The organism is Bacillus sp. AFS001701 (assembly GCF_002559405.1).
Taxonomy (GTDB): domain Bacteria; phylum Bacillota; class Bacilli; order Bacillales; family Bacillaceae_G; genus Gottfriedia.
The window spans coordinates 1-51,604 of the sequence record NZ_NTZO01000005.1; the positions used below are offsets into that span (position 1 = coordinate 1).

Annotated in this window: 39 protein-coding genes and 1 riboswitch; of the genes, 2 read left to right on the forward strand and 37 right to left on the reverse strand. The window is 35.4% G+C overall.

Features of this window, described 5'->3' with window-relative positions; translation table 11 throughout:
• Positions 1-290: 290 nt before the first annotated feature.
• The 14 genes from CN514_RS00395 to CN514_RS00460 all read right to left on the reverse strand — a co-directional run bounded on the left by CN514_RS00395 (position 291) and on the right by CN514_RS00460 (position 19,374).
• Positions 291-1,607, reverse strand: a complete 1,317-nt coding sequence (locus CN514_RS00395) for a 6-phospho-beta-glucosidase (protein WP_098230854.1) — start codon at positions 1,605-1,607, stop codon at positions 291-293.
• Positions 1,607-1,918, reverse strand: a complete 312-nt coding sequence (locus CN514_RS00400; RefSeq protein WP_097974004.1) for a PTS lactose/cellobiose transporter subunit IIA — start codon at positions 1,916-1,918, stop codon at positions 1,607-1,609. The genes CN514_RS00395 and CN514_RS00400 overlap by 1 nt, the downstream gene beginning before the upstream one ends.
• A gap of 142 nt (positions 1,919-2,060) precedes the next feature.
• On the reverse strand, positions 2,061-2,369 hold the full coding sequence (locus tag CN514_RS00405) for a PTS sugar transporter subunit IIB (protein ID WP_098230856.1): 309 nt from the start codon (positions 2,367-2,369) through the stop codon (positions 2,061-2,063).
• 30 nt (positions 2,370-2,399) lie between these two features.
• A complete protein-coding gene (locus CN514_RS00410; protein WP_098230857.1) occupies positions 2,400-2,915 on the reverse strand; it encodes an RDD family protein in 516 nt (171 codons plus the stop codon).
• Between the two features lie 51 nt (positions 2,916-2,966).
• Positions 2,967-4,271, reverse strand: a complete 1,305-nt coding sequence (gene celB / locus CN514_RS00415; protein WP_098230859.1) for a PTS cellobiose transporter subunit IIC — start codon at positions 4,269-4,271, stop codon at positions 2,967-2,969.
• A 105-nt stretch (positions 4,272-4,376) separates the two neighbouring features.
• Complete coding sequence (locus CN514_RS00420; RefSeq protein WP_098230860.1) at positions 4,377-8,678, reverse strand: InlB B-repeat-containing protein; 4,302 nt, start codon at positions 8,676-8,678, stop codon at positions 4,377-4,379.
• 165 nt (positions 8,679-8,843) lie between these two features.
• Positions 8,844-10,784, reverse strand: coding sequence for a BglG family transcription antiterminator (locus CN514_RS00425; protein ID WP_098230862.1), 1,941 nt, complete (start codon positions 10,782-10,784; stop codon positions 8,844-8,846).
• Between the two features lie 442 nt (positions 10,785-11,226).
• On the reverse strand, positions 11,227-11,943 hold the full coding sequence (locus tag CN514_RS00430; protein ID WP_098230863.1) for an SIS domain-containing protein: 717 nt from the start codon (positions 11,941-11,943) through the stop codon (positions 11,227-11,229).
• Positions 11,944-11,976: 33 nt separating this feature from the next.
• On the reverse strand, positions 11,977-13,344 hold the full coding sequence (locus CN514_RS00435) for a nucleotidyltransferase family protein (protein ID WP_217993907.1): 1,368 nt from the start codon (positions 13,342-13,344) through the stop codon (positions 11,977-11,979).
• A gap of 26 nt (positions 13,345-13,370) precedes the next feature.
• A complete protein-coding gene (locus tag CN514_RS00440) occupies positions 13,371-14,498 on the reverse strand; it encodes a MupG family TIM beta-alpha barrel fold protein (protein ID WP_098230866.1) in 1,128 nt (375 codons plus the stop codon).
• 34 nt (positions 14,499-14,532) lie between these two features.
• Complete coding sequence (locus tag CN514_RS00445; protein ID WP_176525733.1) at positions 14,533-15,450, reverse strand: N-acetylglucosamine kinase; 918 nt, start codon at positions 15,448-15,450, stop codon at positions 14,533-14,535.
• A 359-nt stretch (positions 15,451-15,809) separates the two neighbouring features.
• Positions 15,810-16,793 (reverse strand): tRNA dihydrouridine synthase, encoded by a 984-nt coding sequence (locus CN514_RS00450; RefSeq protein ID WP_098230904.1) that lies wholly within the window; start codon positions 16,791-16,793, stop codon positions 15,810-15,812.
• A 204-nt stretch (positions 16,794-16,997) separates the two neighbouring features.
• Positions 16,998-18,380 (reverse strand): 23S rRNA (uracil(1939)-C(5))-methyltransferase RlmD, encoded by a 1,383-nt coding sequence (gene rlmD / locus CN514_RS00455; RefSeq protein ID WP_098230869.1) that lies wholly within the window; start codon positions 18,378-18,380, stop codon positions 16,998-17,000.
• Positions 18,381-18,489: 109 nt separating this feature from the next.
• Positions 18,490-19,374, reverse strand: a complete 885-nt coding sequence (locus CN514_RS00460) for a diacylglycerol kinase (RefSeq protein ID WP_098230871.1) — start codon at positions 19,372-19,374, stop codon at positions 18,490-18,492.
• Positions 19,375-19,636: 262 nt separating this feature from the next.
• Between CN514_RS00460 and CN514_RS00465 the strand changes: the two genes are divergently transcribed.
• Positions 19,637-20,104, forward strand: coding sequence for a formate/nitrite transporter family protein (locus CN514_RS00465; RefSeq protein ID WP_098230872.1), 468 nt, complete (start codon positions 19,637-19,639; stop codon positions 20,102-20,104).
• Between the two features lie 59 nt (positions 20,105-20,163).
• On the opposite strand, the gene gatB is transcribed toward CN514_RS00465, so the two are convergent.
• The 9 genes from gatB to pcrB all read right to left on the reverse strand — a co-directional run bounded on the left by gatB (position 20,164) and on the right by pcrB (position 32,331).
• A complete protein-coding gene (gatB, locus tag CN514_RS00470) occupies positions 20,164-21,594 on the reverse strand; it encodes an Asp-tRNA(Asn)/Glu-tRNA(Gln) amidotransferase subunit GatB (protein WP_098230874.1) in 1,431 nt (476 codons plus the stop codon).
• A 15-nt stretch (positions 21,595-21,609) separates the two neighbouring features.
• Positions 21,610-23,064, reverse strand: coding sequence for an Asp-tRNA(Asn)/Glu-tRNA(Gln) amidotransferase subunit GatA (gene gatA, locus CN514_RS00475; protein WP_069032660.1), 1,455 nt, complete (start codon positions 23,062-23,064; stop codon positions 21,610-21,612).
• A 13-nt stretch (positions 23,065-23,077) separates the two neighbouring features.
• Positions 23,078-23,368, reverse strand: coding sequence for an Asp-tRNA(Asn)/Glu-tRNA(Gln) amidotransferase subunit GatC (gatC, locus tag CN514_RS00480; RefSeq protein ID WP_069032659.1), 291 nt, complete (start codon positions 23,366-23,368; stop codon positions 23,078-23,080).
• A 287-nt stretch (positions 23,369-23,655) separates the two neighbouring features.
• Positions 23,656-24,180 carry a deoxycytidylate deaminase gene (locus CN514_RS00485; RefSeq protein ID WP_069032658.1) on the reverse strand — a complete coding sequence of 175 codons (525 nt, stop codon included), beginning with the start codon at positions 24,178-24,180 and terminating at the stop codon, positions 23,656-23,658.
• A 233-nt stretch (positions 24,181-24,413) separates the two neighbouring features.
• The gene (gene pruA / locus CN514_RS00490) at positions 24,414-25,961 is read right to left on the reverse strand and encodes an L-glutamate gamma-semialdehyde dehydrogenase (protein WP_098230875.1); all 1,548 of its coding nucleotides are present in this window, start codon (positions 25,959-25,961) and stop codon (positions 24,414-24,416) included.
• 203 nt (positions 25,962-26,164) lie between these two features.
• The gene (locus CN514_RS00495) at positions 26,165-27,367 is read right to left on the reverse strand and encodes a CamS family sex pheromone protein (protein WP_098230877.1); all 1,203 of its coding nucleotides are present in this window, start codon (positions 27,365-27,367) and stop codon (positions 26,165-26,167) included.
• 71 nt (positions 27,368-27,438) lie between these two features.
• On the reverse strand, positions 27,439-29,439 hold the full coding sequence (ligA, locus tag CN514_RS00500; RefSeq protein ID WP_098230878.1) for an NAD-dependent DNA ligase LigA: 2,001 nt from the start codon (positions 29,437-29,439) through the stop codon (positions 27,439-27,441).
• A gap of 16 nt (positions 29,440-29,455) precedes the next feature.
• Positions 29,456-31,633, reverse strand: coding sequence for a DNA helicase PcrA (gene pcrA, locus CN514_RS00505; protein WP_098230880.1), 2,178 nt, complete (start codon positions 31,631-31,633; stop codon positions 29,456-29,458).
• Positions 31,633-32,331: a heptaprenylglyceryl phosphate synthase gene (pcrB, locus tag CN514_RS00510; protein WP_098230881.1), complete on the reverse strand. Its 699-nt coding sequence runs from the start codon at positions 32,329-32,331 to the stop codon at positions 31,633-31,635. Before pcrB ends, pcrA begins: the two co-directional genes overlap by 1 nt.
• Positions 32,332-32,552: 221 nt before the next feature.
• On the opposite strand from pcrB, the gene CN514_RS00515 reads away from it, so the two are divergent.
• Entirely contained in the window at positions 32,553-32,810 is a 258-nt protein-coding gene (locus CN514_RS00515; protein WP_069032652.1) for a YgaP family membrane protein, read from the forward strand.
• Between the two features lie 109 nt (positions 32,811-32,919).
• Here CN514_RS00515 and purD read toward each other — a convergent pair whose 3' ends face one another.
• The 14 genes from purD to CN514_RS00585 form a co-directional block, all read right to left on the reverse strand.
• Positions 32,920-34,185 carry a phosphoribosylamine--glycine ligase gene (gene purD, locus CN514_RS00520; RefSeq protein ID WP_098230884.1) on the reverse strand — a complete coding sequence of 422 codons (1,266 nt, stop codon included), beginning with the start codon at positions 34,183-34,185 and terminating at the stop codon, positions 32,920-32,922.
• A gap of 19 nt (positions 34,186-34,204) precedes the next feature.
• Entirely contained in the window at positions 34,205-35,740 is a 1,536-nt protein-coding gene (gene purH, locus CN514_RS00525; protein WP_098230886.1) for a bifunctional phosphoribosylaminoimidazolecarboxamide formyltransferase/IMP cyclohydrolase, read from the reverse strand.
• 48 nt (positions 35,741-35,788) lie between these two features.
• On the reverse strand, positions 35,789-36,352 hold the full coding sequence (gene purN, locus CN514_RS00530) for a phosphoribosylglycinamide formyltransferase (protein ID WP_098230888.1): 564 nt from the start codon (positions 36,350-36,352) through the stop codon (positions 35,789-35,791).
• Positions 36,352-37,389, reverse strand: coding sequence for a phosphoribosylformylglycinamidine cyclo-ligase (purM, locus tag CN514_RS00535; protein WP_098230889.1), 1,038 nt, complete (start codon positions 37,387-37,389; stop codon positions 36,352-36,354). Before purM ends, purN begins: the two co-directional genes overlap by 1 nt.
• 85 nt (positions 37,390-37,474) lie before the next feature.
• Complete coding sequence (gene purF / locus CN514_RS00540; RefSeq protein ID WP_098230891.1) at positions 37,475-38,887, reverse strand: amidophosphoribosyltransferase; 1,413 nt, start codon at positions 38,885-38,887, stop codon at positions 37,475-37,477.
• Positions 38,872-41,091, reverse strand: a complete 2,220-nt coding sequence (gene purL / locus CN514_RS00545) for a phosphoribosylformylglycinamidine synthase subunit PurL (RefSeq protein ID WP_098230893.1) — start codon at positions 41,089-41,091, stop codon at positions 38,872-38,874. The genes purF and purL overlap by 16 nt, the downstream gene beginning before the upstream one ends.
• Positions 41,075-41,758, reverse strand: a complete 684-nt coding sequence (gene purQ, locus CN514_RS00550) for a phosphoribosylformylglycinamidine synthase subunit PurQ (protein ID WP_098230894.1) — start codon at positions 41,756-41,758, stop codon at positions 41,075-41,077. The genes purL and purQ overlap by 17 nt, the downstream gene beginning before the upstream one ends.
• Complete coding sequence (purS, locus tag CN514_RS00555; protein WP_069032645.1) at positions 41,755-42,009, reverse strand: phosphoribosylformylglycinamidine synthase subunit PurS; 255 nt, start codon at positions 42,007-42,009, stop codon at positions 41,755-41,757. Before purS ends, purQ begins: the two co-directional genes overlap by 4 nt.
• Entirely contained in the window at positions 41,997-42,719 is a 723-nt protein-coding gene (gene purC / locus CN514_RS00560) for a phosphoribosylaminoimidazolesuccinocarboxamide synthase (protein WP_056474748.1), read from the reverse strand. Before purC ends, purS begins: the two co-directional genes overlap by 13 nt.
• Positions 42,720-42,832: 113 nt before the next feature.
• Complete coding sequence (gene purB, locus CN514_RS00565) at positions 42,833-44,128, reverse strand: adenylosuccinate lyase (RefSeq protein ID WP_098230896.1); 1,296 nt, start codon at positions 44,126-44,128, stop codon at positions 42,833-42,835.
• Positions 44,125-45,273, reverse strand: a complete 1,149-nt coding sequence (gene purK, locus CN514_RS00570; RefSeq protein ID WP_098230897.1) for a 5-(carboxyamino)imidazole ribonucleotide synthase — start codon at positions 45,271-45,273, stop codon at positions 44,125-44,127. The genes purB and purK overlap by 4 nt, the downstream gene beginning before the upstream one ends.
• Positions 45,270-45,755 carry a 5-(carboxyamino)imidazole ribonucleotide mutase gene (purE, locus tag CN514_RS00575; protein WP_098230899.1) on the reverse strand — a complete coding sequence of 162 codons (486 nt, stop codon included), beginning with the start codon at positions 45,753-45,755 and terminating at the stop codon, positions 45,270-45,272. Before purE ends, purK begins: the two co-directional genes overlap by 4 nt.
• A gap of 132 nt (positions 45,756-45,887) precedes the next feature.
• Positions 45,888-45,989, reverse strand: a riboswitch (purine riboswitch).
• A 246-nt stretch (positions 45,990-46,235) separates the two neighbouring features.
• Positions 46,236-49,754, reverse strand: coding sequence for a S8 family serine peptidase (locus CN514_RS00580; RefSeq protein ID WP_098230900.1), 3,519 nt, complete (start codon positions 49,752-49,754; stop codon positions 46,236-46,238).
• A 479-nt stretch (positions 49,755-50,233) separates the two neighbouring features.
• Positions 50,234-51,331, reverse strand: coding sequence for a PRK06851 family protein (locus CN514_RS00585; RefSeq protein ID WP_098230902.1), 1,098 nt, complete (start codon positions 51,329-51,331; stop codon positions 50,234-50,236).
• Positions 51,332-51,604 lie beyond the last annotated feature (273 nt).

Genomic DNA, 51,604 nt, shown 5'->3' on the forward strand with positions numbered 1-51,604 from the left:
CTTTGTGTTTTTAATAAAAATATGTAAATTTATGTAAAAAATTATCGTTTTAGTTCCTTTTTTTATAGATTTAAAGTTCTAGACATAATTATTTATCTAGATATATAATCATAGAATTTTTTTAACATTTCAAAGGATAAGCTAAGTCTTTTGAAGTGTTTATTCGACAACTAATTAGCCTAGCCCGAAGTAAGGTAGTGGTTCTATTAAAATATCAGAATATCTTTATTAAAAGAGTTAAAAAAATAAAAAGGCAGCATCCCAATGGATTACTGCCCTAAACATTTGTTTTATTTAAAAAACCTTGGTAAATATTCTTTATGAGCTTCTAGCATTTCGTCAACGATCGCTACAGCTACTTTATCATTTGCTACAAGTGGGTTAATCGTCAATGCAAGAATTGCTTTTTCGCGACTTCCTTCTACAGCAGCCTCAATTGCTGTTTGTTCGAAAGATTTAATCGTTTGAATTAGTCCTCGAACTGGAACTGGTAATTCCCCGATTGTCAGTGGAATTGGGCCATCTTTTGTGATGACGCAGCTAACTTCTACTGCACCGTCATACGGTAAGCCTGAAATAGCTCCCTTGTTCATCGTGTTTAATGGTTGGATATCTCTCGTATCATTATATATAGATGAAATTAAACGACAAGCTGCATCGGAATAGTAAGCTCCACCACGTTTTTCTAACTCAGGTGGTTTTATATCTAGCGCTTCATCTTTATATTTTTCAAAAAGAGAAGCTTCAATTTTTTGCACGACTTCTGCACGCGTTTCATTCGATTCAAAATCTTTTAATGCTCTTTCAAGCATTTCAGATGTTTTGTAATAGTAATGGTGATAAGAACAAGGAATGACATTGACTGCTTTTAGGAATTCAGGTGCCCATTCTTCAGCATCTATATTTTTTACAAAACTAGCATTAGCAGGATCCATAATCATTTCAAGTACTTGCTCTTTTACACTAACCCCGTCTAAATATACCTCTGTACCATATACCATATGATTTAGACCAGCAAAATCAATACGTACACGTGAATGATCTACATTTAATAGTTTTGCAACACCCATTTCCATTCCGATCGGTATATTGCAAAGACCAATGAATCTCTTAATATTTGAATATCTTAATGCTGCTTCTGTAACCATACCTGCAGGGTTTGTAAAGTTAAGAATCCAAGCATCTGGACATAGCTCCTCAACTTCTTTACAAATATCCAAAATAACAGGAATTGTACGTAAGGCTTTAAACAATCCACCTGCACCGTTTGTTTCTTGACCAATTACCCCATGTTTAAGTGGAATTCTTTCATCAAGTGCACGTGCAGCCAGTTGTCCAACACGAAGCTGTGTTGTAACAAAATCAGCATCTTTTAAGGCCTCACGACGATCATACGAAAGATGAATCTCCATTGATACTCCAGCTTTTTTGACCATACGCTTTGCTAGTGCACCAACTGTTTCTAACTTTTCGCGACCAGCTTCTACATCAACAAGCCAAAGCTCAGTTACTGGGATTTGTTCATAACGCTTAATAATTCCCTCAACTAATTCTGGCGTATAACTTGAGCCCCCACCTATTGTAACGATTTTAAATTTCTTTGACATTACTTTAGGCCCCTTTCATACATGTCAACGAACTCTTTTGCCAAGTCTTTTACAGTCATTGCATTCATTAAGTGATCTTGAGCATGAATCATTAAAAGTGAAATCTCCGTTGGAGTGCCACCAATTTCTGATTGAATAAGCGTTGTTTGAATATGGTGTGCCTCATTTAAAGCATCACCTGATTCTTTCAATTTCTTGCGAGCTAAATCGAAGTCTTGTTTTTTTGCTGCTTGAATCGCTTCCATTGCAGCACTTCGACCATTTCCACCATGAAGAATCAGTGTGAAAATTTCCGTTTCATTTTTTACCATAAAACTGACCTCCTCTCTTTGTTAATAAAATTTTTTTATCGTCATAACCCCATGGTTATTAATTTTCAAAGTTATAAACCTAAAAGGTATTCATCGTATTTTTCTTGAGTAAAGATCAGAAAAGTCACTTCTTTAACAATTACTACTTATTTTCAATTAATTTGATAGCTTGCTCTAGGATTGCTTCACCATCACACATGCCGTAATTCATCATATTAATTACTTCAACTGGAATGTTTTTCTCTTCACAGATTTCTTCCATTTCTTCTAAAAGGAAGCGTACTTGTGGACCTAACAATAACACATCAGCTTCATCGACTTCTGAGCGAACAACTGATTCAGAAACTGCCCAAATGCGTGCTGAAATCCCTTTTGATTCAGCAACTTTTTCCATTTTAGAAACGATTAAACTTGTTGACATGCCTGCAGCACAGCAAAGTAAGATATTCATGATGATTTCCTCTTTCTTTAGTAAGTTTTTTTATATTTCATTCTTATTTATAACAACAAATCGACCGATTCGATCGTGAACAGCTAATGATTTTTTATTAGCAAACATGCTAATAACTGATAAAAAGAACGGAAGACCTTGAAAAATAAACATCGTCAAAAATTTAAAGAAACTTCTAACAATCACTAGTAATACATAAGGAAGTATTCCCTTTTTATTATTAATACGTGTTAACTTCAATCGAAAGATCTTCTTTCCAATTGTCGATCCTCTTAACAATAAGGTTGTTAAGACGTCATAACAAAAATAGATTATAAGTGATTGGAGAAATGCTTCATTAAAAAGAGCCATTACCTTTACAGCTGCATCTTGACTAGCAGTTGATTTTTGAAGCTCAATCATATTTGCTAGAACTCCTGGAAAGTTTGGAAGTCCTGTGATTCGATACACAATTGACAAGATAATTGAAACAATTATTGCATCAATGACAAAGGCTCCGATTCTTTTTAATCGAAACGAAGTGATAATTTTTTGTCGATTTTCCATAAGTTTTAGTCCCTTCTTCTAATCAATTATCCATCTATTTGCTTGGGAGAATTATTTACTTGCTTTCTCCATTTCTAAATTTTTCTTATCCCAAATTCGAATGAATGGGAACCAAATGATCGAAGCCACTGCAAAAGCTACCAATTGCATGACTACACCCATAATCTTTCCGCCCGTCATTAGATAACCACTTATGAAATATGGTGTTGTCCATGGGATGATTGTTCCAGTTGTATGTGGGAAAATTCCCATTGCCGTACCAAAGTACGTTACTGTTAATACTGCTATAGGAGCTAGAATATAAGGAATCATTAAAAATGGATTTAAAACAATCGGAACACCAAACATAATTGGCTCATTAACGTTAAAGATAGATGGCCCAATTGCTAGACGTCCTACCTTCTTAAGAAGTTTTGACTTCGCTAAAAATGTCATATAGATTGCAACTGGTAAAGTAGCACCAGAACCACCCATCCAAATTCCATTCTCATAGAATGTATACGTAATGATATGTGGTAACGTTTTACCTGCTTTAAGTGCTTCTAAGTTTGCATCTGCATTTGTTATCCAAATTGGTTCCATAACAGACGTAATGATTGATGAACCGTGGATACCAAAACTCCATAAAAGGTGTTCCATTAAACATGCGACAAGTGTACCAACATAAGTTGAACCTAAAATAGTAAATGGTTGTGTCACAACTTTATGAACAAACGTTGCAAAATCTCCCCAACCAGTATGACTAAATCCGTATCGAACTAGTAAGAAGAAAAGGATAATCACAAAGCCAGGAATAAGAGCCGTAAATGAACGTGAAACTGTTGGTGGCACAGTATCTGGTAAAGTGATGATGATCTTCTTTTGTAAGAAGTAACGATAAATTTCAGCAGTAATAATTGCAATGATTAATCCAACAAACAAGTATTGTGCACCAAAAAGATCAGGTGACCATGCTGATACTGTTTCCTTACCATCTTTGAAAGTGCTCATAATATTAACAATTAAATAACTTGCTAATGCTAATACCCCAGCTGGAACTCCATCAATATTCTTTTTATCGACCTTATAACTACTTGCTAAAGAATACGCTACGCCAAATACTGCAACTAATGCGATAATCCCCATTGAACCGTTATAAACGATATCTCCAAAAGCATTCCAATTTTCACCAAATACTTTTGACATGAAGTTTTGATACCAATCTGCTTCTAACCAAGCTACGATAATGAAAAATGAACCAATGATCATTAGTGGCATGGCAAACATAATACCGTCACGCAAAGCAAGTAAGTGTCTTTGATTACCTATTTTCGAAGCGATCGGTAAGAATTTTTTTTCAAAAAAGCTGCTGTTCATTTCGATATCCCCTCTCAAAGGAATTAGGATCTTGGTAATTCAGTTCAGTAATTCACCATATACCAAGATCCCTTTTAGAATTTATTTCTTTTTTAAATTTAAGATTTAAAGTTTGAATTTAATAACAGTTGTGTAACTACCGTAAACTTTAACTTTTCCATCAAGAGTGAAAGCACGAACTTTAAAGTAGTACGTTTTACCTTTAACTAATCCTGTTGCAGTAAATGTTCCAGTTGTTGTTGTTTTTGTTGTTTGATCAGAGAAATCGCTTTTTGTTGCACGAACGATTTCATAACCAGAAACACCACTTACGCCTGTCCAATTTACTTTAATTGAAGTAGTACTTGCTTTTGTTGCCTTTAATCCTGTTGCTTTAGCAACATCCCATTTTGCATAAAGTGTTGTATTTGCTGTTACTTTATCTGTTGCAAAGTTCCATGCAGTTTTAAGTCCTGCATCTTTGTACCATCCAGCAAAGACAAATCCTTTTTTCGTTGGGTTAGCTGGTTTCGCAATGATAGAATCATAGTTTCCTGTTATAGTAGCTACTTTAGATCCACCTTTACTGTTAAATGTAACTGTGAATTTGCCAATACCCCATTTAGCGTAAAGAGTAGTAGATTCTGTTACTTTATCAGTTGCAAAGTTCCATGCTTGTGTACATGAAGCATCTTTATACCAACCAAGGAATGTATAACCTGTTTTTGTTGGTGTTGGAGATGTAATCGCTTCATTGTATGTTGCAATTACTGGATCTACTGCAGATCCACCTTGTGAATCAAATGATACTGTTTGTTTTGCATCTTTAGATACTGTGCGTACAAACGTCATCACGTGGCTATCATTTGCAAATTGTGGATCTCCGTTCAATGTCATTCCAGAATATACAACCGTCGCAGTGATGTTAGCTGGTTTATCAGTGTTGTACGTTACTTTTCCATCCGCATCAACAGCAACATCGTCTGGTGAAGATGATTCGTAACTAACATCTACATATTTGTTTCCATCTGTATTTAATCCTTTTTCAGCCATTGCATCTTTTAACCAAGTTGGGTATGCAAATGAGTTCTTGTCTAGCTCAGTAGGAGCAATTTTTTCAGCTGACTTCATTGGATCAACAACTTTGATTGTGTAAGTGATTTTTTTCGGTGTTCTAAAGAATCCGTCGATCACATAGCCCGTAACTGTACTAGTTCCTGGTCTTAAAGCTGTTGCGTATGAACCATAGTGCACACCATCTACACTAATCCCTGCCGCATTTACATTTCCAACTTCACCGTAAGCTGCTAAAGTTCTTAAATCAAGAACTTGAGATACATTTGAATCAGCATTGATTTGCGTTGGTAATCCATTGCTATATCCAGCTAAATCCCAAGAATTCGTTAACCAAGATACATTGTTCGTATATCCTGTTGTTTTTGCATCCAATTTAACAGAGTCACCAACATTAATCGTAAATGTATGTGTGTCTTCGTTATATTTAGCCTTTGGATTCATAGCTGCTACATTCATTGGATAGTTAATACTTTCTGTTCCGTTATTTACTGGCGCAGTAACTTTTGATCCTAAATCTTCTACATATGCAGCATCCTCAGGGTTTTGAGTTAACCAATAAGGCATCGATGTTACAGTTGAAGATTCCATTGATAAGCTGTTACCAGAATCAATTGTTCTTCGGTCCATCGTTCCGAAAATATTTGTATTGTATTTAGACATCATCACTTCATCACGTGGAATTAATTGATCAACCATTAAATCAGGTGTCACATGCGTTACGTCATTTCTGTTTGCAGAAAGAACATCCCAGTTCATGAAGTTATTTGGTATACGTGTCATTTGCCATGTTGAACCTGCAAGGTCAACCGTTGAACTTCCGATACTAAATCCTTTTTCTTTCAATGCACCTAGAGAAGCTGCGTAGAAAGTTGACATAAATGGATTTTTCTCTCTCTTTTCATTGAACCACCACTGGTTCATACCATCTAAGATCCCTTTAGCGTTCATTTTCTCTGCATGGTGAGATAATGTGTAGTATGAAAGTGCAGCTTCTTCTTCATCAGAATAGTTCATGTATGATTCGTAAGATACACCACTTACGCCAATATCGTCTCCGTTATGAGCAGAAATACCAAAATATCTTGAGTGGTACTGTAATGACATATCAAGTAATGAAGTTGAGTTATAAGACTTTGGATATCTTGTTTCATAATCATTGTGCTCTGAAGCTGCTGTAGACGCTTTTACACCATTCATTACTTTGTATTCATTTGCAAAATCAAGTGGAGAAATTACTGCAACACCTTGTGCTTCAAGTGCAGCTTTTTCTGTTGGCGTATAACCGCCCATATCTCTTGCAGCTACAAGCATTTGTAATGCCAATGTTGCGTTTAATGGACCATCTTCGTAATCATTTCTGCCCCATGCATTTGATACACCATCAAGGAATTCTGGATTTAAATTAGCCCATTTAGTTGGAGCTGAAGGAGCATTTAATCCATCTCCAGGTGCTGTTCCATTGAAACGAGATTCAATTGGGTTCTCCCCAGTAACACTTACTTGATAATAGTTGTTTAAAACCATTGCATTTGTATGGTTAATTAAATCATTTTTCACAAGAGCCGCTAATTCAGGATCACTATCTTTAAAAGTGTTATAAGCAAGGTCTAATGTAAAGTAATGACCTACTAATTCGTCTGTAGACGTAGTTGCTTTATAATAGACTTTGTTTGAGTCTAAAGCTTTTGTTGCATCGTCTAAATTAGGATTTTGTTCATTTACAATATTCGTTAAACGTGGCGGTACTGCAACAGTGTCATAAGCCTTGATACCAGCAGTTCCACCACTGATTTTACCTGGAACAGAATATTTAACTGTATTCCCGTTTACATCTTTAGTAGTTCCTGCACTTTTTTGAAGCCAAGCTTGATCCCATGATTTGCTTTCAGCAGTCGTAGAACCATTGTTGGTGCCTTCTACTTTATATGATCTAGCAAAGAAGCCAGCAGAAGCAGGTTTTCCTGTTGTGTCCAACGTATAATTTCCTTCATTATCAACGAATACCGGTTTACCTTCGTTATCTGCAAGCCACTTATTACCTTCATCAATCGTCGTTACTTTGCCACCTAGTGAGTTAACAACATAAACAACATCGTTAACATTGTCTTTTGAAGGTACCTTTAACTGCGTTCCAGATACATAACCAAGCGTTACGATGGCTTCAACAGCACGAACAGCAGAAGCTTTAGCATCTATCGTCCTAGCATCTTTTTCACCAAAGTTTTCTTTCATGTAGTTGTATCTCCAAATCTCACCTGAAGCGTACATCGTTGTCCATAAACCATCATTATCCGTATCAGAAATTGAGCTTATAGCATCTTTATCTGCAGTCATAAGAGCTTTAATCATATTATCCTTATTAGCAAAACTCATAGAACCAGATTGGAATCCAAATCGATCTGCGTAGTTTCTAGAGATTTCTTCTTGAACTAATGATTTGCCCATTAGAGACATTTGCTTTCTTACAATATGAGTAGCGTTTCCTTTTTCACCTAGAATCCAAAGTCCATTATTACCATCAGGCATAATATTTGTAATTACTTCTTTGGCATTAAATTGAGTTGGGTTTCCGTTTTTATCTACTCCTGAGCCTGAATTTTCACCAGTTTGAGGAATATATCTTCCACCTTGTAAAAATTGAATTTGATCAGCCGGAGCTAAGTTTGGATCATATAGTGTAATTGCATCGGATACGATACCAGTAGTTACTGGATGATCTTTTTCATCACCAAAGTTCACGTTACCGTTTGACTTAATTAGTGTATCCTTTGAAACTAACCATTTTACGCCATTTTCTCCATTAACATAGCCAACATAGTTTTTAGAAGGAAACTTAGATCCTGATGGAGCAGTTGGAATATTTGTTGTTTGCAAATTAGATGATGAAAGAGCTGCAGGAATTTTCGAATCTCCCGCGTTGTAATAGTAAACTAGCTTTTCAAGATTAGTAGAATGTTGAGTCTCAATTACAGAAACTGTAATGTTTACAGTAGCTGCATTACCATTGTTATCTACTCCAGTTCCTGTGATGATTGCAGAACCACCAGATGCACCTAAAATCTTTCCGCTGTAATCACCTTTAGCGTTACCAATCGTATCAACATATGCAACATATGGATCAGAGGTTGTCCATTTTACTGGCTTTGTTGTGTCTAATCCACTTGGTTTTGCATGAGTGATTTGTGTAGTATTCATAAAAATCTTAGTGCCTGTCGAAATCGGCGCTACTGATTGAGTTGAAATAGTTGGTGCTGCTTTAGCAACAACGCCACTAAATGGAGTTGCAAACATTGAAGCTGCTAATACTGAAGCCGGTAAAGCTCTACCTAAAAACCATTTATTTCTTTTCATTTATCTTCCTCCAAAATAATTTTTTTAATTAAATTTCTAATCGAAGATCCCTTTTTTTATAAGTAACCGTTTTCAAGATTATCTAAAAAGGACAAATGATAACATGAAGTTGATTCGTTTCTATTAGCGATCATCCTAATTTGATTACGAATGATCGCTAAACTGTTACGAACCATATTGAAACAAGATTTTTGAAATTTCATATTGAAAATCGTTGAAATTATTTGATTTTAATACCTTTTGCTTCGTCTCGGGGTGATCCATTAAGTGTAAAAATAATCGACTTAACTCTTTGTGTAAAAATAAGTCTCCGGCACGAAGATTAATTAAAAATAGGATTTGTACAATTTTCCCATCGATTGTTGGCGGATTTTTAAAGATCACCACACTGATTGAATCTTGAATCGCGACCATTTTTAATGCATGTGGCGCAGCAATTCCATTTTGCAGTATCGTCGATATTTTATCTTCTCGTTCGACAACTAAAGCAGGATAGTTAGGTGCTGCAAATCCTAGTTCAACAACGCTTTTTGCCTTTTCTTTAATAAAGGCTTTGTAGTCAAACAACTCTTTGCTTTCTTCTATATAAAACAAATCTGTATGAAATAAAGATAAAAGTGTTGGTACGTCTTCTTTAACTTTATTAGCTGGGTATCTAGTAAGCGTACGTCGAATTCTTTGGACATCCGTTTCAGTTAGTATAGGTGCTACTTGTATATACGGAATTGAAATTTTGTCAAAAGGAATCGAAGTTGATGAAACTAATAAATCATATTCTTCTAAATTTACTGTTTGAAGCTCACTATACAGAACGACCTCAATTATTGCCCCTTGAAAAAGTGTCTCAAGTTTCATTTTCATTAAATCAGCCGATCCTGCTCCTAATCCGTACGATAGTAGAATTTTTTTGTAGGAACTTAATTGTTTTTGCTTCTCCCTTTCCACGTGAGCAGCTAAATGCATTGTAATATAGCCCATTTCGTCACTAGAAAGTTCGAACCCCCATATTTCCTTAATCATTTCAGAAAAATTTAAAGCAATCATAAATACATCTGAATACCTACTGTATACATCATCTATTAATGGATTCGTAAGCTTTAAATTGAAATATAATCTTCTTAGCAATGGATACATATGCATAATCATCGTATTTAAAAGTTGCTGATCACCTGAAAACTGAGTTAAGAATGTTTGATCTAATCTCTCTAAACAATTCTTTAATTTTTGTTTTAAGTCATTTTTTTCATGTTCCTCAATATCGTCTACACTCGATTTACCACTTATATGAGCAGCTAAATAGATTATTTCACTTTCTGGTAATACGACATGATATAGCTCAGAAAGAATTTCACAAATTCTCTTTGCTATATTCATAAACGATGGTTTGATTAGAGAAACATCTAACTTTTTTTCTTGATTAGGCAAGATAAAGTTGTGTTGAGTTACTCGAAACGAGAGTACTTGGATATGCACTAAAATATTCTCAAGTGCAAAATAACTTAATTTCAGTTGATTATTCTGTACTTCTTCACTCAAAACAGCTCGAATTTCCGCAAACGGAAACGCTTTCTCAAAAGTTTGATAATTTGACTTCTTTAATAATCCTGTTTCTTTTTGACTTAAGAAATAGGAAAACGCTCTTCTAAAATTCGTTTCATCCCCAAGTAAACGAACTCCGTAACGTGATTTTGTTTCTACTTTTAAATCAAAAATCCTTACTTGCTTTTCAACTTCAATCATGTCGGTAAAAACTGTCGATCTGCTAATCATTAGACTATCAGCAAACATATCGATCGTTTGAAACTCTGTCGTTTGAAGCAAAAGCATAATAATATTATTCACCCGAACGCGAGGTAAATCTGGTGCTAATGCCCCGTCTATTTCTTTCATATATGTTTGAACCAACTCTTGGTTCTCTACATAAAGTAAATAGCCCTCACCACGTTTTTTCTGAATCACAAATCCGGACTTTTCTCCAATCGCGTTTAACTCTTTCAATTCATTTCGCAATGTACGATTTGAAATAGCGAATTCTGACTCAAGTTCCTGTGAAGTTAGTGATTTTCCTTTTTGATACAAATATTGCAAAATTAAATCTCTTCGCATACATTACCTCACCACCCTAGATGCCTAATCTAGTATTTTAAGTTTACTTTCCAGTAAATCTATTTAACAGTTTGAATTTTTCCAATATAGTTCGCAATTTAAAACAAACACGCCTAGTTCATATGTCATATTTACTTACAATGTAATAATACGTCCTAAGCCCTACCGCGAAATACAGGAACATTTTACTAGCACCAATCGTTTCTAATTCTTTTGTATACAAAAAAAATCCTTATCTTAGCATAAAAGCACTAGGAGCAAGGATTTTGTCTTTTTTTTGTTTTAAGCATTTCTTAACAATGTATTAGAAATTCTGTAAGACGAGGTTAACACTTTCATCCGTTCAAACTTGAAAAAGCGCTCCTATTAACTGGGAACGCAAAGCGAGCCAAAAAGTAAGATAAATCTTTTAAGCCCTTTTTTGTAGTTATTCGATTAACTATTAAACACCATAATACTTAGCAAACAACTCTTTATTCCATTCATCTCCACCATCTACATTAGAGCTTTTAAAAACAGGTGGTTTTAATCCAGCTTGATGATATTTTTTTGCTAATAATATAGAAATTGATTGAGCAACAAAGGCTCCAGCCATTGTGGAAGTTGCCCCCATTCCTGTATTTGCTTCTTCTACATAAAAGGCAGCATCTCCAGGTCCGGTGCAATTATCTATGACTACATCACTATAATCGCAAAGATATTTTCCGCTACTATGTCTTGATTTTGAGCCTTCTGGATGACTTGGATTTGTAAAAGCAATTACCTTTGCACCACATTCCTGTGTCATTTTTGCAAGTTCAACAGTCATTCCATTTCTTCCCGAATTGGAAGCAATCACAAGAATATCCTTTGAGCTTATTTTGTATAAATCAAAAATTACCTTTGCATAAGCTTCTATTCGTTCAATCACAGTACTTTTTAAAGGATGGTCATGTAAAAAAAACTCATTCGGCAAAATTGGAGAGACTTCTGCAAACCCACCCGCTCTTACATAAAATTCTTCTGCAAACATATGTGAATGCCCCGAACCCGTAACAAGGAAGCGACCACCATTTTGAATGGCTTCAAAAATACAAGTTGCTGCATGGTCAATGTTTTGATTCTGTGTCGTATATAGTTTTTCGAGATTTGCCATCACAAACTTAAAATAATTCTCCATAAATGAATACCTTCTTTTATTGATTTAATAAAATTACCAACCGTACTTCTTTTCACTCCATTTTTTTATAACTAAATCTTGTTTTACGAAAACAAGACTATTTTGTTCAATATCTTTATCGATGATTGCACCTGCTCCTAACACACTATAAGCCCCTATTTTACATCCTGGCATAATAATCGTATTTACACCAGTTCTACAATAATCACCAAGATAAGCTGCATTTGAAAAATGTAAAGGTATTTCTTTCCGTCCATTTACAACGTGCTCAGTTTCACCGTCATCAAATCGTAATGTTCCACAAACCGTTGCTGCACCGATATCCGTATGACTGCCTATTGCACCATAAAACTCGCCATAGTGATATAGATAGACCTTATCCATTACCATTCCGCCAAGGAACTCTGCACAATGGTCGAATATACAATGCGATCCAATTGCAACTCCATCATAAATCATACAATAATTACGTATGGCAGTATGATCGCCAATAACTGCATTGCCATTGAAAATCGCACCATTATCTATGATTGTATTATCACCTACAATTAGGTTACCGTGAATGACAACTCGATCACCTATTGAGGAATTCTTACCAAGCTTTACGTGACCATGAATGGTTGCATTTTCAGAAATCGTTGCACCTTCTGCTAGTTCATTCTCTTTTATTGCATTACAAAAATGATTTACCATATATTCATTCGCTTCTAACATATGCCAAGGCTTATCAATATCAAAGAAATAGCCATTACATTCAATCGCTTGTAATTTTGTTTTCTCAAGTGATTTTAGAAGAGCAGCTTCGACGTATCGTTCTTTCGGAACACCCACTCCTACTTTTACATTCGGAAAATAATCGGGCGTTCTTCTCACTTCATCTAGTAATGACTCATCAAAAAGAAATCCTGCGAATTGATGGGTAATACTGTCACCACGGTAGTGAGCACCGATTGACTGGACAAATCCTTCCTTTATACTCGCACCGATCCAATTCCTTGATGTCTCTTCTAATTTTTTTAACAAAACAGTAGGTTTTTTCGAATTAGCTAACTGTTCAAGATCCTTTTGTTCGATGATCGTATCACCGTAAAGAGCTAGAAACTCCTTAGTACTTGAAAGTTTCTCAACTCCCTTTACTAAACTTTCTGCACTTCCTAAATTTGATTGATCAACAACAAATTTAACATGATCTATGTCGAATAGAAGATTTTCAATCTCTCTTTGATGTTCCTCATTAGCGACAACAACAATCTCTTCTATTCCCATTGCTACAATGGATTCAATATTATAACGTATTAATGGTTTACCAGCGATTTTTATTGCTGTTTTGGAGCGAACCGCGTTGAAAGGATTCATTTTACTCCCTTTGCCTGCCGCAAGAATTACTGCACTTTTTACCATTCTAATACCTCGACTATAAAATTTTTTTACTTATATTCAACTAATCGAAATTTATTTTTGCCTGCTAATAAATAAGGCATTAATTCGTATGCAAAAGGATGAATAAATCCAATGACATTATGTTCAACGGATTGCCCTAAATCTTTTAATGAAATTTGTACCTCTCCCTCATATTGTGCACTTCGATTATTTAAAATAGAAACTGTATATTTCACTCTCGGAGCACAATAGCAATGAGGTACTTCCATTCCCCTTGTATCAGTTGCACGAATAAGATTTGCTGGTTGATCTACTCTTGAAATAAGAACCTGCTCACTAATTTTCACCTTTGTCTGTTCGGGAACATATTGATTAAAAACAACTGGAATTTCTATATAATCTTGTTTGTAACATCTAGCCATTTCTTTGAGCTCTGAAAAATCTGCAAATGAGTCACCAATTAACACATCATTAAAACCATTTGCAAATAACTCTAGCATGGCAATATGGCTAGGAAAGAAGCGGTGTTTTTCAATTGTACAAACTCCATGACCTAAATGGTGTAAATCGTTAGGCGAAAGCTGCGAAGCAACAAATCCTCCAACTGGCACACCGAATAAAGCAAACATATTATTAATTGAGCGTATGTCCTCTAAAGACAATGCTGTATCTGGTAGAGGGAAAAAATTATGACAAGCTGTAAGTTGTCCGATATTTCCTTCTCGTTCTATTGTTTCTAAAAACTCACGGCATTCGCGTAAAGCGTTTCCATTTTGATTATTAGAAGACGACATTGAAGCATTTACTTCTATTTGAATTCCCTGTTTATTTTTTGATAGGAGCGCAACTTCTTCACTCGTAAACCCTCCATCGATGCGGAGCCTTGTGATGCCCATATTCTGTAATGCTGTAAGGTCGTTTAATGTACAACCCAACTCACTGAAAACTTCATCATTCATATCAGCTGACACAGTCATATTAAGTTCCTTGCAATAACTAAATAATTCATTCCAAGTGTCCGCATTTACATTTATTGCACCTTCAAAACCATGATTATTTAAAATCAGTGAAACAAATACCTTTTTAAAGCCTAATGATTTAGCCTTCTCCAAATAATCTTTGATTTGATCTAAAGGATAAAAGTTGGGATACACACTAATTCCTATTTCACGCATATTCGATCGCCCATTCCTTTATTTTTATTTTGAATTACTTGTATTTTTCACCAATAATGATGGCACCGAAAACTGGATCATAAAGAGGTGCAGATAGTTTAACTTGTGGTAAAGCCACACTTAACTTCTCCTTTAGCGTATCGAAATACTCAGCTGATTTCGTCAACAAACTTCCTGCCACAGATAGGCGGAAATTAATTGAACCCATTTGTCGGCTGATTCCGATGACTAAACGAACCAACTTATCTAGTTCTCCTTCAACAATTGTACGAGCAGCTTCGTCACCTTTAACCCAAGCTTCTAAAACAATTGGCGTACATGAAGCTACTTTATCTACCGGAATTGTATCTTCCAAGTATAATAAATCCATAAAATCTTCAGGAGTACTCATCTTAAAATGAGCTAGCAATTTTTCGGTAAATGAGGTAGGAGCAATTACTTTGTCGTACTCATTCATAATAGCCGCGATTGCATGTAAACCGATTTGGAAACCGCCACCCTCATCACTTATTAATCCGCCCCATCCGCCTGAGCGTATTATATTTCCTTTTGAGTCTACTCCCATAATAATAGAGCCTGTTCCAGCAATCATTAAAGCATCTTTTCGATCTCCGTTTCCACCAACAAGAGCAATTTCTGCATCATTCACTACTTCTAGCTGACAAGTAAAACCACTTTCTTTTAATGCATTCAAATAAATATCAATATCTTTCGGTCGATCTACTCCTGCAGAGCCTAGTACAAGAATCGCACTTTGTAAACGCTCTCCAAAATAAGAAACAAGCGTTTCATATATTTCACTAAATACTGGTCTAAGCCCCTCTACACCGATGTTGTTATAATTTGACATGCCAAAATTTTGATCAAATAACGTTTCTCCATCTAGACGTTCTTTGACCATAACTCTCGTTTTCGTTCCTCCGCCATCCATTCCAATTATCAATCTATTCATTATTTGTTGATCCATCCTTTCATAAGCTAATAAATTATCATCGTATCAACTTATACAAATAGCTTTAAATTCGTTCTGTTTCGTTTCTTATTTCATTTTAATTTTCAAATTTGTTATGAATGTATAGTTGCATTAATTGTAAAGTAAACAAATCTCATTTACTAGGTGGATATTTTCTTCATGTAAAGGAAAAAAACCACTTATTCAATGTGAACAACTCGTCAAGGTTTAGACTTAGAGAAATAATAAAAACAAAAAAAGTACCCTATAGCTAGACTTTTAAGTGTCTACTCTAAAGAGTACTTTTTATCTGTATTTATCTGTGCAGACTGTAATAGACAACACAAAGGCTGACACTTTTACAGTTCCAATATTCCATCAAGATTCTTTGACTCAAAGTTGTCGAGCATTGCACGTACTTCATCTGTTGATGATGTACTCATTAATTGATTTCTTAATTCACTTGCCCCTCTAAACCCACGAACATATATCTTAAAAAAGCGATGAAGAGCCTTGAACGAACGCAGCTCTAAATATGAATATTTATCATGGAGATCCATATGCAATCTTAAGAGATCAAGTAGTTCCTTACTGCTATGTTCTGTCGGCTCCATTTCAAAAGCAAATGGATTATGGAAAATACCACGCCCAATCATAATCCCATCAATACCGTATTGATGAGCGAGCTTTAAGCCAACTTGACGGTTTGGGATATCCCCATTGATCGTTAAGAGTGTATCTGGTGCCACTTCGTCGCGAAGTTTCTTTATCTCCGGTATTAGTTCCCAATGTGCATCCACTTTGCTCATTTCATCTCTTGTACGAAGATGGATCGACAGATTGGCAATGTCTTGTTTCAAAATGTGAGTTAACCAATCACGCCATTCGTCTACCTCAGAGAAGCCAAGCCTTGTCTTCACACTTACAGGTAATCCTCCTGCTTTTGCTGCTTGTATTAATTCTGCTGCGACGTCTGGACGGCGAATCAGGCCGCTTCCCTTTCCGTGCCCTGCCACATTAGGTACAGGACAGCCCATATTGATATCCACACCTTTAAACCCAAGTTCCGCCATACCAATACTCATTTGTCGGAAGAATTCAGGCTTATCACCCCATATATGAGCTACCATCGGCTGTTCATCCTCTGTAAAAGCCAAACGCCCACGCACACTTTTGTTTCCTTCTGGGTGACAATAACTTTCACTGTTTGTAAACTCTGTGAAAAACACATCTGGTCTGGCTGCTTCACTTACAACATGGCGAAATACAACATCCGTCACTTCTTCCATTGGTGCTAGTATAAAAAATGGTCGCGGTAAATCACGCCAAAAATTATCTTTCATTTCCATTTTCAAATCCTCTCATTATGGGACTCTTAGTCCAATCTCCTATCCCAAAATTAAAAAGCAAGATGTCCTTGCTTACACTTGTACCTTTAGTCACTTATTATCTCCACGCTATTAAACAACAATCCAGTGATCCTAGTTAATAAAGGTTTTGCTAAAAACTGAAGAACTTTAAAATAACACTAGGTTCAAAAACTTGTGTCAGTTCCCTTCCTTAAGTACTAATTTCGCGACAGCTTCTACGTGACTAGTATGTGGGAACATATCCACTGGCTGGATCTCTACTGTTTTATAACCACCGTCTTCAAGTACTCGTAAATCTCTTGCTAATGTAGCAGGATTACATGATACGTAAACTACTTTGCTTGGCTTCATATCAATGATTGTATTTAGTAAAGCCTCGTCACAACCCTTTCTTGGAGGGTCTACAACTAATACTTCAGCTGTAATTCCTTGCTTGTACCAATTAGGTATCACTTCTTCGGCTTTCCCTACTTCAAATTCAACATTTGTCATCTCATTAAGCATTGCATTTCGTTTCGCATCTTCAATCGCTTCTGGTACAATTTCTACACCATAAACCTTCTTAGCCTTTTGAGCTAAAAATAAGGATATTGAACCGATTCCACAGTATGCATCAATAACTGTTTCACTACCGTTTAAGTTTGTATACTCGAGTGTTTTATCATATAAAACCTTAGTTTGTGTAGGGTTTACTTGATAAAATGATCGAGCTGATATTTCAAAAGTAATGTCACCAATTTTATCTTTGATTGTTTCACTTCCGTATAATACAATTGTTTGGTTTCCAAGAATCACATTTGTTTTTTCATTATTTACGTTTTGAATAATACTTGTAATTGTTGGATATTTCTCAACAATTCTAGCTATTAATTCATCTTTTTGAGCAAAGTTCACTTTATTAGTAACAAGAACTAGCATTGATTCATTTGTATAGTATCCATAGCGTGCCATTATATGACGCAATAGTCCTTTGTGGCCAAATTCATCGTATGGCTCGATTTTTAATTCTTCACAAAGATCTTTCACAGCTTGTATCATTTCATCATTTTCTTTACCTTGAATGTAGCATTCATTCATTGGAATAATTTCATGGCTTCTCTTTTGATAGAAACCAACAACTAATCCACCTTCTAGTTCCCCTACTGGAACTTGTGCTTTGTTACGATAACTCCATGGATTTTCCATTCCTAACACGGGATGGATTATTACATCATCAAGTTTCCCAATTCGTTTTACAACTTCTACTACTTGTTTATGTTTCGCCGCAAGTTGGCCTTCATAGCTCATATGTTGAGTTTGACAACCACCACATTGATTGTAAATTGAACAAATTGGTTCTACTCGTACATCACTTTCTTTTTGGAACTCAATAATTTTACCGAATCCAAACCCTTTGCTTGTTTTTAGCAACTTAATTTGTGCTTTTTCACCTGGAAGTGCATTTGGTACAAAGATTGGATATCCATCTACCTTTGCAACTCCATGTCCTTCATGGGTTAAATCGATAAATTCAACATCTATGAATTGATTCTTTTCTACAGGTAACACTCTTTTCGACAAGTCCCTTACCTACCTTTCAACCTTTTATTAAACCATTTCATTATACAAAATAAATAACCACGTTAACTACCGTGGTTACTTTTTCTAGTATTTACTACTATTTCACTTATTATGGTACATAGATTTCTAAGTGGTTGTAAAGCATATCGACAGTACATGGTGTTTCTCCACCATACTCACCATCAATATTTAATAGTAGTTTATCATCAGACATAATTTTTAAATGGCTTGCTCTAGTATAAAGAACATGTTCATTTTGTACATGCTGGCCACTTAATAGCTGAGCACATACTCTGATGATTTCAGCTATGTTTGATTTCTTTAAGACTAATAAGTCAAATTGTCCATCATTAATACTTGCATCAGGCGCAATTTTTTCAAATCCACCAACAGAATTTGTATTCGATAATAAGAACAAAAATGCTTCTTCATCAAATACTTTTCCGTCATACTCAATTTTTAATCGTGTAGGCTTAACTCTTGGTAGCATTTCAATACCTTTTAAATAATATGCTAGCTGTCCTAACATTGTTTTTAGTTTACTAGGTACTTCATATGTTAATTCTGTGATTTTACCGGCAGCTAAAATATTTACAAAATATTTATCATCAACTCTTCCAATATCAAGGGGGACAGTTTGCCCATTTGTTATGACTTCAGCCGCTTCCATAATTGAAACATTCACACCAATTGCTCTAGCAAAATCATTTGTTGTCCCAACTGGGATTAATCCTAACTTTGGTCGATATTCTTGTTCTGCCATACCACTAATGACTTCATTAAGTGTTCCATCTCCACCGCAAGCTACAACTAAATCAAATTTTCGTTCACATGCTTCTCTTGCTGCGATTGTCGCATCACCTGCACCGGTTGTTGCATGACAAGAGGTTTCATAACCCGCTTGCTCAAACAATTGCAACACATCGGGAAGCTTTTTCTTAAAAATTTCACGACCAGAAGTAGGGTTGTAGATAATTCTTGCACGTTTCATCATTAACCATCCTACTTATTTATTTAAGTTCTCTAACTTATATCCTAACCTAAAAAGTTTTTGTAGTAAACTTTTTCCATTTACTTATCTATTTTTACCTTTCTAAAGCATGTTCAAACCCATATTGGAAAGCAATATTATATTATATTAAATTTATATTACATTCGTTTCTTTGCTATATTTTTCTATCGTTTTGAACAACTTAATCATTATAGTACATATTGATGATAAATACATTAAAGTAGAATTAAGGATTGATAATGAGATGGAAAACAAACCGTTCGTGAATGTAGAGTATTTTGCTCTAAAAAAGTTGAAAATTTACCGAGAAAGTGTTTTGCGTTTTTTATTAAGAGCAATAATGGCTAGTATGTTTATAGGCTTCGGAGTTATAGTAGCATTTAAATCAGGTCATTTCTTTCATGCTGCGTATACACCATTTGCCTACCCAATGGCTGCTATAACAATTACCGTCGCCATTCTTCTAATTGCATACGGTGGTGCTGACCTATTTATAGGAAACATATTTTATTTTGCCTATACTGCCATAAGAGGAAAAATGAAATGGCCAGAGGTGTTACATTTATGGCTTATATCTTACATTGGAAATATACTAGGTGCTGGTTGTTTTTCTTTATTAATACATATAACAGGATTATATAACGACCCAACAGTAAAGTGGATATCCTTTTGTATGCACCAACAAGCCAACCATATTATTGAGTCATTTTGACTCTAAACAATGCAAAAAACTACGGAGCTTATAGCCCGTAGTTTTTTGTATTGAAAACCTTATCTTTTTTGAATTTCTTCCATTAAGATTTTATTTAATAGTGGTGGATTCGCTTGGCCTTTAGTCGCTTTCATCATTTGACCAACAAGGAAACCAATAGCTCGGTCCTTACCATTTTTAAAGTCTTCAATTGATTGTGGATTAGCATCAAGAGTATCAATAACGATTTTACGAAGTGCGCCTTCATCAGATAATTGTACTAAGCCTTTCGCTTTTACAATTTCGTTTGCGTCTCCGCCGTTTTCAATTAGCTCAGTGAATACTTTTTTCGCAATCTTAGAAGAGATTGTACCGTCTGTAATTAACTTAAGCATACTGGATAAGTTTTCAGGCGTTAAAGCAACTTCATGCAGTTCCTTTTGTGATTTATTTAAGTACGCTGAAACTTCACCCATTAACCAGTTAGATGCTAATTTTGCATCTGCACCATTGTTTACAGTTTCATCGAAGAAATCAGACATTTCTTTTGTTAAAGTTAATACCATTGCATCATATGCTGGTAAACCTAATTGCTCTACATAGCGTTTTTGACGAGCATCTGGAAGCTCCGGAATACTTTGGCGAACACGTTCTTTCCACTCATCATCAATGTATAGTTCAACTAAGTCTGGTTCTGGGAAGTAACGGTAATCATCCGATCCTTCTTTTACACGCATTAAGATTGTAGTCTTTGTAGCTTCATCGTAACGACGAGTTTCTTGTTGGATTACTCCGCCAGATAATAGAACTTTTTCTTGGCGAACTTGCTCATGCTCTAGTCCTTTTTGAACGAAAGCAAATGAGTTTAAGTTCTTTAATTCTGCTTTTGTACCAAATTCCTCTTGTCCAAATGGACGTAAAGAAATATTAGCATCACAACGAAGTGAGCCTTCTTCCATTTTTACATCTGATACCCCACTGAATTGAATAATTGACTTAAGTTTTTCTAAATATGCATAAGCCTCTTCAGGAGTTCTCATATCCGGCTCAGAAACGATTTCAATTAATGGAGTTCCTTGACGGTTAAAGTCTACTAATGAATATCCTTCATCTGTATGATTTAACTTTCCAGCATCCTCTTCTAAATGAACACGAGTAATACCGATACGTTTCTTTTTGCCACCAACTTCGATTTCAATCCATCCATTTTCACCAATCGGCTTATCAAATTGAGAGATTTGGTAAGCTTTTGGATTATCAGGGTAGAAGTAGTTTTTACGGTCAAACTTTGTTTCAGTTGCAATTTCACAATTTAATGCCATTGCTGCCCTCATACCAAAGTTGACAGCTTCTTCATTTAATACTGGTAACACACCTGGATAACCTAAATCAATTACACCAGTGTTTGTATTTGGTTCTGCACCAAACGCATTAGGGCTTGGTGAGAAGATTTTTGATTTTGTTTTTAATTCTACGTGTACTTCTAAACCGATTATCGTTTCAAAATTCATCTTTCCCGCGCCTCCTTATAGTTGTGGTCTTTGTTTTGTAAAGTCAGTTGCTTGCTCGTATGCATGGGCAACTCTGTAAATTGTAGACTCATCAAAATGTTTACCGATAATTTGTAATCCTAATGGAAGACCATTATGGAAACCACAAGGAACAGAAATCGCAGGAACACCCGCTAAGTTAATTGGAATCGTTAAAATATCATTTGCGTACATTGTCATTGGATCGCTTACTTTTTCGCCTACTTTAAATGCAGGAGTTGGTGTAGTTGGTCCAATAATAACATCATAGTTTTCAAATACTTTCTCGAAATCTTCTTTTATTAATGTACGTACTTGTTGAGCTTTTTTATAGTAAGCATCGTAGTAACCAGAACTTAATGCGTAAGTCCCTAACATGATACGACGTTTTACTTCATCTCCAAAGCCTTCAGCTCTAGTTTTCTTATAAAGATCAATTAAGTTTTCTACATCAGCTGCTCGATGTCCGTAGCGAATACCATCGAAACGAGCTAAGTTAGCAGATGCTTCAGATGAAGAAATTAAATAATATGTAGCTAGTGCATATTTAGAATGTGGTAATGAAACCTCTTCCCAAGTAGCGCCTAAGCTTTCTAATAAATTTAAAGCAGCCATAACAGATGCACGAGCTTCTTCACCAACGCCTTCTCCTAAATATTCTTTAGGTACAGCGATACGAAGACCTTTTACATCACCTGTTAACGCCTTAGCGAATGAAGGAACTTCTACATTTGCTGAAGTTGAGTCACTTGCATCTAATCCTGAAATTGCTTGTAATAACAATGCATTATCTTCTACATTTCTAGTTATAGGGCCAATTTGGTCTAGAGAAGAAGCAAATGCTACTAAACCAGAACGAGATACACGACCATATGTAGGTTTTAAACCAACAACCCCACAGAATGAAGCTGGTTGACGGATAGATCCACCTGTATCTGAACCTAAAGAGAATAATACTTCTCCAGCAGCAACTGAAGCTGCAGAACCACCGCTACTTCCGCCTGGTACGTATTCAGTATTCCATGGATTACGAGTACCACCGAACGCAGAATTTTCATTAGATGAACCCATTGCAAATTCATCCATATTTAATTTTCCGATCGTAATGCTTTCAGCTTGTGCTAATTTCGTAACAACTGTCGCATCATAAATTGGATTGAAGTTCTCAAGAATTTTACTTGCACAAGTAGTACGAAGACCTTTTGTAACGATATTATCTTTTACACCAATAGGCATACCAGCAAGAATTCCACGAGACTCATCCCAAGGCTTTTCATCAAGTGCTTTTGCTTGTAGACGCGCTTGTTCTTCATTTAAGGTTAAAAATGATTTTACTTCACCATCAACTGCAGAAATTCGCTCATAAGATTCATTTACTAATTCTTCTACTTTAATCTCTTTTGATTTTAATTTGCTATGTAATTCTGAAACTGTATATTCAAATAATGACATTCTAATTCCCCCCTTAATCCAATATTGACGGTACTTTAACTTGTCCATCTTTGTGGTCTGGTGCATTTTTCAGTACCTCTTCAATTGGTAAACCTTTACCTGGCTCATCTTTACGTAATACATTACGCATTTTTAGGACATGTGTAGTTGGTTTCACATTTGTTGTATCAAGTTCACCTAACTGCTCAGCAAAATCTAAAATTGCTCCAAGTTGTTTTGAAAACTTCTCTGCTTCTTCCTCTGTCACCGCTAAACGCGCTAAATGAGCAACGTGCTTAACTTGCTCCATTGTAATTTTTGACATTTATATGCACCTCCATATTATTCGCACAACATACAATATACTGATAATACCAAATTTCCCATGTGTCGGGCAACATTCCACTTAAATACAAGTAAAATAATTACAGACTGTCCGCCAAACGCTCTCTTTCTTCGTTACTTCACCTAACTGAAACTCATTATCGTATAGGATAACTCTGCTCCTCATTAGGTTAAATGAAACTCGAAAGACATTCGCTTTCAAACAGTCTGTACTAAAATTCTTACATATAAAATTAATCAAACGTTTGTTTAAATTTAGACTAAAGTTTATTCGGCAGGGATTCTTGTTAGTTCAATTCCATATTTTTTAAAATACTCAATTGAATAATCATCTGGATAACCTACATTATAAACAACTCTAGTAATCCCCGCTCCATTTATCATTTTCGCACAAGCTCGACATGGTGCAGTTGTACAATAGATTGTCCAATTATCACCTTTCGTTTTTTGAATTCCTGATTGTACTAATTGATAAATTGCATTTTCTTCAGCATGGAAAGCATCACAAGGATACTGATCTGAGTATTTACCACTATCCAATAATCCTTCTTGACGAGCAGCAAAGCGTGGACATCCCCCATCAATACAATGCTTAGCACCTTTCGGATATCCATTATACCCAGAAGCAATTATTCTATTATCACTTACAATAACTGCTCCGACCCTTCTACTTCCGCAAGTTGAACGAAGAGAAGTTATAAATGCCTGTCCTAAAAAATAAGAGTCCCAATCATCGCGAGTTCCTAAAGGAATTGAATCTACTAATTGAATAATTCTCTGTAAAATTTGCATGGTATCCCTTCTCTCTGTTCACTATCTTTATTTAAAATTATAGCATAATAATATGGGGAAGGGCTCTGCATGAAAATATTTAGTGTTATGGTTTTCATCAACAATGTGAACCATTTCTGATTACGCTAGTTTATACATTTTTTCTATCATTTAAAATTACAAAGAAACCCACAAAGAATTTCTTCGTGGGTTTCCTCTTTATAGGTTGTCCAAAAGACAAGCCTTACTATTTATTAAAGCATTTCTGAAGTTGTTTTACCTTGCATGTGAAGAACTAGGTAATCTGGTCCGCCTGCTTTTGAGTCAGTACCTGACATGTTGAATCCACCAAATGGTTGGTAACCAACGATTGCACCAGTACATCCACGGTTAAAGTATAAGTTACCAGCGTGGAAGTCTTCACGTGCTTTTTCGATGTTTGCACGGTTGTTAGAGATAACAGCACCTGTTAAACCGTATTCAGTGTTGTTAGCAATTTCTAAAGCGTGATCAAAGTCTTTAGCTTTACAGAATGCTACAACTGGTCCAAAGATTTCTTCTTTCATTAAACGAGCATCTTCAGCAACGTCAGCAACGATTGTTGGTTTGATGAACCAACCAGTAGAATCGTCTCCTTCTCCACCTGTTACTACACGGCCTTCTTCACGTCCGATTTGTACGTAGCTCATTACTTTATTGAAAGCAGCTTGGTCATTAACTGGACCCATGTAAGTTGAACGGTCTTCTGGGTTTCCAACAGTTAATTCGTTTGTTAATTCGATTGCACGAGCAAGAACTTGATCATACACATCTTGGTGAATTACTGCACGAGAACATGCTGAACATTTTTGACCAGAGAATCCGAATGCAGATGCAACGATTGATTTAGCAGCTAATTCTAAATCAGCTTCTTTATCAACTACCATTGTGTCTTTACCGCCCATCTCAGCGATAACACGTTTTAACCAGATTTGACCTGGGTTTACTTTTGCAGCGCGCTCATAAATACGGATACCAACTTCTTTAGAACCAGTAAAGCTGATGAAACGAGTGCGTGGGTGATCAACTAAGTAATCTCCTACTTCAGCACCACTACCTGGTACGAAGTTTACTACTCCTGCAGGTAATCCAGCTTCTTCTAATACTTCTAAGAATTTGTAAGCAACTACTGGAGTTGTACTTGCTGGTTTTAATAGAACAGTGTTACCTGTTACTACAGCAGCTACAGTTGTTCCAGCCATGATTGCAAATGGGAAGTTCCAAGGAGAGATTACAACACCAACTCCTAATGGAATGTAGTTGAAACGGTTATATTCACCTGGACGGCTTTCAACAGGAATTCCGTCTTTTAATTGTAACATTTGACGAGCATAGAACTCTAAGAAATCAATTGCTTCAGCTGTATCAGCATCTGCTTCATTCCAAGGTTTACCAGCTTCTTTAGTTAATAAAGCTGAGAATTCGTGTTTACGACGACGAATAATTGCAGCCGCACGGAATAAGATGTCAGCACGAACTTCAGGTTTAACTTTTTTCCATGTATTAAAAGTTGTATCAGCAATTTGCATAGCTTTTTCAGCTAAGTCACGGCTTGCTTTAGATACAGTACCAATAACTTCTTTATGATTTGAAGGATTTACAGATACGATTTGTTCTTCTGTAAAGATACGCTCTCCACCAATGATTAGTGGATATTTTTCACCTAAATAAGATGAAACTTTTGCTAATCCTTGTTTGTATTGTTCTTGATTTTCCTCTAAGCCAAAGTTTGTAAATGGCTCATGTTTGTAAGGTATAACCATTGAATAAATCCCCCTTTAGTTTGAAAATAGCAATAACTGTAACCGTTTTTCTATCAGTCTTTTCAGTCAATTGCTAGTAGTATAACTACTGAATAAAAAAACTCACATTTACATAATACAATATTCCTATATATTCTTCAAATATGAAACGCTTACAGATTCTTCCCTAATATATAAAAAAAGGAAGAGTAGTCCTCTTCCTTTTAGTTATAAATATGCACACTTGGTTCTTTAGCATCTACATCTTTTACGATCAGTGCTTCCTGTCCATTTGATGAGAATATATTCGTCTCAACCTTTAAGTATGAAGGGAAATGGTCCATCATAAGTCCCGCTACATATTGAGTAAAAGCTATGACTTCTGCCTTACCATAAAATTGCATAGGTATATCAATTTTTAGTTGTATTAATTCATTATCCTTATAAAAACCGGTGCCTACAACACCAGTATAATTCGGAAAATAATTTTCTATATCTGATTTAAAATTAACCATTTTCATTGCATCATCTCGGTAATCTGCAGTTGCAGCAGCTGAAGGGAATAAATAGTATTTCTCATTTATTTTATCCCAATTGCTAATTGAGAGGTCATTTCCAGACACTGAAGTCATAGCTACATAGTTTCCAGGTACTACAGATGACTGACTTTGCTGACGGAAAATAGCAAATGTGATTGGAATATCTTTAAATTCGTCCATTTTTCGAATTCGCGTCAAAATTTCTTGTGCGATCGCTTTACCTTGTTTAATCATTTCATCTTGAGGAATTTTAAGCTCTCTTGGGTAGCCATGCTCCTCTTGATAATAATAAACAGAGTTCATTGCTAAACCAATTGCTACGCCCTCAACTTTAACTTCTTTTCCGTCCTTTTTTAGATAATCCTGCTCTAAAATAGAATTTAAAAATATCGGAGCTTGTTTAGCTTTTTGATCTTCAGAAAGATTTTTTGTATCCGTTTGAATTGGATTCAATCCATCATTTGTAATCGAACTTGGCTTTAAATTTGCGCTCTTAAGTGCATCTTGTTTTTGTTTAAATTGTGAAGGAGTATACTTCCTTTTTAGCCAAGATTCCACCGTTTTTTTACTTAATAATTGTCCTTCTTGATACAGGTAATCTTTTGTTGAATATTGCTCTTGTACAATTCGCATTAAACCTAATTCAAATTCACTAATATCAAGTCTATTATCGATATTTGCAACGACAGCACCTCTTGTTTTACTCGGTTTAAATGGAAGTATTGTCTTGTAGTAATCATTTGAAATTGAATAACGGGGTATTATTGCGTCTTCCCCTTTTTTATTATTGCTCTCTTGTACAACCTTATCTTCATTCTTTATTGATAATGAACAGCCAGATAAGATGAGCGAAAAACAACATAGGAGCATTCCTATACGTTTTTTCATCTAACTCACACCTTCTACTTATTAAGTGAACGAACTACTATCATTAATCCGTCCTCTAATTGATTGAAATTTTATTGTGGTTGAAGCTCTTTAATCATTCTCTCTTCATCCCAAATCTCGATATTTAATTTACGTGCATCATCTAATTTCGATCCAGCTGCCTCACCTGCAATGACTAGATCAGTACTCTTACTAACACTTCCTGCTACTTTTGCGCCAAGTGCTTCTAACTGCTTCTTAGCCTCACTTCTAGTCATCTGTTCTAGCTTACCAGTTAATACTACTGTTTTACCAGCAAAAAGAGAATCCATATTAATATTTTCTACTTGAATCCCTTTATATTCAGTATTTACTCCAACAGTTTTAAACGTTGAAATAAGTTCTTTTACTTCGTCTTGTGAAAAATAATCATTAATTGACTGGGCCATTTTAGAACCAATTTCATTAATTCCGGTTATTTCCTCAACCGATGCTTCCATCAATCGATCAATTGTTTGGAAATGCTGTGCTAATGTTTTTGCTGCTTTAGCTCCAACATGACGAATACCTAAACCAAATAATAATTTTTCAAGTGAATTTTCTTTAGAAGCTTGTATTGCAGAAATTAATTTATCTGCTGACTTTTCTCCAAATCGTTCAAGTGATAATAATTGTTCTTTCGTTAGAAGATAAAGATCTGTAAATGTCTTAATCAAATTTGCATCGAATAGTTGTGATACTACCCTTTCACCTAGACCCTCGATATTCATAGCATCACGAGAAGCAAAATGAATTAATCCTTCACGAATTTGAGATGGACAGAAGGGATTTACACAACGTAGCGCTACTTCACCTGCTACTCTTATTAGCTCATGATCACATGAAGGGCAGTGAGTTGGCATTGCAAAAGGCTTTTCATTACCAGTACGACGATCTAATAGTACATTTACTACTTCAGGAATAATATCTCCAGCCTTGCGAATAACGACTGAGTCACCAATCCGAATGTCTTTTTCTTTAATTAAATCTTCATTATGAAGCGATGCACGTTTTACTACTGTACCTGCAACACGAACAGGTTCTAAAATTGCAGTTGGTGTTACCACACCTGTACGTCCAACACTTAATTCGATATCTACTAATTTGGTTACTACTTCTTCAGCTGGGAACTTATATGCAATAGCCCATCTTGGTACTTTTGCTGTTGATCCTAACTTTTTCTGAATACTGTATTCATCCACTTTTATGACAATTCCATCAATCTCATAAGGCAATGATGGGCGTTTTTCTTTCCATTCTTCAACGTATTCAATTACTTCTTCAATTGTATGGCATGTTTTGCGGAAAGTATTTGTTTTAAATCCAAGTTTGTGAAGATAGTCTAATGCTTCGCTATGCTTTTGAATTGAAAATTCCTCAGCTGTAGGGAATCCATAAACGAAGAACGACAAATCTCGCTTTGCAACAATTTTCGGGTCAAGTTGGCGTAATGAACCAGCCGCTGCATTTCTTGGATTTGCAAATAATTCTTCCCCATTCTTTTCACGCGATTCATTAACCTTTTCGAAGCTAGCTTTTGGCATAAATGCTTCACCACGAGCTTCTATTGTAATTGGCTCAGAAAGTCTTAATGGAATTGCTTTAATCGTCTTTAAATTATGCGTAATATCTTCTCCAACTGTACCATCACCACGAGTAGCACCTTTTACAAACAATCCATTTTCATATTGAAGTGAAACGGCTAAGCCGTCTATTTTAAGTTCACAAACATAAGATACTCCCGCAGAATCCTGTCTAATTCTTTGGTCGAAATCTCTTAAATCTCCTTCATTAAACGCATTGCCTAGGCTTAACATTGGATGACTATGAACGACTTTTTCGAACAAATCAATTGCCTGTCCACCTATACGTTGCGATGGAGAATCCGGTGTTAAAATAGCTGGATACTGTTCTTCTAATCCAATTAATTCATGTAATAGTGAGTCATACTCGGCATCTGGCACTGATGGCTGATCTAATACGTAATACTCATAGTTGTATTGATTTAATTTTGTTCTTAGTTCTTCAACTATATCAATGATTTTTTGATCCAAGAGCTCTCCATCCCTTCTATGCTTTCGTAATTGGAGCAAATTTTGCTAATAAACGCTTAATACCAACAGGACTTGGGAATGCAATATCTAACTCCATTGCTTCGCCTTCTCCTTTTACACTTACAACTGTACCAATTCCCCATTTCCCATGAGAAGCTTTATCTCCAACTCTCCAACCTAGTGACTCTCCACCTGTTGTTTTCATTGCCACCGCTGGTCTAGATACAGCACGGCGCTCAGTTACTACTTTCTTATTAGCACGATCTAATAGCTCATCAGGAATTTCATTAATAAAGCGAGATTCTTGGTTTACACTAGTACGCCCATAAAGTGTACGTGTTTGAGCATTTGTAATATATAAATCCTTTTCAGCACGTGTTATACCTACATATGCTAATCGTCTTTCTTCTTCCATTTCTTCTTCGTCCATTAAAGAACGGCTATGTGGAAAAATACCTTCTTCCAAACCGATTAGAAACACTACCGGAAACTCTAATCCTTTTGCAGAGTGAAGCGTCATAAGTATCACCTCATCTGCTTGCGACTCTTCTTTATCCGCTTGATCGATATCAGATACTAATGCTAAATCAGTTAAAAATGATACTAAGCTTTTATCCTCACTGCTTTCTTCAAAAGCATTTGTAACTGTTAAAAACTCTTCAATATTTTCGATTCTAGAAGCTGATTCAATTGTATTTTCATCTTTTAACATTTGGATATAGCCTGTTTTATCAAGTACTTCTTCAACTAGTTCAGTTACTGATAAATAATCTAGCATCTGTTGCCAGTTTTTCGTCATAGCATGAAAATCTCCAACTGCTTTTGTAATTTTCCCACTTAATCCAACGAAATCAATTTGCTCTAAAGTATCAGATAAAGATAAGTCATTCATTATGCTATAATTAATAATTTTATCTACGGACGCTGCACCTACACCACGTTTTGGCACATTAATAACTCTTGAAAAACTGATCTCGTCATCTGGATTAGCAATAAATCTTAAATAAGCAAGTACATCTTTAATTTCTTTACGATCATAGAACTTTACTCCGCCGACCATTTTATAAGGAATATTAGACTTAACTAAAACTTCCTCCATTGCACGTGATTGTGCATTCGTACGATATAGAATTGCAACATCGCCATATTGACGAACGCCTTCTTTTTTCCACTCGGCTAGCTTACCAGCTACGAAATATCCTTCGTCTTGTTCAGAGGCAGCTCTGAAATAATGAATCGGAGTACCTTCTCCATTTTCTGTCCATAGCTTTTTCGCTTTACGATTTGAATTATTCGTGATAACTGCGTTCGCTGCATCAAGAATCGTTTGAGTTGAACGATAGTTTTGTTCTAACAGAATAACTTGTGCTTTTTCGTAATCTTTTTCGAATGAAAGAATATTAGAAATATCTGCTCCTCGCCAGCGATAAATTGATTGATCTGAATCACCTACAACGCAAATATTTTTGAATTGCTCGGCAAGTAATTTTACAATTTTATATTGAGCATGGTTTGTATCTTGATACTCATCCACATGAATATATTGAAATTTTCGTTGATAATATTGTAGTACCTCTGGAACGCGTTCAAACAAATTTATTGTCATCATAATTAAATCATCGAAATCTAAAGAATGATTTTTACGTAGTCGATCTTGATAAGATGCATAAATTTCTCCAACAACTTTTTCATATGGAGTAAAAGCATCTCTTGAATAATCTGCAGCAGTTTGTAGTTCATTTTTTGCACTACTAATAGTTCCTAGAATACTACGTGGATCAAATTTCTTTGAATCTAAGTTTTTCTCTTTAAGGATATTTTTTATTACTGTTAATTGGTCAGTTGTATCTAATATAGAAAAGCTTCTATTGAATCCAATACGATCAATATCTCTACGAAGGATCCGTACACACATTGAGTGAAATGTTGAAATCCAAATATCTTCTGCATCTTTTCCAACTAGATTAAAAATACGCTCTTGCATCTCTCTAGCTGCTTTATTTGTAAATGTGATCGCAAGTATATTCCAAGGAGCGACGCCTTTTTCACCTAATAAATACGCAATTCGATGTGTTAGTACTCGAGTCTTACCTGAACCTGCTCCAGCCATAATTAATAAAGGACCATCAACCGTTTTAACGGCTTCTTTTTGCATTGGATTTAAACCTTGCAATAATTCTTCTGCTGTTTTCATTACTTAGTCGCTCCTTTTTTTACAGCTTTCACAGTTTGTAAAGCTTCTTGTAAGTTATCATATATAATGTTCCCAACAATAATCGTATCAGCAAATTGCTTCATCTCAACTGCATGTTGAGCTGAAGCAATTCCCCCACCATAGAATAATTTCGTATTGTTTAATACTTTTGAGACTTCTTCTACCACCTGGGGTGAACCATATATGCCGCTATATTCTAAATAAAAAATCGGTAATTTTAATAATTGCTCAGAAACTTCCGCATAAGCTACAATATCTTCTATTGAAAGATCTGTCACTGCACTTGTCAGCTTTGCTGCCTTACAATCTTCATTTAATATACAATAACCTTCCATTACCAATTCTTCAGCATGAACTAAATGAGCGAATTCTTTCATTGCTTGTTGATGCATACCAATAATCCACTTTGGATCATTACTATTTAAAACTGTCGGGATAAAATAGAAATCATAACCTGGAGTTACGGCTTCAAGATTTGATACCTCTAAAATACATGGTACTGCATAGCGTCTTATTCTAATTAGTAGAGATATCGTAGCATCTAACGTTACATCGTCCGTTCCACCAACTAAAATTGCATCCGTTCCTGACTCACAAATTTTTTCTAATTCATCATCAGAGATTTCTTTGTTTGGATCTAATTTAAATATGTGATTCCATTGTGAATAATCGTACATTTTGTCCTCCGGAATTGTTTTTTAACATTAATTTATCTATTTTTATTAAGTACTTTTATCAAAAATATAAATGTATTGTATCTTATAAAAAAGGAAAAGTAACCCTACGTCCCCATTTTAAGTAATTAATACTAATTGTTTCCTATTATATTGAAACAATTAAAGGGAAAAATGGTAAAGAGTGATTGAGTCACTGATACTTATTATAAGGGGAGTTACTGTTGAGACCAAATATTAGCATTATAAATGCACTTATACGTATAACTGCTGGCTTAACTATTTTAGCTTACGGCACAGCAAAGCTCACACGCAGAAGATGTAGTAATTCTGTCATCATTTTAATCATAATCGGTGCCATGAAAGTTGCAGAGGGAGTATTACGTTTTTGCCCAATGACTGCTCTTGGTAAGAAATGTAAGATTATGGCAGATAAACACGACGAGGGAGATACATTCGAAGATTATATTCAACCTTCATAAAAATAGTTTATCAAAAATGGAGTAGATTGTATAGATAAAAATAGAACACTAGTTCTTATTTTAACAAGAAATAGGGTCGTCATTAATCATAAATGACGACCCTTTCTTACTAATTATTTACTTTAATTGCTTTATGCGCTATATCGTGGCGATAGAATAAGCCAGTTGATTGAACCGTATCAATTTGTTTATATACATTTTCGCAAGCTTCATTAATGGAGCTTCCTTTATGTGCAATAATTAATACTCGTCCACCATTTGTAACATATTCATTATTTTCAAGCTTTGTACCAGCGTGGAAAACCATTGTTTCATTACTTACATTATTTAATCCAGATATTACAACGCCTTTTTCAGGAACTTCTGGATATCCATTTGCAGCAAGCACAACTCCAACAACAGCTTCCTCTGACCATTCTAAATTGATTTCTTCTTCATTTAGTATTGCTAATAATACTTCAGCTAACTCACTCTCTAAACGAGGTAATACAACTTCAGTCTCTGGATCGCCAAATCTTGCATTAAACTCTATTACTTTAGGTCCCTGGCTTGTTAACATTAATCCAGCATAAAGTATTCCAGTAAAATGTCTTCCTTCAGAAATCATTGCTTCTGCGACTGGTACTACTATTTCTTTTAAAGATTGTTCAACAACTGACTCTGAGATTTGTGGTACTGGCGAATAAGCACCCATACCACCCGTATTAGGTCCTTTATCTCCATCATAAGCACGTTTATGGTCTTGAGCGATTACCATAGGATAAACCTTATTCCCGTTAACAAACGACATTAGCGAGAATTCTTCGCCCTCCAAATATTCTTCAATTACTACAGATGCACTTGCATCGCCGTACTTTTCATCAAGTAGCATGTCATGAAGGCTTACGATTGCTTCTTCTATTGTTATCGCTACAACTACACCTTTACCAGCTGCTAAACCATCAGCTTTAATAACAATCGGTGCACCAACTTTTTCAACATATGCTTTTGCTTCTTCAAAATTAGTAAACGTTTCATAAGCTGCAGTTGGGATAGCGTATTTTTTCATTAAATCCTTTGTAAAGCTTTTACTTCCTTCAATAATTGCTGCTTCTTTAGTTGGACCAAATATCTTTAAATTAGCAGCTCGAAAATCATTTACAATTCCGTTCATTAAAGGAACTTCAGGACCAACGATTGTTAAATCAATTTCTTCATTTTTGGCAAATGCAATAAGTGCTTCATGGTCACTTTCATCAATATTGACAAGTGTTGCAACATCAATCATTCCATCGTTTCCTGGAGCAACAAATACATCTGTTACATTCTCCGATTGATTTACCTTCCAAGCAATTGTATGCTCACGGCCTCCGCGACCAATGACTAATACTTTCATCTTGTCATCTCCTTATTTCTTAATGTTTAAAGTGACGAACCCCTGTAAAGACCATTGCAATTCCATATTCATCAGCTTTTTTAATTGAATCTTCATCTTTGATTGATCCGCCCGGTTGAATAATTGCTGTAATACCAGCTTTAGCCGCTGCTTCTACTGTATCATTCATAGGGAAAAATGCATCTGAAGCTAACGCTGCGCCATTTGATTTTTCGCCAGCTTGTTCAATCGCAATTTTTGCAGCTCCAACGCGATTCATTTGACCTGCACCAACACCAATTGTCATATGATCTTTCGCTAAAACAATTGCATTTGATTTAACATGTTTTACAACTTTCCAACCTAATTTTAAATTCTCCCACTCTTCTTCAGTCGGTTGACGTTTTGTAGGAACTGTAATTGTTGCATCATCTAATCCAAATGTATCCATATCTTGACGTAATAAGCCACCATGAACTGTCGTTAATTTAGGTGCAAACGTAGGCTTAGTTTCTAAGTCTACTGTTAATAAACGTAAGTTCTTTTTACTAGTTAAGATTTCTAAAGCCTCTTCACTAAATGAAGGAGCGATAATAATTTCTAAGAATAATTCATGCATTTTCTTAGCTGTTGCAGCATCAACTTCATGGTTTGTCGCAATAATTCCTCCAAAAATTGAAACTGGATCAGCAGTATAAGCACGATCATAAGCTTCTTCAATTGTAGTGCCTTCGCCTACTCCACAAGGATTCATGTGTTTTACAGCGACAACAGCTGGATTTGAGAATTCGCGTACAATATTTAGTGCTTCATTAGCGTCATTAATATTGTTATAAGAAAGCTCTTTACCGTGTAATTGCTCTGCATAAGCAATAGACGAAACTGTTGGCATTGGAGCACGATAGAATGTCGCTTTTTGGTGAGGATTTTCACCATAACGTAAAGATTGTTTTAATTCGTAAGTAACAGTATAGCTTTCAGGATTTTCTTCTCCTACTTGCTCTGTTAAATAATTAGAAATTAATGAATCATAAGCTGCAGTATGACGGAAAACTTTAGCAGCTAATCGACGGTTCGTAGTAATAGAAACCGCATTATTTTCAGCTAACTCAGCTAAAATCACTTCATAATCTGTTGGGTCAACTACTACAGATACAAATTCATGATTTTTAGCTGCTGAACGAAGCATTGTAGGGCCACCGATATCGATATTTTCAATTGCATCTTCAAATGTAACATCAGGCTTCATGATCGTTTCTTTAAACGGATATAAATTTACACAAACTAAATCAATTGGCTGTATTCCTAACTCGTTCATTTGACGCATATGTTCTGCATTTGAACGAACACCTAGTAAACCTCCGTGAATTGAAGGATGTAATGTTTTTACACGACCATCCATAATTTCTGGAAAGTTAGTTACTTCTGAAATACCAATTACATTTAATCCAGCATCTTTTAATAAATTATAAGTTCCACCTGTTGAAATAACTTCAAAATCATGTTTAATTAATCCACTTACAAATTCAATAATCCCTTGTTTATCTGAAACGCTAACTAAAGCTCGTTTTTTCATGATATATTCCCCTATCTAATCGATTTCATGCTCTATATCTAAATCTAGTTAACTAAATAATTTTTTTAGTGTTTGCACATATAAAACATGCTCGACACTATGAACCTTCTGCTCAAGAGACTCTTTAGAATCTCTCTTTTCAATCAGAATTTCTTCTTGCGCAATAATTGGACCAGTATCCATTCCTTCATCGACATAATGAACTGTTACACCTGTCGATTCGACACCTGCTAGGAGAGCTTGACCAATTGCGTCTTTTCCAGGAAATAATGGTAGAAATGAAGGATGAATATTTACTATTTTCCCAGGAAATGAGTCTAAAATTGTCGGACCAATCAATCTCATATATCCAGCTAAAACGATAAATTCGACATTTAACTCTTTAAGATGGGCAATAATTTCACCTTCATAGTGCTCTTTTGATTCATAGTTTTTCGCTGAAAATATAAATGATGGAATATTTGCTTGCTTTGCTCGTTCGATACAAAATGCATTTGGACGATCACAAACAAGTAATTTCACTTCAGCATTCACTTCTCCGCTTAGAGTTGCATCAAGAATGGCCTGAAAGTTGCTGCCATTTCCTGAAGCAAATACGGCAATCTTCTTCATTACAGAGAACCTCCGCCAAAGGTTACACCTTCACCTGCTTTTGTTCTTCCGATAATAAATACTTTTTCTCCGTCTTCTTCTAATAGTTTAATAGTGTCATGTAAGTTCTCTTCACTAATCGCAAGAACCATGCCAATACCCATATTAAAAATATTAAACATTTCTTCGCGCTTCAATTCACCAATCTCTTCTAATAAATCAAAGATCGGTTGGATTGGCCATGAACCGTAATCAATTTCTGCACCGATTCCCTCTGGAAGCATTCTTGGGATATTTTCAATAAACCCACCACCAGTAATATGTGCCATACCTTTTACTTCAAACTTTTTAAGGACATTTAAGATTGGTTTTACATAAATTTTAGTTGGGCGTAGTAATTCTTCGCCTAAAGTATGACCTAATTTATCAATATGTTGATCAAGCGTTAAGCCACCTTTTTCTAATAAAACTTTACGAACTAGAGAATATCCATTACTATGGATTCCGTTTGATGAGATTCCTAATAAGATATCTCCTTCTTTAATGCTTTGTCCTGTTACAAGCTTCGGCTTGTCAACAATCCCTACTGCAAAACCAGCAATATCATATTCATCTTCTGGATACATACCAGGCATCTCTGCAGTTTCTCCACCGACTAATGAGCAACCTGCTTGAACGCAGCCATCAGAAACACCTTTTACAATTTGCTCAATTCGTTCAGGTACAGCCTTGCCAACTGCTAAGTAATCTAGGAAAAATAAAGGCTCCGCTCCTTGAACCACAATATCATTCACACACATCGCGACTGCATCAATGCCGATCGTATCGTGACGGTCCATTTGGAAAGCTAATTTTAATTTTGTTCCTACTCCATCTGTCCCTGATACAAGAACCGGTTCCTTATAGTTGAATTTGGAAAGATCAAACATTCCTCCAAATCCTCCTAATCCACCAAGAACTTCTTGACGCATTGTTTTTTGAACGTGTTTCTTCATTCTGTTCACTGCTTCATAGCCAGCTTCGATATCTACTCCAGCTTGTTTATATGCATTCGCCATGTGATGATTTCCCCTTTCAGTTCCTTATGAATAGATTCAATTGTAAAGAGGCGGCGACTTTGCTCACCGCCTCTTTTTTTTAATATTAATTATGAGAATGTACTAATTCATTTTCATCATAGATTACTGTTGGATACTTCCCTGTAAAGCAAGCAGTACATTGGCCTCTATTTGGTCCCTCATGATTTCTACCAATAGCATTTAGTAATCCTTCTAAACTAATAAATTCTAATGAATCTGCACCAATTTCTTCGCAAATTTCTTCTATTGTATTAGTTGCAGCAATTAACTCTTCTCTTGTAGAAGTGTCAATACCGTAATAGCAAGGATTTTTCAATGGTGGTGCGCCAATACGAACATGAACTTCACTTGCACCTGCATCACGTAACATTTGTACGATTCGGCGGCTTGTAGTTCCTCGAACGATTGAATCATCTACCATTACTACACGTTTCCCTTCTACGATCGAACGAACTGGAGAAAGTTTCATCTTAACCCCTTGCTCTCTAAGTTCTTGAGAAGGTTGAATAAATGTGCGACCTACGTACCGATTTTTAATCAATCCAAGTTCATATGGAATACCAGATTCTTCAGCGTAACCAACTGCTGCTGAAATACTTGAATCTGGAACACCGATTACTACGTCTGCTTCAACAGGAGCTTCTTTTGCTAATACACGCCCCATATTTTTACGTGCAGCATGAACATTGATATTATCAATATTGCTGTCAGGACGAGAGAAATAAATATATTCCATACTACAAATTGTGTGATTAACTGATGAAGTAAATTGATCAGTTTCCACTCCCTTGTCTGAAATAATAAGTAATTCTCCCGGATTAATATCACGAATATATTTAGCTCCGACTACATCAAATGCACACGTCTCTGAAGCTACAACATAAGCGTCACCTAGTTTAGCTAACGCCAAAGGTCTAAAGCCATTTGGATCTAGTGCGACATACATTGCATCTTTTGTTAGAACTAAGTAAGCGAAAGCTCCTTTGATCATATTTAAAGATGCTTTAATGCTATCTTTTAATGGAGCAGAACCATTACGTTTAATTAAATGAGCAAGTACTTCAGTATCAGAAGTAGTTTGAAAAATACTACCTTGCATCTCTAAGTCTTTACGTAATCTTGAAGCATTTACTAAATTACCATTATGAGCAAGAGCAATGCTTCCAGTATGCGATTGGAATAATAGAGGCTGAACATTTTCATAGCCGCCTCCACCTGCAGTTGCATAACGAACATGACCAATAGCAGCTTTTCCGTGTAAATCATTTAATTGACCTTTACTGAAAACCTCTGTTATTAAGCCAAGTCCTTTTGCACCTTCAAGTTCATTCCCATTCGTTACAACAATTCCAGCTCCTTCTTGGCCTCTATGTTGTAAGCTATGAAGACCATAGTAGGAGATTTGGGCAGCATCAGTATGCCCCCAAATTCCAAATATTCCACACTCTTCGTTTAGTCCTTTTATTTCAGCAAGCATGGGATCGCCTCTTTCCAAGCTTGTTTCAGTTCGTCAACTGAAGCATGAAGAACTGTTTCATTGTTTTCATTACGAACTGTTACTGATGTTTCTTCTGTAACTGTACCGATTAACTTTGCATCTACTAATGCTTCGAATTGTTCTTTATGTTCAGGTTTAACTGAAAGTAAGAAACGTGATTGAGTTTCGCTAAATAATGAAACAACCTCATTTCCTTCAATCGTAATAGTTGCACCAACTTCTGACGGACCAAATGTGCTTTCTGCAATCGCTACAGCTAAACCACCCTCAGAAATATCGTGTGCTGAAGCAACTACACCTGCTTGAATAGCAGCAAGAATTTGCTCTTGGCGACTAGATTCAACAGCTAAATCAATACTTGGTGCTTTACCAAAGATTTTGCCATTTAATAATTTTTGAAGCTCACTTCCACCGAATTCAGCTTCTGCTCCACCGATTATATAAATTAAATCGCCAGCAGTTTTAAAGTTTTGAGTCGTGATGTGCTCGACATCTTCAATTAGACCTACCATACCAACTACAGGAGTTGGGTAAACTGCTTCACCATTTGTTTCGTTATATAATGATACGTTACCACCGATTACTGGAGTACTTAATACATTACAAGCTTCACTCATACCATCTGTTGCTTTTTCTAACTGCCAGAAAATCTCAGGTTTTTCAGGATTTCCGAAGTTTAAGCAATCTGTAATTGCAAGTGGACGAGCACCTGAACAAACTACATTACGAGCTGCTTCTGCTACTGCAATTTTCCCACCAACTTCTGGATCTAAATATAAGTAGCGTGCATTACAGTCAGTTGTCATTGCTAGAGCTTTTTTTGTATCACGAATTCTGATTACTGCAGCATCTGAACCTGGAGCAACTACTGTATTTGTACGAACCATGTAATCATACTGACCGTAAACCCACTCTTTACTTGCGATTGTAGGTTGAGAAAGTAATTGTTTTAACGTTTCTTTTGAATCACTAATTTCAGGAATATAGTTTTCCATCGCTTGGAACTCACCATAATATGCAGGTTCAGTTGATGGCTTATGATATACTGGAGCTTCTTCAGCAAGAGCATCTACAGGTAATTCAGCTACAACCTCACCTTTATGAAGTAAGCGAAGCATCTTATCATCTGTAACACGTCCTACTGATACAGCATGTAGATCATACTTTTCAAATAAGTCTACGATTTCTTGCTCTCTACCTTTTTCTACAACTAGTAACATACGTTCTTGAGATTCAGATAGCATCATTTCGTAAGCTGTCATACCAGCTTCACGTTGAGGAACTAAATCAAGATTCATCTCAATTCCCATTCCAGCTTTTGAAGCCATTTCAGCAGATGATGATGTTAATCCAGCTGCACCCATATCTTGAATACCAACAAGAGCGTCATTTTGAACAACTTCTAAACATGCTTCAAGTAGTAACTTCTCCATAAATGGATCGCCTACTTGTACCGCTGGGCGTTTCTCATCAGATGCATCAGATAACTCTTCAGAAGCAAAAGTTGCACCATGAATTCCATCACGTCCAGTTGAAGCACCAACGTACATAACTGTATTTCCAGCACCATGCGCTTGACCTTTTTTAATATCTTTATGATTGATTAATCCAACACACATTGCATTTACTAAAGGATTGCCTTCGTAACATGGATCGAAGTTTACTTCTCCACCAACTGTTGGAATACCAATACAGTTTCCATATCCAGCAATACCTGCAACTACTTCTTCAAATAAATACTTAACTCTTGGAGTTTCTAATTCACCAAATCGTAAAGAATTTAGAAGGGCAACAGGACGTGCTCCCATTGAAAATACATCACGAATAATTCCACCTACACCAGTTGCAGCGCCTTGATATGGTTCAATTGCAGAAGGGTGATTATGGCTTTCGATTTTAAATACTACAGCTTGTTCATCGCCAATATCAACAATACCTGCGCCTTCACCTGGTCCTTGTAAAACATGCTCACCGCTTATTGGGAATTTACGTAATAAAGGTTTTGAGTTTTTATAACTACAATGTTCAGACCACATTACTGAGAATAATCCAAGCTCTGTATAGTTCGGATTGCGACCAATAATTGATTTGATTAATTGAAACTCTTCATCAGTTAAGCCCATAGTGGCATAAATTCTATCATTTTCAATTTGAATTGGATTTGGCTCAAGAAGTAACGACATGGTTTTCCCTCCAGTTTCTTACAATCGAACGAAATAGTTGAAGTCCGTCTGCACTACCTAATAATGCATCAACTGCACGCTCAGGGTGTGGCATCATACCTAATACATTTCCTTTTTCATTAACAATTCCTGCGATATCATCTAAACTACCGTTCGGATTATTTTGATAACGGAAAATTATCTGGTTATTACTTTTAAGTGATTCGTATGTTTCTTGATCGCAATAGTAATTTCCTTCACCATGTGCGATTGGTACAGTAATTACTTGTCCTTTTTCATAACCAGTTGTAAACATTGATTCATTGTTTTCAACAACTAGCTCTACTTGTTTACACATAAATTTTAATTTCTCATTACGTCTAAGAGTACCTGGTAGTAGACCTGCTTCAGTTAGGATTTGGAATCCATTACACACGCCAAATACTGGTTTACCTTCAGCAGCAGCTTTCTTCACGGCATCCATCACGTTTGCAAAGCCTGCAATTGCGCCAGAGCGTAAGTAATCTCCATATGAGAAGCCACCTGGTAATAAGATACCATCAAATTCATCTAAATTCGTTGAATCATGCCATACGTATTCTACTTCTTCGCCTAACTCATCTTTGATTGCATGATACATATCAACATCACAATTTGAGCCCGGGAACACAATTACTGCAAACTTCACTGTGCGACTACCTCCTCTACCTCATAACGGTAATCTTCAATTACGATGTTTGCTAATAACTTTTCACACATTTCTTTTACTGTAGTATCTAAATCTGCAACATTTTTATCAATTAATAATTCCATATATTTACCGATACGAACATCTTGAACTTCGCTAAAATTCATGCTATGAAGTGCGTTTTTAACTGCATTTCCTTGTGGATCTAAAACACTTTCTCTTAATGTAACGAATACTCTTACTTTGAACATGATAATCCCCCTAAGCGTTTTAAAATTTCTTCGTATCCATCTGTTAAGTTACCTAAATCTCTACGGAATACATCTTTATCAAATTTCGCGTTTGTATCTTTATCCCATAATCGGCAAGTATCTGGTGAAATCTCATCTGCTAACAAAATTGTTCCATCATTTAATTTGCCAAATTCTAATTTAAAATCAACTAATCGAACATTACATGCATTAAACTGTTCTACTAGTACATCATTAACACGGAGAGCAATCTCTTTAATTGTTTCAAGATCTTCAGTTGTTGCTAGTTTAAGTGCAGCGATATGATCCTCATTAATAATTGGATCACCTAAATCATCACGTTTGTAATAAAACTCAATGATTGGTTTTTCTAACTTAACACCCTCATCTAACCCCATGCGTTTCGATAAGCTACCAGCAACGATATTTCTAACAACTACTTCAATTGGTACAATTGTTACTCGTTTTACAAGTTGTTCAAGTTCTGATGTTTTTTCTACGAAATGAGATGCAATACCTGATTCCATTAACTTTGAAAATAATAAACTAGTAATCGCATTATTCAAGCGACCTTTACCAGCAATTTCTGCTTTCTTTTCACCGTTAAATGCAGTTGCTGAATCTTTGTACTCAACTCTTACAATTTCAGGATTCTCAGTTGAGAAAATTCTTTTTGCTTTTCCCTCATACAACATTACTTGCTCTGCCATGCTAACAATGCCTCCCATATCCTCATTTAAACACCCAATAGAATTTCTGCTTTATCTGTTATTTGAATTGTTTGGCTAAGAATTTTTATCTAATCTTAGCCAAACAATATTTATTAATTTAATCCTAAGCGTTCAAAAATTGTATCGACTTGACTTAAGTGGTAGCTGTAGTCAAAGCAATCATTAATTTCTTCTTGAGATAATAAAGAAGTAATTTTTTCTTCTGCTTCTACAAGCTCTTTAAACTGTACTTGAGTTTCCCAAGCTTCCATTGCTTTTGGTTGAACAGTATCATAAGCCTCTTCACGAGACATTCCTTTTTCAATTAAAGCAAGAAGTACACGTTGAGAATAAATTAATCCGTAAGTACGGTCCATATTACGTTTCATATTCTCAGGGAATACTGTAAGGTTTTTAACAATATTTCCAAATCGATTTAACATGTAATTTAAAAGTATTGTTGCATCCGGTAAGATGATTCTTTCTGCAGATGAATGTGAGATATCTCTTTCATGCCAAAGTGATACATTTTCATAAGCTGTAACCATATGACCTCTAATTACACGAGCTAAACCTGTCATGTTTTCAGATCCAATTGGATTACGTTTATGTGGCATTGCAGAAGAGCCTTTTTGACCTTTTGCAAAGAATTCTTCAACTTCGCGTGTTTCACTTTTTTGTAATCCACGTACTTCAGTTGCAAATTTCTCAATTGAAGTTGCAATTAAAGATAATGTTGCCATGTAGTGAGCATGACGATCACGTTGTAAAGTTTGAGTTGAAATTGGAGCTGCTTGGATTCCTAGTTTTTCACAAACATATTCTTCAACAAATGGAGGAATATTTGCGTAAGTTCCAACAGCACCTGAGATTTTACCTACTCGAACTGTTTCAATCGCACTCTTAAATCGCTCTAAGTTACGCTTCATTTCTTCAGTCCATAATGCAAGTTTTAAGCCGAAAGTAGTTGGTTCTGCATGTACACCGTGAGTACGTCCCATCATTACTGTGTACTTATGTTCTTTAGCTTTTGTTTCAAGAATTCCAATAAAATTCTCTAAATCTTTTAATAAGATATCGTTTGCTTGGCGTAGTAAGTAAGAAAGTGCCGTGTCTACTACGTCAGTTGATGTTAAACCATAATGTACCCATTTACGTTCGTCGCCTAATGTTTCAGAAACTGCACGAGTAAATGCAACTACGTCATGACGTGTTTCTTTTTCAATTTCATAAATTCGGTTTATATCGAAAGAAGCTTTTTCACGTAACACTTTTACGTCTTCTTTAGGAATATCTCCTAATTCAGCCCATGCTTCACATGCTAAGATTTCAACTTCTAACCAAGCTTTAAATTTGTTTTCTTCTGTCCAAATTGCTGCCATTTCTGGGCGTGAATAACGTTCAATCATATTTTTACCTCCACCGGGTTTTGTTCCCAAATCCCTAACTCTTGTACTTTTTGCATCGCTAGTTCTGTTGATGCTGCCATTATATTAATATGTCCCATTTTACGGCCTTTTTTGCTTTCTTCTTTTCCATAAAGATGGACATTTAATGTACTATCATTTTGCATTACATTCAATACTTCTTCAACATGTTCACCTAATATATTCACCATTACAACCGGTTTAAGTAATTCCGTATTCCCTAATGGTAAATTACAAACCGCTCGAATATGCTGCTTGAATTGTGAAGTTTCAACTGCCTCCATCGTATAGTGTCCTGTATTATGTGGACGCGGAGCTAATTCATTAATATAAACCTGCTCATCTTCTGTTACAAATAACTCAATTGCTAAAACACCTACAAGATGAAATGAGCTAGCTACTTTTTTTGCATAGTTCTCTGCTGTTTCTATTACCGATTTTGAAGTATTTGCCGGTACAGATGAAGTATGCAGAATTTGATTTATATGAACATTCTCTGCAATTGGAAACGTATTTACCTCTCCATTACTATTTCTTGCGACAATTATTGACAATTCTTTTTCAAAAGGAACCCAGCCCTCAAGAATACTTTGCTGTTTTTTAACAAGTTCTAACGCTTCAACAAAGTCTTCTTCAGATCTTAAAACAACTTGCCCTTTACCGTCATAACCACCTGTTGTCGTTTTTAAAACAGCTGGTAAACCTATTTTCGTAACTGCTTCAGAAAATTGCTCTTCATTTTCTACTAGTCGAAATGGAGCAACCTTAATGCCTAAATTTTGAATAGCTGTTTTTTCAGTTAATCTATTTCTTGTTAGCTTTAATAACTCGCTACCTTGAGGTAAATAGGAATGCTCATCTAAATACTCAAGTGCTTTTACATCAATATTTTCAAATTCATATGTTATAACATCACTTACTTTCGCAAGCTGTTTAATTGCTTCTAAATTTGAATACTCAGCCGTAATCTCTATATCAGATACTTGCCCACAAGGTGAGTTTGGAGTAGGATCTAAAACAGCTATTTTATAGCCCATTTCTTTCGCTGAAAGCGCCATCATTCTTCCAAGTTGACCTCCTCCGATGATCCCTATTGTTTGTCCTGGTAGAATTACTTTGCTATTCATAGTGATTCACTGCTTTCTAGAACTTGTTTAGTAGTGTTTTTACGACGAGTTTCTAATGCTAAATAAACTTCTTGATCTTGGATACTTAATACTTGAGCTGCAAGTAAGCCTGCGTTCGTCGCACCTGCTTTACCAATTGCAACAGTTGCAACAGGTACTCCACCTGGCATTTGTACTATTGATAATAATGAATCTAATCCATTTAGAGCTTTTGATTGTACTGGTACACCAATTACTGGAAGTGTCGTTTTTGCTGCTACCATTCCTGGTAAGTGAGCAGCCCCGCCTGCACCTGCAATGATGACTTTAATACCACGTTCTCTAGCTGATTCTGCATACTCAAACATTAAATCTGGTGTACGATGTGCTGAAACAACTCGCTTCTCATAGCTTATATTTAGTTCTTCTAACACATCACAAGCATGTTTCATTGTTTCCCAATCACTTGTACTCCCCATAATGACCCCAACTACCGGTTTCATCTGCTTTTCCCCCAAGTTTATTCGCTATTTTTTTATTTTTACAAAAAATTCCCAACAAAAAACGCCTAAATAGAAATATCCCTCTATGGCGAGAAAGATAATCTACTTAGGCGTATACTAATTTACGTACACGTGTGATTAACTTCCCCTCATAGTCCAGTAATTTAAGGTTACTAGGTAGAAACTTTTGGGCCATATTCCCAAACTTATATGAGGTTTGCTAAATTTCCTATCTCTATAGTATCAATTTATAACTCTTTTTTCAATAAAATATGAATGTTTTTCTTAAAAAATATTTTAATGTTCGTGTTTTACGCAGTTTTTTACATTCTATGAAGTCTATTTTCATTAAATTACCGATAGCAACTGTAATTTTTTTATTTCTTATTCGGATTTCTATTATCGAATAATCAATGAATAACAAAAAAACTATCTATCCTCATAATAAATGGGAAAGATAGCTTTTTCAATTATTGACTTTTATTGAAGAACCGTTACTTTAGTCGGAGTTGATGTCACTTTAAAACCGTCTTTTGTAACAACATCAGCAGAAATATAGTACGTACCGTTCGGTAAATCAGCTTTTGGGTACCATTTTGTATGCACTTCTTTTTCATTTTTGTATTCGAAAGTGTCTACTATATTTCCACTTGCATCTTTTACATTGAACTTCCAATCTACTCTGTTTTGAGCAAAGAAATTGACTGAAGCTACACTGTTTTTGCTAATATTGTTAGTCGGATATACGCTACCGTTTGAAAGAACCATCCATTCACTCATATATTTTGAACTTTGATCGCCCCAAGTTGTGTATGAATGATTAAATGCGTTGTCAGCTCCACCAATAACAATACTCTTTGGTTCAACATTTACTACCATTGATTGTGCTGCTCCTGGTGAATAGTAGTTTCCATTAACCCAAACAACTGAAGCTGCATACCCAGAATCTTCATCAGTACCTTTCCATGAAATTTCATATTTTCCGTCTTTCGGTGTTACCGTAATATCTGTAACTTTCGGAAGGGCTGAATCAACTTTTACTGGCATTTTCACTTCTTGAGGTTTTGCCCCTGGATAATCTAATGTTGTTCTAATAACATATTTATAATTACCGTCAGGAACAAATTGACCAGTCTCATCTGTCATGTCCCAAGTATAGAGTTCACTATAACTTGTATCACCAAATGACATAACATTTTTTCTGAACTTATATGGAGTTCCATTAAATTCACTAAAATCACCTAAATACTTAACGATCTTTCCTGATTCATTTTCAATATACATTTCAGTTTTTGCTAAATTACGCAAAGCTGTAAATGAAGAATAAATTCCATTTAAAAGGTAGTTTGGTGAAATGGCAATTTTGTTAAGATCAAATGTACCAGTTGTAGAGTTATATCCTTTAGGATAACGCTCTGAAGTTCCATCCCAAAGTGCTGTATAACCTAGAAATGCATCTTTTTCCCACGCTGGTGGATCAATATTTCTAGGCTCATCCCAATTACCATAGAAGCCCATATAAGGCACAGAAATTGGTACAGCTTTATCTTGATCTTTTGTTACTGGTACTAAACGAACAAACCCTTCAACAAAGCTATTTTTCTTTAATGAATCAGGTAAATTTACATTAATTGTCAGTATTTTTGACTGACCTGGCTTTATTTTAAGCAATGAGCCATCTTTATAAGAAACATTATTATCATTTACTGTGATCGTTGCACCGTCTATGCGTTCACTAGTTAAAGTTAAATAATCCTTTGAATCCATTGCACCATCACTGTCTAAATCAAATTGCTTTGTTTCTGTTTTATCTTTTAACAAATCTACGTATACATTGTATTCGATATCAGCACTATTATTTTTTCCTTTTGGTGCATCAAATGCATCAACATTTAATTTAAAGCTTGTGTTTTGCCCAATTTCTTTTAAAGCCACCGCACCAGCTTGCTCTAATGGTGTGTCTCTACTTGTAACAACGACTGGTGTGTTGATTGCATTTTGGATTTGCATTAGACCAGAGCCTTGAATACGTGGAGAATATGGAACTTCTCCGTTTGCTTTTGGATCCATTACAACTTTTGATGTGTTCATTAAAGCAATTTTTGCTTTTAAAGCTGTATTCTCTGAATGTTGTAATCCTTTTTCATAAAGTGACTGTAATACTAACGCAGAACCACCTACAACATGAGGAGTTGCCATTGATGTACCGCTCATTACTTCATAATCATTTCCAGGTACTGTTGAATAGATATTTCCACCTGGAGCAGCCATTTCTGGTTTAAAATCTAATGTACTTGGAGCTCCATATGATGAAAAATAAGACATTGTATCTTTACTTGGATTATCAATCCAAGTATCTCCAGCAAGTTTTACTTTTACAACTTGGTTATTTGATAGCTTATTGATTAATTCTTGACCCACAGCTTTACCAGTTGTAGCAGCTGGTATAGAAGTATTGGCAAATTTCATATATGGATAATCACCCATACTATTTGGCGGGATGATAATTGCAGCTTTAGCTTTATATTTAGCAGCGTTAAATTGAACAAACGAATACGAAGTATATTGATTTGCCATTTTAGCTACAACAATTTTACCTTCAACATTTTTCGTACTAAAATCAGTAAGTTTTGATCCTTCACCTACATAAACTAACTCATACTCTTGACCCGGTGTTAAGTTTTTAGAAAGTTTAAAGTTTTTACTTGGTGCAAACATAGTTTGATCTTGGAAAGGTAGTTTAAAACCATTAGCATCACCTAAGGTATTTAAATGCATTTTTGTATTTTCGTAAGAAGCAACCGATAAAGCATATGGACTTACACCTGGTGCACCTACTGTTCCAATATCAGGATTATCTGCATATGGCTGCATAGCAGATGGATATAATAATCCATGCTTTGTACTATATGACGAGTTACCAGCTGCAACTACAACAAGCGTACCCTGTTCAGTTGCTAAACGAATTGCTTTTTGAACCGGATCAAAATCCTCACCCACGAAACCTGCATCAACACCTAAACTCATATTGATTACATCAGCACCCATTTCAACTGCATGCTCGATACCAGCAATAATGTCATCCTCTGAGGCACTGCTAGCTTTATCGGAGAATACTTTTTCAGCCAATAATTGCGTTCCAGGAGCAATTCCTTGAACACCGCCAGTCGCATCGTTACCATTTGCACCAACTGTACCTGCAACGTGAGTCCCGTGTGGACTTCCATCGCCTCTAGGAATAACATCCGTATCATGATCAGCCCAATCATAGCCTGTTGGTACTTTATCTGTGTACCAAACATCGTTTACAGATGTTTCATCTAGTTTACTTTGAATTCCACTTTGAGTTAACTTCTCTTTTTGTTTACCCTTTTCAGTCAACGTCATATCTTTATGAGTATAATCGATACCAGAGTCAACAATTGCCACAAGTAGTCCTTCACCTTGATAGCCATATTGATTCCAAACCTTTTGTGCTTGTACAATTTCTTTGCTCGCAGCCATCGTTTCATGGAATGTTCTTGCCACACTTACGTGCATCACACCAGGAATCGATTTAATCTCTTTTAAATTTTGATATTCCGTCTCCACACTAAATCCATTGAACCCCTCAAAAAAGCGTTGTTTTAATTTAGGTGAATTTGATCTAGCCTTATTATTTTTTGTGATTTCTTCGATTACTTTGTCTTGTTTTTCTTTAAATAGGGATTTTTTGTTTGCTGTAGAAGTTTCGGAAGTTGATGGTTGTTCAATTTCTACAATAAATCGAACTTTATCGGTAGGTTTATAAGTTTTCTCAGATTCATCCTTTTTAATATCTTCTTTATATAAGTCGTCTTTAGTTTTAGGACTTTGATCTAATAATTGCGGTACTTGATCCTCGACCGCTTGAGATGTTGAATCATTATTCTCCGCAAGTGCCGTATAAGATGAGAAAATCAAAGATGAGATTGCCACTGTGCTCATTACTTTAATTGGTACAATTTTGCTGAGTTTCATTAATACCTCTCCCTTTTTATGATTGTAATATTTCGATTATGTATTTGCTTAAATACTATGTTTAAGAGGTTAGTAGTTTAGAAAAATAGATAGACTAATTTAACTAGAACCAACCCTTACCATTACTTATGTAAATACAATCTAACTTTACATTCATCATATGTGGAAGTAAATTGGGGGAATTTGAACTGAATCGAAGTGCATTTTTTCAACAAATAATTACAAAAAAATTTATTATTGGTACTTTAGATCGCAAAAATTCTAAATAAAAACACGAAAAATATACAAATGCGTCGGATTTTTTTAGTTTGATCAATTGTTTTAGAAGGATTTTTATGAAAATATAGAGAAAATTCAATTTATTTTACACTTCTACTCGAATGTCGTAGAAAAAATGATTACAAAGTCCTAATCATTCTCATCTTTAGAAATAAAAAAGGTGTACCAACGTGGTTACACCTTTTTCAAATTAGATAATGCTAATTTTTTATTATACTTTCAATTTCTTCTATTAAATCGCTCTGAATTTTATCTACTTTTGAAAAGTCCATGGCTCCAATATAAATAGCTTCTAATTCGTCTCTAAGAACTTTAGCTTCCGCTAAATATGATATTGCTTCTTTCATTTTATCTTTATATGAATTCGTTGTTCTCTCTATTTCAGTGGCGTATTTCTCATCTGTTCCTGGCGTAATACATCTTTCGTACATATCAATAATCTCATCGGTTTCACGATCAGGAAAATACTCATGTGGTGATGTACTGTCAAAGATCGCAATTCCTTTTTCAGGAATAATTACCATATCAAGGCTGTTTGGATCAAATCCACAATGATAAATCTCTACATCAAATCCTCTTTCTTCTCCTGCAGCTGCTATTTTCTTTAACATTGTTGATTTACCAGAACCAGCTCTACCTTTAATAAAATATCGCTTTTCGATTTCTTCTGTTAAATTTTGAATATAATCAACGGCACCACTTGGAGTTGCTGCACCTAAGAATCTATGTTTTACTTTGGCGTCTTTTTCAGTATGACTGTCATTACCATAAAATAGCGCTATCAATTCGTCGGTTAGTTTATTAGCTTCTAAAAAGTCCATATTGGATATATAAATTTCTTCAATCTCATCATGAGCCCTTAATGAAGCAGCAAATGTATCATATGCTGTTTGAAACTTCTTAGAAATTTCATCATTTAGTGATAATATTATTTCCTTTTGTACGGTTAATTTCTTAGAATCCCAAGCAACACCTAAATTCACATATTCCTCAATAACCCCTGGAGCTTTTGGTTCAATTACATGTGGTGCTGTTCCGTCCACTATACCTATTTGAAATTTCGGGATTATTAAGCCATCAACTGAATTGGTATCTGAAGAACAATGTAAATATTCAATATCGACTCCCTTATTTACAATCAATTCTCCAATTGTTTTCATTAAAGTTGATTTCCCAGTACCTGGACCACCTTTTAGAATGAATAGTTTATCTAAATCCTCTAAAGCTGAGTCATAGAGATTATAAAACCCTTTTGCAGTATTACCTCCTGCATAATAATTGAGTATTTTTCCTCTCATATTTTCCCCTCCATTCAATCTAAACTATGTAGATTTATAATTAGGGGTGTTTGCCCAGCATTACCATTATTGTTTACTTTATAAATTTTTAGCAAAAAAGAAAGTAAATTGTTAATATATTATTCGAATTTTTTGATGTTCCTTAAACATGTTATAGTTCAGTGTATTGATATTTCCTCACTTTTGTAAAGTCATCATAAGATACAATTACAAATTTTAACATAAAAAAAGCATCAGCTTGTTAGCTGATGCTTTTTTAGTTACCAGGCGACG

What these genes read in the sequence shown, in the direction of transcription:
- purE (WP_098230899.1), bottom strand. Translation starts at nt 45,755, where the DNA reads ATGAAACCGGTAGTTGGGGTCATTATGGGGAGTACAAGTGATTGGGAA.
- CN514_RS00395 (WP_098230854.1), bottom strand. Translation starts at nt 1,607, where the DNA reads ATGTCAAAGAAATTTAAAATCGTTACAATAGGTGGGGGCTCAAGTTAT.
- CN514_RS00425 (WP_098230862.1), bottom strand. Translation starts at nt 10,784, where the DNA reads ATGCGAAGAGATTTAATTTTGCAATATTTGTATCAAAAAGGAAAATCA.
- purD (WP_098230884.1), bottom strand. Translation starts at nt 34,185, where the DNA reads ATGAAAGTATTAGTCATTGGTCGCGGAGGCCGTGAGCATACAATTGCT.
- CN514_RS00420 (WP_098230860.1), bottom strand. Translation starts at nt 8,678, where the DNA reads ATGAAAAGAAATAAATGGTTTTTAGGTAGAGCTTTACCGGCTTCAGTA.
- purS (WP_069032645.1), bottom strand. Translation starts at nt 42,009, where the DNA reads ATGTTCAAAGTAAGAGTATTCGTTACATTAAGAGAAAGTGTTTTAGAT.
- purF (WP_098230891.1), bottom strand. Translation starts at nt 38,887, where the DNA reads ATGCTTGCTGAAATAAAAGGACTAAACGAAGAGTGTGGAATATTTGGA.
- CN514_RS00405 (WP_098230856.1), bottom strand. Translation starts at nt 2,369, where the DNA reads ATGAATATCTTACTTTGCTGTGCTGCAGGCATGTCAACAAGTTTAATC.
- purC (WP_056474748.1), bottom strand. Translation starts at nt 42,719, where the DNA reads ATGGCAGAGCAAGTAATGTTGTATGAGGGAAAAGCAAAAAGAATTTTC.
- pcrA (WP_098230880.1), bottom strand. Translation starts at nt 31,633, where the DNA reads ATGAAAACAGCAGAAGAATTATTGCAAGGTTTAAATCCAATGCAAAAA.
- CN514_RS00435 (WP_217993907.1), bottom strand. Translation starts at nt 13,344, where the DNA reads ATGGTAAAAAGTGCAGTAATTCTTGCGGCAGGCAAAGGGAGTAAAATG.
- CN514_RS00465 (WP_098230872.1), top strand. Translation starts at nt 19,637, where the DNA reads ATGGAAAACAAACCGTTCGTGAATGTAGAGTATTTTGCTCTAAAAAAG.
- purK (WP_098230897.1), bottom strand. Translation starts at nt 45,273, where the DNA reads ATGAATAGCAAAGTAATTCTACCAGGACAAACAATAGGGATCATCGGA.
- pcrB (WP_098230881.1), bottom strand. Translation starts at nt 32,331, where the DNA reads ATGTACGATTATTCACAATGGAATCACATATTTAAATTAGATCCAAAC.
- CN514_RS00400 (WP_097974004.1), bottom strand. Translation starts at nt 1,918, where the DNA reads ATGGTAAAAAATGAAACGGAAATTTTCACACTGATTCTTCATGGTGGA.
- purN (WP_098230888.1), bottom strand. Translation starts at nt 36,352, where the DNA reads ATGAAGAAGATTGCCGTATTTGCTTCAGGAAATGGCAGCAACTTTCAG.
- CN514_RS00495 (WP_098230877.1), bottom strand. Translation starts at nt 27,367, where the DNA reads ATGAAAAAACGTATAGGAATGCTCCTATGTTGTTTTTCGCTCATCTTA.
- CN514_RS00445 (WP_176525733.1), bottom strand. Translation starts at nt 15,450, where the DNA reads ATGAATAGATTGATAATTGGAATGGATGGCGGAGGAACGAAAACGAGA.
- CN514_RS00430 (WP_098230863.1), bottom strand. Translation starts at nt 11,943, where the DNA reads ATGGAGAATTATTTTAAGTTTGTGATGGCAAATCTCGAAAAACTATAT.
- CN514_RS00485 (WP_069032658.1), bottom strand. Translation starts at nt 24,180, where the DNA reads ATGCAAATTTTACAGAGAATTATTCAATTAGTAGATTCAATTCCTTTA.
- CN514_RS00440 (WP_098230866.1), bottom strand. Translation starts at nt 14,498, where the DNA reads ATGCGTGAAATAGGAATTAGTGTGTATCCCAACTTTTATCCTTTAGAT.
- gatA (WP_069032660.1), bottom strand. Translation starts at nt 23,064, where the DNA reads ATGTCATTATTTGAATATACAGTTTCAGAATTACATAGCAAATTAAAA.
- CN514_RS00450 (WP_098230904.1), bottom strand. Translation starts at nt 16,793, where the DNA reads ATGAAAGATAATTTTTGGCGTGATTTACCGCGACCATTTTTTATACTA.
- gatB (WP_098230874.1), bottom strand. Translation starts at nt 21,594, where the DNA reads ATGAATTTTGAAACGATAATCGGTTTAGAAGTACACGTAGAATTAAAA.
- CN514_RS00580 (WP_098230900.1), bottom strand. Translation starts at nt 49,754, where the DNA reads ATGAAACTCAGCAAAATTGTACCAATTAAAGTAATGAGCACAGTGGCA.
- purM (WP_098230889.1), bottom strand. Translation starts at nt 37,389, where the DNA reads ATGGCGAATGCATATAAACAAGCTGGAGTAGATATCGAAGCTGGCTAT.
- CN514_RS00460 (WP_098230871.1), bottom strand. Translation starts at nt 19,374, where the DNA reads ATGATGAAACGTGCAAGAATTATCTACAACCCTACTTCTGGTCGTGAA.
- gatC (WP_069032659.1), bottom strand. Translation starts at nt 23,368, where the DNA reads ATGTCAAAAATTACAATGGAGCAAGTTAAGCACGTTGCTCATTTAGCG.
- celB (WP_098230859.1), bottom strand. Translation starts at nt 4,271, where the DNA reads ATGAACAGCAGCTTTTTTGAAAAAAAATTCTTACCGATCGCTTCGAAA.
- purH (WP_098230886.1), bottom strand. Translation starts at nt 35,740, where the DNA reads ATGAAAAAACGAGCTTTAGTTAGCGTTTCAGATAAACAAGGGATTATT.
- purB (WP_098230896.1), bottom strand. Translation starts at nt 44,128, where the DNA reads ATGATTGAACGTTATTCACGCCCAGAAATGGCAGCAATTTGGACAGAA.
- purL (WP_098230893.1), bottom strand. Translation starts at nt 41,091, where the DNA reads ATGTCGTTACTTCTTGAGCCAAATCCAATTCAAATTGAAAATGATAGA.
- pruA (WP_098230875.1), bottom strand. Translation starts at nt 25,961, where the DNA reads ATGGTTATACCTTACAAACATGAGCCATTTACAAACTTTGGCTTAGAG.
- CN514_RS00410 (WP_098230857.1), bottom strand. Translation starts at nt 2,915, where the DNA reads ATGGAAAATCGACAAAAAATTATCACTTCGTTTCGATTAAAAAGAATC.
- CN514_RS00585 (WP_098230902.1), bottom strand. Translation starts at nt 51,331, where the DNA reads ATGAGAGGAAAAATACTCAATTATTATGCAGGAGGTAATACTGCAAAA.